Origin of the sequence: Brachybacterium nesterenkovii, assembly GCF_900163655.1 — a bacterium.
Lineage (GTDB): Bacteria > Actinomycetota > Actinomycetes > Actinomycetales > Dermabacteraceae > Brachybacterium > Brachybacterium nesterenkovii.
In genome coordinates, this window is record NZ_FWFG01000025.1 from 1 (window position 1) to 43,546 (window position 43,546).

42 protein-coding genes and 1 riboswitch are annotated in these 43,546 nt (G+C 73.5%); of the genes, 28 read left to right on the forward strand and 14 right to left on the reverse strand.

What is annotated here, in order from left to right:
* Positions 1-136: 136 nt before the first annotated feature.
* The gene (locus tag FM110_RS02675) at positions 137-856 is read right to left on the reverse strand and encodes a TetR/AcrR family transcriptional regulator (protein WP_087102416.1); all 720 of its coding nucleotides are present in this window, start codon (positions 854-856) and stop codon (positions 137-139) included.
* A gap of 188 nt (positions 857-1,044) precedes the next feature.
* Here FM110_RS02675 and FM110_RS02680 point away from each other — a divergent pair, with 188 nt between their 5' ends.
* Complete coding sequence (locus FM110_RS02680; RefSeq protein ID WP_087102418.1) at positions 1,045-2,802, forward strand: oleate hydratase; 1,758 nt, start codon at positions 1,045-1,047, stop codon at positions 2,800-2,802.
* 139 nt (positions 2,803-2,941) lie between these two features.
* On the opposite strand, the gene FM110_RS02685 is transcribed toward FM110_RS02680, so the two are convergent.
* The 6 genes from FM110_RS02685 to FM110_RS02710 form a co-directional block, all read right to left on the reverse strand.
* Positions 2,942-3,466 (reverse strand): hypothetical protein, encoded by a 525-nt coding sequence (locus tag FM110_RS02685; RefSeq protein ID WP_087102420.1) that lies wholly within the window; start codon positions 3,464-3,466, stop codon positions 2,942-2,944.
* Between the two features lie 194 nt (positions 3,467-3,660).
* Positions 3,661-4,194 carry a DUF1697 domain-containing protein gene (locus tag FM110_RS14045; RefSeq protein WP_159457956.1) on the reverse strand — a complete coding sequence of 178 codons (534 nt, stop codon included), beginning with the start codon at positions 4,192-4,194 and terminating at the stop codon, positions 3,661-3,663.
* A gap of 20 nt (positions 4,195-4,214) precedes the next feature.
* Entirely contained in the window at positions 4,215-5,768 is a 1,554-nt protein-coding gene (locus tag FM110_RS02695) for a DUF1846 domain-containing protein (RefSeq protein ID WP_087102487.1), read from the reverse strand.
* Positions 5,769-5,943: 175 nt separating this feature from the next.
* Positions 5,944-6,507 (reverse strand): hypothetical protein, encoded by a 564-nt coding sequence (locus tag FM110_RS02700; protein WP_087102424.1) that lies wholly within the window; start codon positions 6,505-6,507, stop codon positions 5,944-5,946.
* A 198-nt stretch (positions 6,508-6,705) separates the two neighbouring features.
* Positions 6,706-7,206, reverse strand: a complete 501-nt coding sequence (locus FM110_RS02705; RefSeq protein ID WP_087102426.1) for a prepilin peptidase — start codon at positions 7,204-7,206, stop codon at positions 6,706-6,708.
* A 93-nt stretch (positions 7,207-7,299) separates the two neighbouring features.
* Positions 7,300-7,596, reverse strand: a complete 297-nt coding sequence (locus FM110_RS02710; RefSeq protein WP_087102428.1) for a DUF5703 family protein — start codon at positions 7,594-7,596, stop codon at positions 7,300-7,302.
* A gap of 71 nt (positions 7,597-7,667) precedes the next feature.
* Here FM110_RS02710 and FM110_RS14230 point away from each other — a divergent pair, with 71 nt between their 5' ends.
* On the forward strand, positions 7,668-8,000 hold the full coding sequence (locus FM110_RS14230; protein ID WP_200810151.1) for a DNA primase: 333 nt from the start codon (positions 7,668-7,670) through the stop codon (positions 7,998-8,000).
* Positions 8,001-8,198: 198 nt separating this feature from the next.
* A complete protein-coding gene (gene mshC / locus FM110_RS02720) occupies positions 8,199-9,464 on the forward strand; it encodes a cysteine--1-D-myo-inosityl 2-amino-2-deoxy-alpha-D-glucopyranoside ligase (protein ID WP_087102432.1) in 1,266 nt (421 codons plus the stop codon).
* Between the two features lie 51 nt (positions 9,465-9,515).
* Here the strand turns inward: mshC and FM110_RS02725 are convergent, their stop codons facing one another.
* Positions 9,516-10,367: a PAC2 family protein gene (locus FM110_RS02725; protein WP_087102434.1), complete on the reverse strand. Its 852-nt coding sequence runs from the start codon at positions 10,365-10,367 to the stop codon at positions 9,516-9,518.
* 25 nt (positions 10,368-10,392) lie between these two features.
* Between FM110_RS02725 and FM110_RS02730 the strand changes: the two genes are divergently transcribed.
* From FM110_RS02730 to rpe, 12 genes are all read left to right on the forward strand, one after another.
* The gene (locus FM110_RS02730) at positions 10,393-11,520 is read left to right on the forward strand and encodes a M50 family metallopeptidase (protein ID WP_087102489.1); all 1,128 of its coding nucleotides are present in this window, start codon (positions 10,393-10,395) and stop codon (positions 11,518-11,520) included.
* A 35-nt stretch (positions 11,521-11,555) separates the two neighbouring features.
* Positions 11,556-12,644 carry a tRNA (adenine-N1)-methyltransferase gene (locus tag FM110_RS02735; RefSeq protein WP_087102436.1) on the forward strand — a complete coding sequence of 363 codons (1,089 nt, stop codon included), beginning with the start codon at positions 11,556-11,558 and terminating at the stop codon, positions 12,642-12,644.
* A gap of 40 nt (positions 12,645-12,684) precedes the next feature.
* A complete protein-coding gene (gene arc / locus FM110_RS02740; protein WP_087102438.1) occupies positions 12,685-14,283 on the forward strand; it encodes a proteasome ATPase in 1,599 nt (532 codons plus the stop codon).
* Positions 14,280-15,962, forward strand: a complete 1,683-nt coding sequence (gene dop, locus FM110_RS02745) for a depupylase/deamidase Dop (protein ID WP_087102442.1) — start codon at positions 14,280-14,282, stop codon at positions 15,960-15,962. The genes arc and dop overlap by 4 nt, the downstream gene beginning before the upstream one ends.
* Positions 15,963-16,018: 56 nt before the next feature.
* Positions 16,019-16,207, forward strand: a complete 189-nt coding sequence (locus tag FM110_RS02750) for a ubiquitin-like protein Pup (RefSeq protein ID WP_087102443.1) — start codon at positions 16,019-16,021, stop codon at positions 16,205-16,207.
* Between the two features lie 4 nt (positions 16,208-16,211).
* Positions 16,212-17,576 (forward strand): Pup--protein ligase, encoded by a 1,365-nt coding sequence (pafA, locus tag FM110_RS02755; protein ID WP_087102445.1) that lies wholly within the window; start codon positions 16,212-16,214, stop codon positions 17,574-17,576.
* 113 nt (positions 17,577-17,689) lie between these two features.
* Entirely contained in the window at positions 17,690-18,655 is a 966-nt protein-coding gene (locus tag FM110_RS02760) for an FKBP-type peptidyl-prolyl cis-trans isomerase (RefSeq protein ID WP_087102447.1), read from the forward strand.
* A gap of 50 nt (positions 18,656-18,705) precedes the next feature.
* Positions 18,706-19,086: an FKBP-type peptidyl-prolyl cis-trans isomerase gene (locus tag FM110_RS02765; RefSeq protein WP_087102449.1), complete on the forward strand. Its 381-nt coding sequence runs from the start codon at positions 18,706-18,708 to the stop codon at positions 19,084-19,086.
* A gap of 22 nt (positions 19,087-19,108) precedes the next feature.
* Positions 19,109-21,346 (forward strand): primosomal protein N' family DNA-binding protein, encoded by a 2,238-nt coding sequence (locus tag FM110_RS02770; RefSeq protein WP_159457957.1) that lies wholly within the window; start codon positions 19,109-19,111, stop codon positions 21,344-21,346.
* A 28-nt stretch (positions 21,347-21,374) separates the two neighbouring features.
* Positions 21,375-22,328, forward strand: a complete 954-nt coding sequence (gene fmt, locus FM110_RS02775; protein WP_087102451.1) for a methionyl-tRNA formyltransferase — start codon at positions 21,375-21,377, stop codon at positions 22,326-22,328.
* Complete coding sequence (locus FM110_RS02780; protein ID WP_087102453.1) at positions 22,325-23,923, forward strand: RsmB/NOP family class I SAM-dependent RNA methyltransferase; 1,599 nt, start codon at positions 22,325-22,327, stop codon at positions 23,921-23,923. The genes fmt and FM110_RS02780 overlap by 4 nt, the downstream gene beginning before the upstream one ends.
* A complete protein-coding gene (gene rpe / locus FM110_RS02785) occupies positions 23,920-24,591 on the forward strand; it encodes a ribulose-phosphate 3-epimerase (protein WP_087102455.1) in 672 nt (223 codons plus the stop codon). Before FM110_RS02780 ends, rpe begins: the two co-directional genes overlap by 4 nt.
* Before the next feature lie 10 nt (positions 24,592-24,601).
* Here the strand turns inward: rpe and FM110_RS02790 are convergent, their stop codons facing one another.
* The gene (locus tag FM110_RS02790) at positions 24,602-25,810 is read right to left on the reverse strand and encodes an AAA family ATPase (protein WP_087102457.1); all 1,209 of its coding nucleotides are present in this window, start codon (positions 25,808-25,810) and stop codon (positions 24,602-24,604) included.
* A 166-nt stretch (positions 25,811-25,976) separates the two neighbouring features.
* A riboswitch (FMN riboswitch) is annotated at positions 25,977-26,097 on the forward strand.
* A gap of 105 nt (positions 26,098-26,202) precedes the next feature.
* Between FM110_RS02790 and pnuC the strand changes: the two genes are divergently transcribed.
* The 4 genes from pnuC to FM110_RS02810 all read left to right on the forward strand — a co-directional run bounded on the left by pnuC (position 26,203) and on the right by FM110_RS02810 (position 28,682).
* Positions 26,203-26,910, forward strand: coding sequence for a nicotinamide riboside transporter PnuC (pnuC, locus tag FM110_RS02795; RefSeq protein WP_087102459.1), 708 nt, complete (start codon positions 26,203-26,205; stop codon positions 26,908-26,910).
* Between the two features lie 92 nt (positions 26,911-27,002).
* A complete protein-coding gene (locus tag FM110_RS02800; RefSeq protein WP_159457958.1) occupies positions 27,003-27,266 on the forward strand; it encodes a phosphoribosyl-ATP diphosphatase in 264 nt (87 codons plus the stop codon).
* A 76-nt stretch (positions 27,267-27,342) separates the two neighbouring features.
* On the forward strand, positions 27,343-28,200 hold the full coding sequence (gene hisG, locus FM110_RS02805) for an ATP phosphoribosyltransferase (RefSeq protein ID WP_087102462.1): 858 nt from the start codon (positions 27,343-27,345) through the stop codon (positions 28,198-28,200).
* A gap of 2 nt (positions 28,201-28,202) precedes the next feature.
* The gene (locus FM110_RS02810; RefSeq protein WP_087102464.1) at positions 28,203-28,682 is read left to right on the forward strand and encodes a PH domain-containing protein; all 480 of its coding nucleotides are present in this window, start codon (positions 28,203-28,205) and stop codon (positions 28,680-28,682) included.
* 13 nt (positions 28,683-28,695) lie between these two features.
* On the opposite strand, the gene FM110_RS02815 is transcribed toward FM110_RS02810, so the two are convergent.
* Positions 28,696-29,844 (reverse strand): DUF3866 family protein, encoded by a 1,149-nt coding sequence (locus FM110_RS02815; RefSeq protein WP_087102466.1) that lies wholly within the window; start codon positions 29,842-29,844, stop codon positions 28,696-28,698.
* Positions 29,845-29,939: 95 nt separating this feature from the next.
* Between FM110_RS02815 and FM110_RS02820 the strand changes: the two genes are divergently transcribed.
* From FM110_RS02820 to FM110_RS02860, 9 genes are all read left to right on the forward strand, one after another.
* Complete coding sequence (locus FM110_RS02820) at positions 29,940-31,994, forward strand: WYL domain-containing transcriptional regulator (protein ID WP_234991861.1); 2,055 nt, start codon at positions 29,940-29,942, stop codon at positions 31,992-31,994.
* A gap of 95 nt (positions 31,995-32,089) precedes the next feature.
* On the forward strand, positions 32,090-32,419 hold the full coding sequence (gene tatA / locus FM110_RS02825) for a Sec-independent protein translocase subunit TatA (RefSeq protein WP_087102468.1): 330 nt from the start codon (positions 32,090-32,092) through the stop codon (positions 32,417-32,419).
* An 80-nt stretch (positions 32,420-32,499) separates the two neighbouring features.
* Positions 32,500-33,369, forward strand: coding sequence for a twin-arginine translocase subunit TatC (gene tatC / locus FM110_RS02830; RefSeq protein ID WP_234991862.1), 870 nt, complete (start codon positions 32,500-32,502; stop codon positions 33,367-33,369).
* The gene (locus FM110_RS02835; protein WP_087102470.1) at positions 33,366-34,325 is read left to right on the forward strand and encodes a diacylglycerol/lipid kinase family protein; all 960 of its coding nucleotides are present in this window, start codon (positions 33,366-33,368) and stop codon (positions 34,323-34,325) included. The genes tatC and FM110_RS02835 overlap by 4 nt, the downstream gene beginning before the upstream one ends.
* Positions 34,322-37,264 carry a DEAD/DEAH box helicase gene (locus FM110_RS02840; protein ID WP_087102471.1) on the forward strand — a complete coding sequence of 981 codons (2,943 nt, stop codon included), beginning with the start codon at positions 34,322-34,324 and terminating at the stop codon, positions 37,262-37,264. Before FM110_RS02835 ends, FM110_RS02840 begins: the two co-directional genes overlap by 4 nt.
* Positions 37,261-37,992, forward strand: a complete 732-nt coding sequence (locus FM110_RS02845) for an amidohydrolase family protein (RefSeq protein WP_087102473.1) — start codon at positions 37,261-37,263, stop codon at positions 37,990-37,992. The genes FM110_RS02840 and FM110_RS02845 overlap by 4 nt, the downstream gene beginning before the upstream one ends.
* The gene (lnt, locus tag FM110_RS02850; protein ID WP_234991863.1) at positions 37,989-39,644 is read left to right on the forward strand and encodes an apolipoprotein N-acyltransferase; all 1,656 of its coding nucleotides are present in this window, start codon (positions 37,989-37,991) and stop codon (positions 39,642-39,644) included. The genes FM110_RS02845 and lnt overlap by 4 nt, the downstream gene beginning before the upstream one ends.
* On the forward strand, positions 39,641-40,420 hold the full coding sequence (locus FM110_RS02855) for a polyprenol monophosphomannose synthase (protein ID WP_087102477.1): 780 nt from the start codon (positions 39,641-39,643) through the stop codon (positions 40,418-40,420). Before lnt ends, FM110_RS02855 begins: the two co-directional genes overlap by 4 nt.
* 42 nt (positions 40,421-40,462) lie before the next feature.
* Complete coding sequence (locus FM110_RS02860) at positions 40,463-41,041, forward strand: FxsA family protein (RefSeq protein WP_087102479.1); 579 nt, start codon at positions 40,463-40,465, stop codon at positions 41,039-41,041.
* 123 nt (positions 41,042-41,164) lie between these two features.
* Here FM110_RS02860 and FM110_RS02865 read toward each other — a convergent pair whose 3' ends face one another.
* From FM110_RS02865 to FM110_RS14050, 4 genes are all read right to left on the reverse strand, one after another.
* On the reverse strand, positions 41,165-41,515 hold the full coding sequence (locus FM110_RS02865; protein WP_087102481.1) for an RNA polymerase-binding protein RbpA: 351 nt from the start codon (positions 41,513-41,515) through the stop codon (positions 41,165-41,167).
* A gap of 163 nt (positions 41,516-41,678) precedes the next feature.
* Positions 41,679-42,497 (reverse strand): glycerophosphodiester phosphodiesterase family protein, encoded by an 819-nt coding sequence (locus FM110_RS02870; protein ID WP_087102483.1) that lies wholly within the window; start codon positions 42,495-42,497, stop codon positions 41,679-41,681.
* The gene (locus FM110_RS02875; RefSeq protein ID WP_087102485.1) at positions 42,469-43,344 is read right to left on the reverse strand and encodes an SURF1 family cytochrome oxidase biogenesis protein; all 876 of its coding nucleotides are present in this window, start codon (positions 43,342-43,344) and stop codon (positions 42,469-42,471) included. Before FM110_RS02875 ends, FM110_RS02870 begins: the two co-directional genes overlap by 29 nt.
* A partial coding sequence (locus FM110_RS14050) for a hypothetical protein (RefSeq protein ID WP_234991864.1) occupies positions 43,341-43,546 on the reverse strand: 206 nt, incomplete at its 5' end. The genes FM110_RS02875 and FM110_RS14050, both read right to left, overlap by 4 nt.

Consider the following 43,546-nt stretch of genomic DNA (forward strand, 5'->3'; position numbering starts at 1 on the left):
GGAGCGTCGCTCCCGGAGTCGACTCATACAGGTCGACCGCCTGCCGGCGGAACTCCTCGGAGTAGTTCTTTCTGGCCATGGTTCATGATCTCGCTTCCCCAGCCAATGCTGGAATCAGCGTGTCCACGAACAAGGGTCAGGCCCCGTCCTCGACCCCGTGGTGCACGAGCGCGACGATGCGTCGGACCCGGTCCGTGAGCTCGCCCGCCTGGGTGCGGCCCTGACGGGCGCGGTTGACCTCGGCGAGGACGCCGGTCACGAGCAGTCGCGCACCGAGCATCGCTGTCGGATGCGCCGCCAGCGCGTGCTCATCGTCGCCCCCCGGGCGAGGTGCCTGCGCCAGGTGCCCCGCGATCGTCGTCTCCAGTTCCTCGACCCGGGCCAGCACCTCCGCACGGTGCGGCCCCTGGTCGCCGAAGAGGATCTCGCGAGCCACCCACGTCGTCTGCTCCGGGTAGCTCCGCACCACGTCGAGGAACGGGTCGATGAGCCCGAGGATCCTCTCGCCGCTCCCGGTGTCCTCAGCGGATCCGGCCGTCTCCGTCCGATCTCCCTCGCCGGCGACGGCGAGCGTTGGCCACAGCGATGCCGTGACCATCATCAGCAGCTCGGTCTTCGTGGCCGCGTACTGGAACACGGTGCCCGCCGCGACGTCGGCCCTCCGCGCGACCTCGCTCATGGATGTGCCCTCGTACCCCCGGTCGCGGAACAGCTCCCGGGCGGCCGCGAGGATCCGGGCGCGCTTGTCCGCCTTGGCTCTCTCGCGCCGCCCTCGGGGTGGGGAGCTCGATGAGAGCGAGGATTCCGACGGGCCATGGCCCGTGCTCGGCGAGCGCGTCTGCGCCTGCTCTCTCATCGCGTCCTCCGTGCGCGTCGTGAGCTCTCGGGTCCGACCGACGCCAGCTCCTGGTGCGAGCTCATGTCCATGACGGACATTGTAGTCCGCTCAAAAATGAGTAGACTCATGTATGTGGCAGGGTCAGAGAACCCGGCGGGCCGGCTCACGACGAGCCGTCCCGAGCATGTCGGAGGAGAGGAGCAGTCATGCAGCACACAGCAGGCAACTACGAGGCGTTCGCGCGACCCCGACCGGCCGAGCACGCCGAGAGCATGCACGCCTGGATCGTCGGCGGCGGCCTCGCGGGCCTCGCGGCCGCGGTCTTCCTCGTGCGGGACGCGGGCGTCCCGGGCAAGAACGTGACGATCCTGGAGAAGAGCGCCATCGCGGGCGGCGCGCTCGACGGGCTCGACGTCCCCGAGAAGGGGTTCGTGATCCGCGGCGGCCGCGAGCTGGAGAACCATATGGAATGCCTGTGGGACATGATGCGCTCGGTCCCCTCGCTCGAGATCGAGGGCGCCTCGGTGCTCGACGAGTTCTACTGGCTCAACAAGGACGATCCGAACTATTCGCTGCGACGCGCCACGGTGGAGCAGGGGCGGGATGCCGGTCACGAAGGCCGGTTCGACCTGCCGAAGAAGGCGCAGAAGGACCTGTTGCGCGTCTTCCTCGCCACGCGGGAGGAGATGGAGGGCAAGCGGATCGACGAGGTGATGGGGCGCGAGTTCCTGGACTCGCCGTTCTGGATGTACTGGCGCACGATGTTCGCCTTCGAGGAGTGGCACAGCGCGCTGGAGTTCAAGCTGTACCTGCACCGCTTCGTCCACCACATCGGCGGTCTTCCGGATTTCAGCGCCCTGAAGTTCAGCAAGTACAACCAGTACGAGTCGTTCGTGCTGCCGCTCATGAAGTACCTCGGAGACCAGGGCGTGGTCTTCCAGCCCTCGACCGAGGTGACGGACGTGGACTTCGCCCACCGCGGCGGCACCATCCGTGCGACCACCGTGCACACCGTGCGCGAGGGAGCCGAGGAGGACATCGAGCTCGGCGAGCACGACCTGGTGCTCATGACCATCGGGTCGCTCGTCGACAACTCCGACGAGGGCGACCACGCCACCCCGGCCCGCCTGAACACGGGTCCCGCTCCCGCCTGGGAGTTCTGGAAGCGGCTCGCGAAGAAGGATCCGTCCTTCGGCCGTCCCGAGGTGTTCTGCTCCTCGATCGACAAGACCAAGTGGGAGTCCGCCACCGTCACCACCCTGGACGAGCGCATCCCCGCCTACATCGAGAAGATCTGCCAGCGCAATCCGTTCAGCGGCCGGGTGGTCACCGGCGGCATCGTCACCGCCGAGGACTCGCCGTGGCTGATGAGCTGGACGGTCAACCGCCAGCCGCACTTCAAGAAGCAGCCGAAGGACCAGATCGTCGTGTGGGTCTACGGCCTGTTCGTGGACACCCCCGGCGCTTACGTCAAGAAGACGATGTCCGAGTGCACCGGTGAGGAGATCACCCAGGAGTGGCTCTACCAGATGGGCGTGCCCGAGGACGAGATCGAGGAGCTCGCGGCCGCCGGCGCCAAGTGCGTGCCGGTGATGATGCCGTACGTCACGAGCTTCTTCCTGCCGCGCCACGCGGGGGACCGTCCGCTCGTGGTCCCGGAGGGCGCCAAAAACTTCGCGTTCCTGGGACAGTTCGCGGAGACCGGCCGGGACACCATCTTCACCACCGAGTACTCCGTGCGCACCGGCATGGAGGCCGTCTACCAGCTCACGGACGTCGAGCGCGGCGTGCCGGAGACCTGGGGCAGCACGTACGACGTGCGCGACCTGCTGGACGCGACGACCCGCATGCGCGACGGGAAGAAGATAAACGTCCCCGGCCCCGCCGCGCTGCGCAAGCGCATCCTGGGTCGCCTCGACAAGGGCGAGGTGGGCGAGCTCCTGGAGGAGTACGGGCTCATCTGATCTGGGCCCCGCTCGCGTGACGATGCGACCCGCCCGAGCGCTCTGCTCGCGGCGGGTCGCGTCGTCTCCGAAGCCCGCGGCAGTGGCGGACCGGCCGGTGTCGGTACGCGGCGCGAAGGGGACGACGCAGTGCCCGGCGTCAGTAGATGCCGTCGCCGGCGCCAGCCGGCCGGAAGTCGCCGATCACGCTCGAGCGGACGAGCTCGTCGAGGGCCACGGTCTGGTCCCCGTAGCGATCGGCCGATCCGCTGTTCGTGGAGCCGTCCGCGGAGAACGTGATGGGCTTGGCCACCTGGTTGAACTGCGCGACCTTGGCGTCGTAGTAGCCCTGGCACAGGCGAGCCTGGCCCGACGCGAGCGCGATCGAGGCGAGCGTCGGCGGCAGCGTCGTGTTCGAGGTCAGCGGCGTCACGCGCACCTCGTCGGTGAGGCGGGGGTTGAACGGGTCGAGCCCGTCCTGCCAATGCAGCCACATGTCGGCCTCGTTGTCCCCGGTCCCGTAGGCGGGGATGTCTCCGGAGAACGTCCAGAGGTAGGTGTGCGTCCCGGTCGTGGAGTCGAAGCCCTGGTCGCCGATCGTCCCCCAGGAGGTGGACGGGGCCGCCATGGCGCGGTTCGTGCTCGGCCGGCCCGTCAGGTTGACGATCTCGATCCGCAGGGTCAAGGGGTGATCGGCGGTGAAGCGCAGCGGGACGGCGGCGGCCCCGGAACATGCCCTGCCCGGCCCGCCGTCGCGGGCGCCCTACGGCGAAACACACGAAACGAGCCGCCGTGGCGGTGCGTTTCGCGTGTCTCGCGCGGCGATCAGGTGCGTTTTCGCGACCTCGGCCCGCGCCGGACGTCACCTGAAGCGGGCCGTCATCCGACCATGTCCGCGACCGCCCGCACCGTCGCGAGGTTGCGCAGCGTGATGAAGCCCGGGCGCACGAGGCGGGGGAGCGCCGTCGCCGCGCGCGAGTCGTGGACGCCCTGGGTGAAGTCGGCGAACAGCACATCGCCGTCACCGTCGACGGCGAAGCGCTCGCCCTCCCGGGCCAGCGCCCTCAGATCGTTCACGAGCGACTCCGGCAGGGGCCCCGAGCCGTAGCCCACGTGCACGCGCTTCGGATCGCCGTCGGCGAAGGGGTGCACCGCGAGGACCTCGGCGAGGCGCGCCCCGTCGACGATCACGACGTCGATCGCGAAGCCGAAGCGCTCCTCGAGCGCCGTGGCGAAGCGGTCCCGATCCTCCCCGGCCGTCGCGCCCGAGGTATAGACGAGGTTCCCGGACTGCAGATGCGTCCTGGCGTCGGCGAACCCGAGCGATCCGGCCAGGGCACGCAGCTCCGCCATCGGCACCCGCTTGGCCTTTCCGACGTTGATCCCGCGCAGCAGCGCGACGCGTGCGCTCACCCTCGATGCCCCCTCTCGGCTCAGCGCTTGCGGTACAGCGCCTTGCGCTGGAAGCGCGGCTCGGAGGTCACCTGCATCCCCAGCTGACGGAAGATCCCCTCGTCCACGGTGCCCAGGATCGTCGTCGTGTGCGCGTCGCAGCCCCGCAGGCTCGGCAGCTGCGCCACGGCTCGCCGGGCGTTCTCGTCGGTCGCCGCGGACACCGACAGGGCGATGAGCACCTCGTCGGTGTGAAGGCGCGGATTGCGCGAGCCCAGGTAGCGGGTCTTGAGCGTCTGGATCGGCTCGATCGACTCCGGCGAGAGCAGATGCACCGAGCCCTCGATCCCGGCGAGGTGCTTGAGCGCGTTGAGCAGCATCGCCGCGGAGCACCCCAGCAGGGGCGACGTCTTGCCGGTGACAATCGTGCCGTCGGCCAGCTCGAGCGCCGACCCGGGCTGCTCGGTCGCGGCCTCCACCGCAAGCGCCGGCGCCACGACGGAGCGGTCCTCGAGGCGGCAGCCCGCCTTGGACATGACGATCGCGACCCGCTGCGAGATGGTCTCGTCGAGGTCGTGGATGCGCTCGTCCATGCGCGCCTTGCAGTAGCGGCGGATGATCTCCTGGCGGGCGGCCTCGCGGCACACGGCATCGTCGATGATCCCGCGCCCGGCCATGTTCACGCCCATGTCGGTGGGGGAGCGGTACGGCGAGGCCCCCGTGAGGCGCTCGAGCATGGTCGTCAGCAGCGGGAAGACCTCGACGTCGCGGTTGTAGCTGGTCACCTGCTGGCCGTACGCCGCGAGGTGGTACGGGTCGATGAGGTTCACGTCATCCAGATCCGCGGTCGCGGCTTCGTAGGCGAGGTTCACGGGGTGCTCGAGCGGCAGGTCCCAGATCGGGAACGTCTCGAATTTCGCGTAGCCGGCCGGGATCCCGCGCCGGTGGTCGTGGTAGATCTGCGACAGGCAGGTCGCCAGCTTGCCGGACCCCGGGCCGGGCGCGGTGACGACGATCAGGTCCCGGCTCGTCTCGGACCAGTCGTTGGCGCCGAGGCCCTGCTCGGAGACGATCCGGTCGATGTCGTGCGGATACCCGGGGATCACCCCGTGGCAGGCGACCTTCAGCCCCAGGCGCTCGAGTCGGTCGCGGAAGGCGAGAGCCAGGTGATTGGACTCCACGAGCTGGGTGAGCACCACGTGCTCGACGAGGAAGCCGCGCTCGCGGAACACGTCGACCAGGCGCAGGACGTCGTCCTCATAGGAGATCCCGAGGTCGGCGCGGACCTTGTGCCGCTCGAGGTCCTTGGCGTTGATGCAGATGAGGATCTCGAGCTCGTCGCGCAGGCGCTCGAGCATCGCGATCTTGTTGTCCGGGGTGAAGCCGGGCAGAACGCGGGAGGCGTGCAGATCGTCGAACAGCTTGCCGCCCATCTCCAGATAGAGCTTGCCGCCGATCTGCTCGCGCCGCTCCTGGATGTGGCGGGACTGCAGGTCGATGTACCGCTGGCGGTCGAAGCCGAGGGGCCGTGCGGCGGCTGCGCCGGGCGCGGAGCCCGGGCCGTCGGGGCCGCCGGGAGAGGCTGCGGCGTCGATCTCGGGCTGGTCGGGGGCGGGAGCGGCCTGTTCGATCACGCCGTCACGCTACCCCCGCGAGCACCGCGCGGGTGGCGGACACGGTCCGGTGGCGGGTGTGACACGGCGAACGGCCAGGAGGCGGACGGCGCACCCGACCGCCCGATCACGGGCACGGGCACGGGGCCGCATCGGATCAGGGGCGTTCGAGGTACCACTGGCCGTCGCTGCACTTGATCATGCGCTGGGGGTCCGAGAGGTCCGCGATGCCGATGTCGATCGAGCCGTCGTCCCGCGGCGCGGTGAGGAACGAGTCCACGGTCATGGCGTCGACATTGGAGCGCAGCTGGTCCATATCGGCGGTGTCCAGCGAGTCCTGCGTGCCGTTCACGCAGTCCTGGGTCCACCCGGCATCGATCGTGATGGGGGCGTCGGCGATCGGGTCCGCGTAGAAGGTGCACACCGCGTTCGGGTCACCCGCGGCGAGCGCCTGGAAGTACTCGAGATAGCGCTGGCGCGCGGCGGCGTCGTCCTCGGGCGAGACCGCGGGCGTCGTGGGGGCGGGATCCGTCGTGGTCGGAGCGGGGCCGGCGGTCACCGGGTCGGTGCTCATCGGGTCGGTGGTCGCCGGGGCGCTGCTGCTCGTGCTCGGCGGGGGCTGGACGACCTCGCCGTGGCCGCCCAGTCCGAAGGGCAGGTGGATGAAGCCCATGACGCCGAGGATCAGCGCCAGGACCAGCAGGCCGAGCGCGGCGATCACGAGGCAGCCGCAGGAGCCGCCGAGGATGAGCGGGACGCGGCTCTTCCGCGGTGCGGACGGAACCGGCTGGGCGGCGCCGGGCGGCGCAGCGGGACCCCCTGTGTGCTGTCAGTCATAGTGTGCCGCCTGCCGCTCCCTCGCGCGAGCCGATCCGGCGAGGGCCTGCGCTGATCGCAGCCGAGGGGCGCGGCGGTGCTGTCAGACGCCCAGCGCCGCGCGGACGACGGGGGCGAGCAGCAGGCCCAGCAGGGGAGAGGAGAGCAGGACGGGACCGTAGGCCATGCGGGTCCGTGCGCTGCGGCTGCGGATCATCACGGCCGCGGCCACCGCGCCGCCCAGCAGCACGCACCCCAGGAGCGCCCCTAGCAGTACTTCCCAGCCCAGCGCGCAGGCGACCGCCGCCACGGCCGGCGCCGTCTTCGCGTCGCCCATGCCCAGCAGATCCGGTGCCAGCAGGGCCACGGCGATGCCGAGGAGCCCGACGAGGAGGGCGAGCGCGAGCGCCCCGAGGCACAGCGACCGCGCCGCGGGGACCGTCGCCGCGGTCGCCAGGAGGACCAGGCCGACGGCGGCGGTCAGGGCCGCGACCAGGCGATTGGGCAGGCGGTGCTCTCGGACGTCCGTGATCGACAGCGCGAGCGCCAGCGGCAGGTAGGCCACGGCGAGCGCACCGACGGCGAGGGACGGGAGGGCGGTCACGCCGCGATTGAAGCAGATGCGGTCCGGCGCGGGGTCGTGGCCGTCACGGACTGTGGACAGGCACGTGTAGAGGCGCTGCAGGGAGGCGGGGCGTCAGGCGTCGATCGGCCCGTGCAGCGTCGAGACCACACGGGTGATGCGGCGGCGCAGCCACACCTTCTTGTCGCCGCCCAGGAAGATCCGCGTGCGGGCCAGCTCCCACCGCCCGTACTCGGCGCGGTCGGTGAGCTCCTGGCGCACCGACGCGATCGACTCTCGGCGGGGGATCGTCATGATCTGGAACTCGTAGTCCTCGGGCCTGCGGCCCTTCTCGACCGGCAGGTCGCGGACCCCGACGGGGGCGACGAGATGCTGGACCTGGGCGGGCCGGGGCGGTCGTGCGAGGGGCATGTGCGGCGTCTCCTGTCCTGGGGGCGGGAAGAAGGTGTCCATTGTGCGCCCGGACGCGGTAGGTTCCCACCATGAACACGGATCCGCGCCAAGCCCTCGCCGCTCTGATCGCCGCCCTCGAGCGCCACTACGAGGCGGCCGCCGCCTCGCGTGGCGATGACGACCCCGCCCTGGACGCCGCCACCGACCAGCTGACCACCGCCTTCGACGCCTACGACGACGCGCTCTTCGACGCCTACGACGTGGCCACCCCGCTCATCGTGTTCGACGGGGAGGACCTCGAGGACGACGAGGACGACGAGGACGATGACGACGACTTCGAGGATTTCGACGACCTCGACGACGATGACGACCTCGATGAGGACTTCGACGACGAGGACGACGACACGGACGACGAGGCCTGACAGCCCCGGCGCTCCTGCCCGATCCGTGACGGGTTCCGTTCGCCGAGCGCGGACGGGGCCCGTCGTGCGTCCGGGCAGGACCAGGCGCGTGCGGCGGACCGAGCGTGGGGAGGACCCGAGGCGTCGGCAGGGCCGGATGCGCCCCGACGGCGTCGCCGCGCCGCTTCGACGGTCAGCGGCCCCGCATATGATCGCGGCGTGAAGAGCTGGACGTCCCCGACCATCGCCCCCCTCCCCGCCTCCGGGCGCCTGCCGCGCCTGCACGACACGCGCGCGGGCGCGGTGCGCGAGATCGTGCCGCTCGAGGAGGGCCGTGCCCGCATCTACGTCTGCGGCATCACCCCGTACGACTCGACGCACCTGGGGCACGCCGCGACCTACCACGCGGCGGACCTGATGCGCCGCGCCTTCCTCGACGCCGGGATCGAGGCGAGCGTCGCCCAGAACGTCACCGACGTCGACGATCCGCTGCTCGAGCGCGCGGACCGCGACGGCGTCGACTGGCGCGAGCTCGCCGCCGACCAGTCTGCCCTGTTCGCCGGCGATATGGCGGCGCTGCGGATCATCGCCCCGGAGACGTACGAGTCGGTGTCCGAGGCGATGGAGCGGATCATCTCCACCGTCACCCGCATCGTCGACCGCGGCCGCGCCTACCAGGTGCCCACGGACGACGCTGAGGGGGACGACTGGTACCTCGACCTCTCCGCGGACGGCACCCTCGGCGAGGTCAGCGGCTGGACCCGCGAGCAGATGATGGAGGTCTTCGCGGACCGGGGCGGCGACCCCGAGCGACCCGGCAAGCGCGACCCCTTCGACCCGCTGCTGTGGCGCGCCGCCCGTGACGGCGAGCCCTCCTGGGAGGCCGACGTCGTCGGTGCGGGCCGGCCCGGCTGGCACGTGGAGTGCGTGACGATCTCCGAGGGCGCCCTGGGCCTGCCCTTCGACGTCCAGACCGGCGGGCGCGACCTGATCTTCCCGCACCACGACATGAGCGCCTCGCATGCGGCGGCGCTCGGCGAGGGCTTCGCCGCCTGCTACCCGCACGTCGGGATGGTGGCCTACCAGGGCGTGAAGATGAGCAAGTCGCTGGGCAACCTCGTGTTCGTCTCGCGCCTGGTGGCCGCCGGCGAGGACCCGATGGCCGTGCGCCTGGTGCTCATGGCCCATCACTACCGCAGCGACTGGGAGTGGACCGACGCCGAGCTCTCGACCGCCCGCGACCGCCTCGCCGCTTACCGCGCGACCCTCGCGGAGCGTCCCCGCGACGCCGCCGTCGTCGCCGCCCTGCGCGCCGCCCTGGCGGACGACCTCGACACGCCCCGTGCCCTCGCGGTGCTGGACGCCTGGGCGGCGGGCGAGTCCCCGTCGACCGATGGCGTCACCGCGCAGAGCAGCGGCGGCGAGGCCCCCGATGACGTGGCGGCGGCCGTCGACGCCCTCTTCGGGATCGCGCTGCGCGCCTGAGCACGCGCCCCCGCGGCGCTCCCGCGACGCGAGGCGGGTGGCGGTGAGCCCTCAGTCCTCGTCGCGGCGCCGCCGCAGGAAGCGCTCGAACTCCTCGGCGATCGCGTCGCCCGTGGCCGCCGGGAGCTCGGCGGCGTCCTGGGCGCGCTCCAGCTGGGCCACGTAGTCGGCCACGTCCGGATCCGTGCGCGCCAGCTCATCGACGCCGCGCTGCCACGCCGCGGCCTCCTCCTCGAGATCGTGGAGGGGCACGACGGCCGTGAGCTGCTCCTGCACAGCGCGCACGAGTGCGAGCACGGCCTTCGGCGACGGGTTCTGGGACACGTAGTGGGGCACCTGCACCCACGCGGAGACGAGGCGGAGGCCGGCCTCGACCGCGGCCTGTCCCAGCACCGAGGGGATCCCGACGGGCCCCTCGTAGGAGTTCGGCGGCGCCGGCTCGTACGGCGTCTCCTGCACGCTCACGGACACGGGGAGGGGCCGGGAGTGCGGGGCGTCGGCCAGCATCGAGCCGAGCGTCACCAGCGTCCCGACGCCCGCGTCCGAGAGCACCGCGAGTATCTCGGCGCTGAAGGCGCGCCAGCGGATCGACGGCTCGGGGCCGCTGATCAGCACGATCTCGGGGCCGCTCGGGGGCGAGACCAGATCGATGGTCGTGTCGGGCCAGGTGAGCGCGCGGCGCCCGTGGTCGTCGATGACGAGCTCGGGACGGTTGACCTGGAAGTCGACGTAGTCCTCGGAGGAGACGGTCCGCAGACGGCGGTGCGGCCAGGCGTGCAGCAGGTGCTCGACGGCGCCGGTGGCGGCTTCGCCCGCGTCGTTCCAGCCGCCGAACGCGGCCACGGCGATCCGGCGCCGCACGCGCTGGGGGGCGCCGACGGAGGGGTTCTCGGGCTTCGTCATCCCGCTCAGGGTACTCTCCGCGGACATGAGCCCTGCCCCTGCCCGACGCGGCCTGCTGCCCCCGGTGCGGGTCTCGGGCGGGACACTGCTGACCGTCGTGCTCCTGGCCGTCCTGGTCCATCCGAACCTGGTCGCGAGCGGGGCCGCATCCGGGACCGGCGCCGTGCTGCTCGCGCTCGCGATCGGGCTGTCCGTCATCGCCTCGGTGCTGCTGCACGAGGTCGCTCACGCCCTCGCCGCCCGGGCCTTCGGGGGCCAGGTCGACCACATCGCGCTCACGCTGTGGGGCGGGCACACCCAGTACCGGGCGCGCAGCGCGGCCACCGTCCCCTCGATCGTCATCTCCCTCGTGGGCCCGGCGACCAACGCCCTCATCGCGCTCGCGGCCCGTGCGCTCGCCCCGGACGCCGCCCAGCACCCCGCCCTCGCGGCCTGCTGCTTCTACATCGCCACGCTCAACCTGGGACTGGCCGTCTTCAACCTGCTGCCGGGGCTGCCGATGGACGGCGGACGCGCGGTCGAGGCGCTGCTGGGAGCGGTCCTGCGCGACCGCTCGCTCGGCACCATCGCGACCGCGTGGATCGGGCGCGCGATCGCGATCGTGATCATCGCCGTGCCGCTGCTGCGGATGCTCCGCGGGGCCGACGGCCTCGACGCGCTGCTGCTCATCTGGGCCCTCCTCATCGCGGGCACCCTCTGGCAGGGGGCGACCTCGGCGCTGCGCGGGGCGACGGCCCGGCACCGGGCGCGCCGCCTCGAGCCCGCGCGCCTGGCGCGCCCCGTCCGCCTCCTGCGGGCGGACGAGCCCGTATCGATGCTCGACCCGGCCCTCGATCATCTGGCCGGTCGCGGCGAGGCCGCGGTCATCGTCGTGGGCGAGGGCGGCACGGCCCACCGCCCCGATCCGGGGGCCTGCGCGGCGGTCCCGGCGGCGCTGCGCGCCAGCACTCCGCTCAGCGCGGTCAGCCTGCCTCTCGGCCCCCTCGTCACCCTGCGCGTCGACGCGGACGGCGAGCAGGCCGCGGCGCTGCTGAGCGCCCGCCCGGACGCTGTCTGCGTGCTGGTCGATGCGGCCGGTGCCCCCGTCGGCCTGCTCGAGGCCGCCGACCTCGCCTCCGCCCTGCGCCTCTCGTCCCGCCCGCGGACCGCCTGAACGGGGCCGCCGGTCCCGCACCTAGACTTGAGCGCATGACCGACCAGACCCCCGACCTGCCCGCGGCCCGCCCGGACGGCCTCCTCGAGGACGCCGCCGTCGCCCGCGGCGATGCCGCAGGGCCCCGCCTGGACCGCACCGGTCCCTTCATCGCGGGGGACAAGGTCCAGCTGGCCGACGCCAAGAACCGCCTGCACACGATCACCCTCAAGGAGGGCGGGCAGTTCCACAGCCACCGCGGCGTGCTGCGCCACGACGATCTCATCGGCGCCGAGGACGGCACCGTGGTCGAGGACTCCCACGGCACCGCCTACCAGGCGCTGCGCCCGCTCTACAGCGACTACATGCTGTCGATGCCGCGCGGCGCCGCGATCATCTACCCCAAGGACTCCGCGCAGATCCTCATGTGGGGGGACATCTTCCCCGGGGCCCGCGTGCTCGAGGCCGGCGTCGGCTCCGGCGGCCTGACCACCGCCCTGCTGCGCGCGGTCGGACCCGAGGGATCCGTCCACTCGATCGAGCGCCGCGAGGACTTCGCGGGCGTCGCGCGCGAGAACGTCGAGACCTATTTCGGCGCTCCCCACCCGGCGTGGACCCTGTCGATCGGCGACTTCCAGGAGCGCGCGCTCGAGCTCGCCGCCGACGGGCCCTGCGCCGACCGCGTCGTGCTCGACATGCTCGCCCCGTGGGAGTGCGTCGACGCCGCCGCGACCGCGCTGGTCTCCGGCGGCGTGTTCCTCGCCTACGTCGCGACCGTCACCCAGCTCTCGCGCACCGCGGAGGCACTGCGCGACCACGGCGAGTTCACCGAGCCCTACGCCTGGGAGTCCTTCGTGCGGCCCTGGCACCTCGAGGGCCTGGCCGTGCGCCCGGAGCACCGCATGAACGCCCACACCGGCTTCCTGCTGACGGCGCGCCGCACCGCCCACGGCGTCGAGGCCCTGCGCCGGGTGCGACGCCCGGCGCCCGGCTCGCAGGACGCCGCCGAGCTCAGCCATCCCGACAACGACGGCTTCGGCGGCTCGGAGACGACGTGGACCGCGGACGACCTCGGCGAGCGCGGCGTCGCGCCCCGCAAGATCAAGCGCGCGCTGCGGGACATCCGCCAGGGCCGGGACCGCTGAGGCCCCGCAGCCGCCCTCACCGGCGGCGGGAAGGAGAGGCGTGAAGACCTACCAGGACATGGCCACCGAGCTCGAGAAGCTCGCGGCCCAGAACGACCGCCTGGTCACGAGCCTGCGCGCGGCCCGGGCGCAGATCGTGCAGATGAAGTCGGATCTCGAGCGCATCGGCGATCCGCCCAACTCGTACGCGACGTTCCTGCGCCGTGCCGAGGGCACCACGGTGGACGTGCTCCACAACGGGCGCCGCCTGCGCCTGGCCACGAGCGCCGACCTCGACCTCGAGGCGCTGGCGCCCGGCGACGAGCTGCGCCTGAACGAGTCCCTCATCGTGGTCGAGCCCGCCCCGCGCCAGGACGCCGGGAGCCTGGTGACCGTCCTCGAGGACCTGCCCGATGCCCGCGTGCTGGTGCAGGTGACCACCGATGACCAGCGCGTGCTGCGCCGCTCCGGGGCCCTGGCCGACGTCCCGCTGCACGCCGGCGATCACGTGCTCGTCGACCTCAAGGCCCAGCTGGTCCTCGAGCAGGTCGAGCGCGCGGAGATCACCGACCTCGTCCTCGAGCAGGTGCCCGACACGTCCTTCGCGCAGATCGGCGGCCTCGCCGACCAGATCGAGACCATCCGCGACGCCGTCGAGCTGCCCTTCCTCCACCAGGACCTCTACCGCGAGTACGGGCTGCGGCCCCCCAAGGGAGTGCTGCTGTACGGCCCGCCCGGATGCGGCAAGACGATGATCGCCAAGGCGGTCGCCCACGAGCTCGCCCTGCGCTCGGCGGAGGCGCGCGGCATCGACGCGGACGACGCCCTGCGCGATGCGTTCTTCCTCAACGTCAAGGGCCCAGAGCTGCTGAACAAGTACGTGGGCGAGACCGAGCGCTCGATCCGCCTCGTGTTCGAGCGGGCCCGGGAGCGGGCGAGCGCCGGCAGCCCCGTCGTCGTGTTCTTCGACGAGATGGAGTCCCTGTTCCGCACCCGCGGGACGGGCGTCTCGAGCGACGTCGAGACGACGATCGTCCCGCAGCTGCTCGCGGAGATCGACGGCGTCGAGTCGCTCGAGAACGTGATCGTTATCGGCGCCTCCAACCGCGAGGACATGATCGACCCCGCGATCCTGCGCCCCGGGCGCCTGGACGTGAAGATCCGCATCCGCCGCCCCGATGCACAGGCCGCGCGGGAGATCCTCGCGATCCATCTCGACGGCGAGGTACCGCTGCGCGAGGACCGCGAGGCCCTGCTCGACCTCGCCGTGGACACCCTGTACGCCGAGGGGCCGTCGACCGAGTTCGTGCGCCTGGACTACTCCGACGGATCCAGCGAGACCCTGCACCTGCGGGACTTCGTCTCCGGCGCCTCGCTGCGCAACATCGTCGACCGCGCCAAGAAGAACGCGGTCAAGGATTTCCTCGCCACGGGCGTGCCGGGGATCTCCCGCGAACACGTCCTCGCGGCCATCGCCGCCGAGTCCGCGGAGAACGAGGACCTCCCCTCGGGCGCCCACCCCGATGACTGGGCCCGCATCTCCGGGCGCCGCGGACGCCGGGTCGAGCAGGTCACGCCCCTGCGCGGCCTGCAGGGCCCCGAGGGCCTCGCGACGACGACCACGCATGACCAGCACGACCAGGAGGGGATGCTGCGATGACGGATGCTGCGATGACGGCCGGCGTGACCACCCGGCGCCCGATGGGCATCGAGACCGAGTTCGGGGTGCTGCACGCCGACGCCCGCCAGCGCATGCAGGGCGGCGCCTCCTCGGCGATCATGCTCAGCCACCTGACGGTCGCCTCCGTCGCCCTGCTCGACGAGGACCCCGCGCGCCGCGGCCGCCGCGTCCGCTGGGACTACGGCGACGAGACGCCGCTGCGGGATGCTCGCGGCTTCGAGATCACCCGCGCCGCGGCGCACCCCTCGCAGCTGACCGACGAGGTCCGTGATGCCCACGTGCCGATGCTCGACGTCCCCAGCGTCGACGCCGACGCGCCCGTCCAGGCCTCCGAGCGCGCCCCCGAGGGGGACGACGCCGCGATCCTGGAGTGGGCCGTGCGCCGCTCGATCGGCAACGCGGTGCTGAGCAACGGCGCCCGCTGGTACGTCGACCACGCCCATCCCGAGTACTCCTCTCCCGAGGTGATGACCGCGCGCGAGGGCGTGCTGGTCGACCGCGCCGGGGAGCTCGTGGCGCAGGAGGCGATGCGCCGCCTCGATGCCGTCGACGGCGTCCCCTCGGTGGTGCTGTACAAGAACAACACCGACTCCAAGGGCGCGAGCTACGGCACCCACGAGAACTACCTGCTCGCCCGCGACATCCCCTTCGACCGCGTCGTCGAGGCCCTCGTCCCGTTCTTCGCGTCCCGCTGCGTCATCACCGGCAGCGGCCGCGTGGGCCGGGGGACCCACGGCCAGGAGCCCGGCTTCCAGATCTCCTCGCGCGCCGACTTCTTCGAGAACGTCGTCGGCCTCGAGACCACGCTGAACCGGCCCATCGTGAACTCCCGCGATGAGCCGCATGCGGACGCCCGGCTGCACCGGCGCCTGCACGTGATCATCGGCGACGCCACCCAGCTGGAGAGCGCCACCTACCTCAAGCTCGGCATGACCAGCCTCGTGCTCGCGGCGCTCGAGGCCGAGCACCGGACCGGGGAGGAGATCCTGCCGCGGATCGAGCTGGCCGATCCCGTCGCCGCGGTCCACGCGATCAGCCACGATCCGACGCTGCGGGCCACGGTCCCCACCCGCGACGGGGAGCAGCTGACGGCCCTGCAGATCCAGCGCGCGCACGCCGAGGCGATCGCCGCCGTCGCCGACATGTCCGATGCGGAGACCGCCGACGTCATCGGTCAGTGGCTCGAGCTGCTGGACCTCCTCGAGCGCGACCCGGCGCTGGCCGCCGACCGCGTCGAGTGGGCCGCCAAGCTGTCCCTGCTGGAGACCTACCGCGCTCGCCACGGCCTGGACTGGGCCGATCCGCGCCTGCAGATGATCGACCTGCAGTTCGCGGACCTGCGGCCCGAGCGCAGCCTGTACGCGAAGCTGCGGGCGGCGGGGCGCGTCCGCACGCTCGTGACCGAGGCCGAGGCGGCCGAGGCCGTCACCGCGCCGCCGCGCTCGACCCGCGCCCACCTGCGGGGCGCCCTCATCGGCGCCCATCCCGCCCACGTCGACTCCGCCGGCTGGGACGTCATCACCCTCGCCGGCGAGAACGGCGGGGCCCGCATCCGCCTGGCCGACCCCGCGATCGGCAGCGCGCCGTGGTGCGCCGAGCGCGGCATCGACCCGCACGCGGACCCGGAGGACGTCCTCGCGGCGCTCCGCCGGCTCTGACCGCCCGACCGCCACCGACCCGCACCGACCACCCCGTCCCCTGAGGAGGACCCGACATGACCCAGCAGTTCGTCACCGGCCCCGGCCACGGCGAGGACGACAGCGCCGAGGACCCCACCGCCCAGGGCGGCCAGACCTTCGCCTCCGTGCAGGGCAGCGACGATCTCCTCGACGAGATCGACGCCGTCCTGGAGACCAACGCGGAGACCTTCGTTCGCTCCTTCGTGCAGAAGGGCGGCGAGTGAGCCGATGAGGCGCCGCGTCGGAGGACTGGAGACCGAGCTCGGCCTCGTGTGCGTGCGGGCCGACGGCTCGCGCGCCCTCGAGCCGGAGGCCGCCGCCCGGGAGCTGTTCCGCCCCGTCGTCGCGATGGGGCGCTCCTCGAACGTCTTCCTGCGCAACGCCGCGCGACTGTACCTGGACGTGGGCAGCCACCCCGAATACGCGACCGCCGAGTGCGACGACTGGTGGGACCTCGTGGCCCAGGACCGGGCGGGCGAGCGCGTGCTCGCCGACCTCGTCGACCAGGCGAACGTCGCCTTCCGCGAGCGCGGCGAGGACGCCCGGATCCACCTCATCAAGAACAACGAGGACTCCGCCGGCAACTCCTTCGGCAGCCACGAGAACTACCTGGTGGACCGCCGCGGCGAGTTCACCCGCCTGCCCCAGCACCTGCTGCCTTTCCTCGTGACGCGGCAGATCATCACCGGCTCCGGCGGCGTCGTCACCGAGGAGGGCGGCGCGGCGCGCTTCGTGTTCTCGCGCCGCAGCGACCAGATGTGGGAGGCCGTGTCCTCGGCCACCACCCGCACGCGCCCGATCATCAACACGCGCGATGAGCCCCACGGGGATCCGACCCGTTTCCGCCGCCTGCACGTGATCGTCGGCGATTCGACGATGTCTGAGGTCTCCACGCATCTGCGCTTCGCGACCACCGACCTCGTGCTGCGGCTCATCGAGTCCGGCCGCAGCCTGGACGACCTGCGCCTGCAGGATCCGATCACGGCGATCCGCGCGGTCTCCCGGGACCTGACGGGGCAGGCGCCCGTCGCCCTCGAGGACGGCCGGACGCTGACCGCGCTGGAGATCCAGCGGCGCTTCCGCGCCCAGGTCGAGCGCGTGGCCGACGACGCCGACGCGGAAGTGCTCGAGACCTGGGACCGCGCGCTCGACGCGGTGGAGACCGGCGACCGCTCGTGGGCGGCCACGCATCTCGACTGGGCCATCAAGGAGCGCCTCCTGACGGGGGCCGCGCAGCGCCACGGTCTGGCTCTCGACTCCCCGCAGATCCAGCGCCTCGAGATGGCCTACCACGACATCGACCGCGGTGCGGGGCTGTTCTTCGCGCTGCAGCGCCGAGGGCAGGCGCCGAGCATCCTGCCCGAGGAGCGGATCGAGGCCGCGCGCACGACCGCCCCGACCACCACCCGCGCCCATCTGCGCGGCCAGGTGGTCACGGCCGCCCAGGAGGCGGGCGTGGACCACGTCGTCGACTGGACCACGCTGCGGCTCTCGCGCCAGGGTGCGATGCCGGTGCAGATCCTCGACCCCTTCGAGACCGAGAACGCGGCGGTCGAGCGCCTGCTGGCCGAGATCCGCGCCGCCGGCGCCTGACCCCGGGCGGCTCCGCCCGCACTGCTCAGCCCGCGCTGCGCGACCCGCACTGCTCGTCCGTCAGGGACGGTCCGTAGGCTGGCCCGGCATCGACCACAGAAAGGCGCATCTCCATGCGACGTCGTACCCTGCTCGCCTCCGTCCTCGCCGCCGCCGGGGCGGCGGGCCTCGCCGCCTGCGGCGCCGACGACACCTCGGGCGCCTCCGGCGCGTCGGACGGCGCCGCATCCGACGGCGGTGCGAGCGGGGGAGGAGTCCTCGACACAGTGACCGTGAAGGGGGCGTTCGGCGCGGAGCCGACGGTCACCTTCGACGCACCGCTGTCGTTCTCGGCACCGGAGGCGAAGATCATCACTCCGGGGGACGGCGAGGCCATCGCCGAGGGCGACGCGCTGGGGATGCACACGGCCTACATCGATGCGACCAGCGGAGAGGTCCTGCAGTCCTCCTGGCAGGGCGCGCCGGCGGAGTTCCTCGCGGTGTCGGTGGAGTCCAACGGCCAGGAGGCCGTGTCCTTCCTGACCACGGCGACGGTCGGCTCCCGCATCGCGATGCTGGGCCAGGTCACGGATTCCCAGGGGAAGTCGTACCAGGTCGTGCAGGTCTCGGACATCGTCTCCAAGGCCCTGCCCCGCGCCACGGGGACCCCGCAGCCGACCCCGGCCGATCAGCCGCAGTTCACCCTCGCCGAGAACGGGGCGCCGCAGCTGTCCGGGACGCCCACCACCCCGGCGCCGTCGACCACCGTCGCGACGGTGACGATCCAGGGCGAGGGCGAGCAGACCGCCGAGGGCGACACCCTCGCCATGCACTACACCGGGTGGAAGCTGTCCGACGGCAGCCAGTTCGACTCGTCCTGGGACCGCGGCGAGCCGTTCTCCTTCACCCTCGGGCAGAACCAGGTGATCCAGGGCTGGGACGTGCCGCTGACGGGGAAGACGGTGGGCAGCCAGGTCCTGCTGGTCATCCCGCCCGCGGAGGCGTACGGCGAGGCCGGGCAGTCGCAGAGCGAGCTCGCGGGCGAGACCCTGATCTTCGTCGCCGATATCCTGGGCGCCGTCAAGGCCCCCGCCGCCTGACCCGCAGCATCCGCATCACCCCCACGTCCACCACCACCGGAGGAGTCCCCATGGACCGCACCAAGCCCGAGATCGACATGCCCGAGGGCGCCGCGCCCACCGAGCTCGTGATCGTCGACGAGGTCGTCGGCGACGGCGAGGAGGCCGGGCGCGGCGATGTCGTCGACGTCCACTACGTCGGCGTCTCCCACTCCAGCGGCGAGGAGTTCGACGCCTCGTGGAACCGCGGCGAGCCGCTGCGCTTCCAGCTGGGCGTCGGCCAGGTCATCGCCGGCTGGGACCAGGGCGTCCAGGGCATGAAGGTCGGCGGCCGTCGCCGCCTCGAGATCCCCGCGCATATGGCCTACGGCGACCACGGTGCCCCGCCGGTCATCGCCCCGGGGGAGTCCCTCATCTTCGTGTGCGACCTCGTCGACGTCCGCCGTCGCTGAGCCGCACCCGTCTGCTCCCAGCATGACCGCACAGGGCCAGGAGGGCCTCTTCGAGGCGCCTCCGGGCCCTGCCGCGTCCCCGGACGGCGCCGATCCCGGCGGCGCTGGCGCGCAAGCCGGCGCGCCGGGCGGCGCGGGCGAGCGCCCGTTCCGCACCACCGCGGGCTTCCCGCTCGCCCCGACGGACCCGGTCGCCGAGGTGCGGCTGATCGGTCCCCTGCCCCATCTGGACCGTCCCTTCGAGTACGCGGTGACGGCCGAGACCGCCGCCGCGGGGCCGGGCATGCGGGTCAAGGTGCGCTTCGCCGGGCAGGAGATGGACGGCGTGGTCCTGGCGCGGCGGGCACTGCCGACGACCGACCGGCCGCTCGCGCCGCTGCGCCGCCTGGTCTCCGAGGACGTGGTGATCTCCCCGGCCATGCTGCGCGTCTGCGCGGACGTCGCCGAGCGCTGCGCCGGGACCGTCGGGGACGTCCTGCGCCTGGCCCTGCCGCCGCGGCACGCCCGCGCCGAGAAGGCCGATCGGGCCGCGGCCGCGAAGGAGGCCGAGGCGGCGGAAGGGGTCGAACAGTCAGAGGCCTCGGCCGATGACTCCGCTGTTGATGAGTCTGTGGCGGCGCGCGCGTCGGTCGGGGACGAGGCTGATGCCGAGCGGGGCGCCCCCGAGTCGGCCGAGCCCGCTCCGGATCCGGCGTCCGCGCGGGACGAGCGCCTGGCCCGGTACATCGGCCTGCCCGCCCTGCTGGCGCGGGCCGGCGCCGCCGACGGCCCGGTTCCCCGCGCCGGCCTCGTCCTCGAGCCCGCCCACTTCTGGACGACCATGGCCGCGGACGCGATCGAGGCCCTCGACCCGGACCGAGGCGCCCTGCTCGTCGCCCCCGATCAGCGCGACGTCCAGCGGATCTCCGCCGCGCTCGCGCAGCGCGGCATCGACCATGAGGTCCTCGGCAGCGCCGACGGCCCCGAGAAGCGCTACCGCGCGTTCCTGCGGATCCTGCGCGGTGCCTCGCGTGTAGTGGTCGGCACCCGCTCGGCCGCCTTCGCGCCGGTCCGCGACCTCGCGCTGATGATCCTGTGGGACGAGGCCGACGACCTGCTCATCGAACCCCGAGCGCCCTACCCGCATGCGCTGACGATCCTGCAGTGCCGCAGCGCCGAGGAGCGCGCGGCCCTGCTCCTGCTCTCGCATGCGCGCTCGGTCGTCGAGACCGCCCTGGCCGATCACGGCTACCTGCGCATGCTCGAGCCGGCCCCGGCGCCGATCACCTCAGTGCGCCCGCACATCCGTGCCATGGACGACTTCCTGCGCGAGCGCGAGGGCGCCTCGGGCCGCTCGCGCCTGCCCAGCGAGGCGATGCGCGTGATCCGCACGGGCATCGCCCGCGGCCCCGTGCTCGTCCAGGTCCCGCGCTCGGGCTACGTCCCGGCCGTCTCCTGCTCCTTCTGCGGCACCCGCTGCACGTGCCCCACCTGCGCGGCGCCGCTGTCGCTCGCCGGGCGCACCGGCCCCCTCGTCTGCCGCGTCTGCGGTCGCCGCGAGGACGGCTACCGCTGCCCCGAGTGCGACCGCACGCAGGTCCGTGCCGTCGTCGTCGGCTCCTCCCGCACCGCGGAGGAGCTGCGGCGCGCCTTCCCCGACGCCCCGTTCCGCGTCGCGGGCGGCGCCCACGGCCCGGTCGCCGACGACGATGTGCCCGACGGCGCGATCGTCGTCGCGACCCCCGGCGCCGAGCCCGTGCCCGCCGGCGGATACGCGGCCGCGCTGCTGCTGGACGCCGACGCGATGCTCGCCCGCGCCGCCTACGACGCGGACACCGAGGCCGTGCGGCGCTGGGACAACGCGATCGCGCTCGTACGGCCCGCGGACGCCAGGGGCGAGGTGCTGGTGGTCGGCACCGCGACGCTGCCCGCGATCCGGGACCTCGTGGCCCACCGCTCCCGCGCCTTCCTCGACCGCGTGCTCGCCGACCGCCGCGCCCTCGACCTGCCGCCCTTCGCCAAGGTCGCCGAGGTCACGGGGGACCGCGAGGCCGTGCGGGCCTTCCTCGCCGATGCGGAGCTGCCCGACGGCACGCAGGTGTTCGGGCCGGTCGACGACGTGCCCGACGGCGACCGCATCGCCGCACGCGCCGTCGTCCGCATCGAGGCGGCGCGCTCGAAGGAGCTGCTGGCCGCCCTGCGCGCCGCGGTCGCCTCCCGCAGCGCCCGCAAGGCCACGGGGCGCCTGCGCATGCGCGTCGACCCGCCCGACGTGTTCTGAGCAGACGCCCGACTACGATGGGTGCACCATGCGTCTGATCTTCGCCGGAACCCCCGAGGCCGCCGTCCCGTCCCTGCGCGCGCTGCTCGCCAGCCGCCACGAGGTGGTCGCCGTGCTCACCCGCCCCGATGCCCCGACCGGCCGCGGCCGCCGCCTGACGCCGAGCCCCGTGCGCGTCGTCGCCGAGGAGGCGGGCGTGCCGGTCCTCACCCCGACGACGCTGCGCGATCCCGCGCTGCTGGAGCGGCTGCGCGAGCTGGCGCCCGATGCCGCGCCCGTCGTCGCCTACGGCGCGCTCGTGCCCCCGGCCGCGCTCGCGATCCCGACCCACGGCTGGATCAACCTGCACTTCTCGACGCTGCCGCGCTGGCGCGGCGCCGCCCCCGCCCAGCGCTCCGTCCTCGCGGGCGACGCGGAGGCCGGCCTGACCGCGTTCCGCCTCGACGAGGGCCTCGATACCGGGGACGTCGTGCTCCAGGAGTCCACGCCCATCGGCACGACCGAGACGGCGGGCGAGCTGCTGGATCGCCTCGCGGTCCAGGGCGCCGAGCTGCTGGTGCGCGCCCTCGACGCGATCGAGGACGGCACCGCGACCTTCACGCCCCAGCCCTCGGACGGTGCGACCCATGCGGCCAAGCTCTCCACCGCGGAGGCCCGCATCGACTGGAGCCTCCCGGCCGAGCGCGTGAGCGCCCACATCCGCGGGATGAGCCCGCACCCCGGAGCCTGGACGCTCCTGCATGGCGAGCGCTTCAAGGTGCTCGGCGTGGAGGACCGGCCCGCCCCCGAGGACCGGGACCTCGCCCCCGGTGCGCTGCATGCGACCAAGAAGGCTCTGTTCGTCGGCACGGGGACGACGCCGCTGGCCCTCGGCACCGTCGCCCCCGCAGGCAAGAAGGCGATGCGCGCGGCCGACTGGGCCCGCGGCGCGGCGCTCGACCCCGATGAGCGCTTCAGCGACGAGACCGAGGAGACCCGATGACCCCCCGCGATGAGCAGCGCCCCCGTCGCAGCGGCGAGAGCCGTTCGGGCGACCGCCGCCAGGGCGGCCGCGACGAGCACGGCCGTCAGCGCTCCGGCGCCCGCGGCGAAGGCGGTCCGCGCCGCGGCTGGTCCGAGGCCCGCCCGGCCGAGCGCGCCCGCACCGCGACCCCCACGCGCCTCGCGGCGTACGAGGCCATGCGGGCCGTCGCCGAGGACGACGCCTACGCGAACCTGGTGCTGCCCAAGATCCTGCGGCGCCACCGCATGCATGGGCGCGACGCCGCTTTCACCACCGGCCTGTTCTACGGGACCCTGCGCGCCCAGGGCCGCCTCGACGCGATCATCCAGGCCTGCGTCGACCGCCCGCTCGAGAAGGTCGAGCCCGCCGTCCTCGACATCCTCCGCCTGGGCGCCTACCAGCTGCTGGACATGGAGGTCGCCGCCCACGCCGCGACGAGCGAGACCGTGGGTCTGGCCCGGAAGGTCGCCGGCGCCGGTGCCGCCTCCTTCGTCAATGCGGTGCTGCGCCGCATCGGCGAGCGCACCCGCGAGCAGTGGCTCGAGCAGGTGGCCCCGTCCCGTGAGACCGATGAGGTCGGCCACCTCGCGATCGTCCACTCCCATCCCGAGTGGGTGGTGCGCGCCCTGCGCGACGCCCTGGCCGCCCACGGCCGCGACCGCTCCGAGCTCGACGCGCTGCTCGCCGCCCAGAACGACCCGCCGTCCGTCTCGCTCGTGATGCGCCCGGGCCTCACGGACCTCGAGGAGCTCATCGACACCGGTGCCTCCCGCGGGAAGCTCTCCCTGTTCGCCGCCTCCTGGCCCTCGGGCGATCCGGGCGGCATCGACCCCGTCAAGGAGGGGCGCGCGGCCGTCCAGGACGAGGGCTCCCAGCTCATGGCGCTCGCGCTCGGGATGGGCGCCGACGAGCTGGTGGAGGCCGAGACCGGGCGCTGGCTCGATCTGTGCTCGGGCCCGGGCGGCAAGACCGCCCTGCTGGGCGGCCTCACCGTCGACCACGACGCGGAGCTGCTGGCCGTCGAGGTCCAGCCACACCGCACCGAGCTGGTCCAGCGCGCCGTCGCGACGCTCGTCGACGCCGGGGCCGAGATCGAGACCCGCACCGCCGACGGGCGCACGATCGGCGCCGTCATGCCCGCGACGTTCTCCCGGGTCCTCGCCGACGTCCCCTGCTCGGGCCTCGGCGCCCTGCGCCGGCGCCCTGAGTCCCGCTGGCGGCGCAGTCCCGGCGATATCGGCCACCTGGGCGTGCTCCAGCGCGAGCTGCTCGGCTCGGCCCTCGACGCGACCGTCGACGGCGGCGTCGTCGCCTACGTGACCTGCTCCCCGCACATGGCCGAGACCCTCCTGGTGGTGCGGGACGTGATGCGCCGCCGCGACGACGTCGAGCTGCTGGATGCGCGCGACGCGGTCCGCGCCGGGCTCCTGCCCGAGGCCCGCGACACCGAGCTGGGGGAGGGGCCCACCGTGCAGCTGTGGCCCCACGTCCACGGCACCGACGCCATGTTCCTGGCCCTGCTGCGCAAGCGACCCGCCGCAGCTGGCACGTCCGAGAAGGAGACCGCCCGATGAGCACCCCCGCGATCAACCCCAGTGTCCTCAACAGCGACTTCATGCGGATCGGCGAGGAGCTGGACCGCATCGCCGGCGCCGACCGCGCCCACATCGACGTCATGGACGGCCACTTCGTGCCCAACCTGACGTTCGGCCCTTCGATGGTCGAGCAGATGGCGCGCCGCAGCCCGATCCCGCTGGACGCGCACCTCATGATCGAGAACGCCGACCGGGAGGCCCTGGCCTACGCGGAGGCGGGAGCGGAGTCTGTGACCTTCCACCTCGAGGCCGCGAACGCGCCCGTGCGCCTGGCGCGCGAGCTGCGCCGGGCCGGGGTGAAGGTGGGGGTGGGCCTGCGCCCGGCGACCCCCGTCGAGCCGCTGCTGGACATCCTCGGCGAGTTCGACATGGTCCTGGTGATGACCGTCGAGCCCGGCTTCGGCGGCCAGAGCTTCCTCGAGTCGATGCTGCCGAAGATCCGCCGCACCCGGCAGGCCATCAGCGCCGCGAACCTCGAGCTGTCGATCCAGGTGGACGGCGGCATCAAGCGCGAGACCATCGCGCTGGCCGCGGAGGCGGGCGCCGACGTGTTCGTCGCGGGCTCGGCGATCTACTCCGCCGACGATGCGGCCGCGGAGATCACGGCGCTGCGCGAGCTCGCCGCGGCCCACGCCTGCGGGGCCTGAGCCGGCCCCCTCACCGGCTGCGACGCGTCTCCTGGCCGCGCGCCCGAGACGGGGCGATGTCGGTGACGGGCCGGGTGCGTGTGCGGTCCAGCCCGCTGTCGAGGTCCGTCGCGGCGCGCCCCAGCCGTCGCTCCTCGAGCGCCTCCCGCAGGTAGGGGAGGCTCAGGCGCACGTAGCCCCGGGAGGCGGGCTCGATCAGATCGTCCTCGATGAGCCGCTCGCGATACGTCGACTGGTAGCGCGGATCCACGCCGAGGCGCCGCGCGATGTCGCCCACGTTCGAGGGCCCCTCGTCCTCGAGCATCGCCTCGAGGTAGTCGCGCTTGCGCGGGCTCAGGTCCCGCAGCGCGGGCCCGTGGACGTTGCGGATCATCTCGGCGACCACGGCGTCGCGGGTGCCCTGGACGTCCTCGAGCTCGATGGTCGGCGCATCGCCCGCCGCGCGCCAGGCCTTCGAGCCGGCCAGCTGGATCAGGTACGGATAGCCCTGGGAGATCTCTCCCGCCCGCACGGCCGCCTCGGGGGTGATCGAGCGCTCGGTGTCGGCCACGGTCATGCGGATCGCCTCGGCGGCGGTGCCGATGTCGACGGGCCCGAGCTCGAGCCGGTGCGCGCGACGCAGGAACGTGGTCTTCTCGTGATCGAGGAGCTTGGAGACGCCGGAGCGGATGCCGGCCGCGACGAACACGACCTGCCCGTGGCGGCGCATGAGGTCCTGGATGTGCTGGGAGACCTCATGCAGCTGCGCGCGGTCGACCGACTGCACCTCGTCCAGGGCGATCATCACGCCGTGGCCGTCCCGGGCGGCGAGAGCGGCCAGGCGGTCGAGCAGATCGCCGAGGGGCTCGTCCTGGCCGGCGTAGCGGTCGGTGACGGAGCGGCTGGCCGAGAACCCTGACGCCCCGGCTCCGGTGAGGTGCGAGGCGACGGCGTCGGGGTCCAGCTCGCGCAACCGTGCGACGGCGGTGGCCCGCAGCTCATCGCTGAGGGAAGAGGAGCCCGTGTGCAGGGGCAGGAGCGACCAGGCGGCGTCGCGGGCCTTCGCCTCGAACTCGGAGAGCAGCACGGTCTTGCCGATCCCGCGGGCGCCCGAGATGAGCATCGCGCGCTGCTCGGGCAGCTCGCCGCGGAGCGCGGCGTCGAAGTCCGAGAGGGCGGCGGAGCGGCCCGCGAGGATGGCGGGGGAGCGCCCGAACCCCGGGGTGAACGGATTGACCATGCCGTGCCTCCTGCCGCGCCGTGTATGCGTCTGTATGCAACGGTAGCAGTGTGGGTATCTGTATGTCAGTCGTGCCCTCGCCTCGCGGCGGGGCCTGCCTTCTCACGTCGGGGCGCCGCGCGCTCGCGCGTCCGAGCAGGCCCTATGATGGCGCGGTCACATCAGTGACGTGCTCCGGGGTCGGTGGAAATCCGAGCCGGCGGTCATAGTCCGCGACCCGCACCCGTGCGGTGGAGCCGGTGGAACTCCGGCACCGACAGTCACAGCCTGGATGAGAGGCGCACGTCCTGCATGCCGCCTGCGGCGTGCGCTTCCTCGCGCGCGCCCGCATGCCCATGCCGGATCCTTTCCCCCCGGAGCCACTGCTCCCGGATATGGAAAGGACATGACGGATGGGAATTCTGCAGTGGCTCTTCGACGCGAAGATCGAGTTCGCGGGCGGACAGTTCATCCTCTGGCGCGAGGTCATCGGCAACGTCTTCGGCCTCCTCAGCGCCTTCGGCGGCATGCGCCGCAAGGTCTGGGCCTGGCCCGTCGGCATCATCGGCAATCTGCTCCTGCTCACGGTGTTCCTGGGGACCGTCTTCGGCACCCCGAACCCGGTGAACCTCCTGGGCCAGGCGGGTCGCCAGGTGATGTTCATCGCCACCAGCATCTACGGCTGGTACCGCTGGAAGCAGGCGAAGAACTCCGACGGCAGCGCCGTCGAGCCCGTCTGGGCGTCCTGGGGCACGCGCGCCCTGCTGATCGTCGGCCTCGTCGGCGGCACCGCCCTGCTGACGCCGCTGTTCCGCGCCCTGGGCTCGTACGAGCCCGTGTGGGCCGACGCCTGGATCTTCATGGGCTCGCTCCTGGCCACCTACGGGATGGCCAAGGGCTGGGTGGAGTTCTGGCTGATCTGGGTGGCCGTCGACATCGTCGGCGTCCCGCTGCTCGTGGCCGCCGGCTACTACGCGAGCGCGTTCATGTACCTGTTCTACGGCGCCTTCACGCTCACCGGGTTCTTCGTGTGGTGGCGCGTGAACTCACGGCAGAAGGCCGAGCGCGTGCGCATCGAGACGGTCATGCCCGACCCGACGATCCACCGCGGCCGCGCCTGAGGCGCCTTCGCACGCCCGTCGCCGACGCGCGCAGGGGCCGCTTCCCCGAGATGGGGGAGTGGACCCTGTGCGCATCCCGATACCCTGGGGGCGTGAAGGATTTCGAGACGCTGTTCGCCCAGCTCCAGGAGACCGCCCGCACCCGTCCACAGGGCTCCGGCACCGTCCGCGAGCTCGACACCGGGGTGCACGGGATCGGCAAGAAGATCGTCGAGGAGGCCGCCGAGGTGTGGATGGCCTGCGAGCACGAGACGCATGACGACGCCGCGCTGGAGATCTCGCAGCTGCTCTACCACGTCCAGGTCATGATGATCGCCAAGGGCATCTCCCTCGAGGACGTCTACGCCAAGCTCTGAGCCCGACCGGCGATCCCGTGCGCCGGCCCCGCTCGTCGTCCCCGCCTATTCCGCTCTCCCGTCCCCAGGAGGACCCGTGCTCCGCATCGCCGTGCCCAACAAGGGCGCCCTGTCCGAGCCCGCCGCCGAGCTGCTCCACGAGGCCGGCTACCGTCGGCGCTCGACGGCCAAGGAGCTCGTGCTCGTCGACGAGGCCAACTCCGTCGAGCTGTTCTTTTTGCGCCCGCGGGACATCGCCGTGTACGTCGGCTCGGGCACCGTGGACGTGGGCATCACGGGCCAGGACATGCTCGCCGATTCCCGCACCGCGGCCGACGTGCTGCTGGAGCTCGGCTTCGCCCGCTCCACGTTCCGCTTCGCGGCCCCCGCCGAGCAGACCCGCAGCGTGGCCGAGCTCGAGGGCGCCCGCATCGCCACCAGCTACGAGAACCTCGTCGAGGACCACCTGCGCCAGCAGGGGATCACCGCCTCCGTCGTCCACCTCGACGGGGCGGTCGAGTCCTCGATCCGCCTGGGCGTCGCCGATGTCATCGCGGACGTGGTCGAGACCGGTTCGACCCTGCGCCAGGCGGGACTGGCCACCTTCGGCGACCCGATCATGACCAGCCAGGCCGTGCTGTTCAGCCGTCCCGGCCTCGAGGTCGACGAGGCGACCGCGCACACCCTCGGCGTGATGATCCGCCGCCTGCGCGGCGTGCTCGTGGCCCGCGAGTACGTGCTGCTGGACTACGACATCCCCACCGACCTGGTGGAGAAGGCCGTCGAGGTCACACCCGGCTTCGAGTCGCCCACCATCTCCCCGCTGCACGGGCGCGACTGGTGCGCCGTCCGCTCCATGGTGTCCCGGAAGGACACCAACAAGGTGATGGACGACCTCTACGAGATCGGGGCCCGCGCGATCCTCGTGACCGCGATCCAGGCCTGCCGGATCTGAGCATGAGCGCGACCCCGCCCACGTCCTCGGCCGAGGTGCCGGGCCCGGACGAGACCATCGTGTTCCGCCCGCGTTTGGTGCGCGTCGCCGGTCTCGCCATCGGCGCGGTGATCCTCGCGGCGATGCTGCTGGCCGCCGTGATCGTGCCGGCGACCTTCGGGCTGGCCGATCGCGTCGGCTTCATCGCGCTCGGGGTGGGCACCTTCTGGTTCTGCTGGCGGGAGGCGCAGGTGCGCGTGGTCGCCGGGCCCGAGACCGTCGAGGTCCGCAATCTCATCTCCAAGCAGGAGCTCGAGTGGGCCGAGATCGTCGCGGTCTCCTTCCCCGAGGGCGATGCCTGGGCGCACCTGGACCTGGCCGACGGCGACACCCTGCCCACGATGGCCTTCCAGCGCGCCGACGGCGCCCGCGGGATCGCCGCGGCCCGTCAGATGGCGGCGCTGGTGGCGGCGCGCGGAGAGGCGACCGAGGCGGGGGCCTGACTCTTCGGGCGTCTCAGAGGTTTCGCGCCGCCGCACGGCCTGCCGCCGCGGCATAGGTGAATGCGGCCGTGTCCGCGTCGAGGCCGCGGCCCATCGTCGACAGGCGGACCGGCAGGGCGGACAAGGCGGCGTGGACTCCCGTCGGATCGGTCTCGACCAGCGTGTGCTCGAGGCCGCGCTCCGCGGCGGGATCGATGATCGACGTGATGAGCTGTTCCCGTACTGACGCATGAAATGCGCTGTCGATCGGGTCGTCCTGTCCGACGCCTGCAGACTCGGGTCCCGCGGGCAGGGTGAACGTCGTCGGCACATGCAGCAGTCGTCCGTACGTCGTCGCGCTGTGGTGGGAGAGCCCGCGGTGGCGCTCGCGCGGATCCGTCTCGGATACGCGCAGGGCCCCGATGAGACGCCCGCCCAGAACGCTGGCGGCATGGAGCGCATCGGCGGCCTGGACGCCCGAGAACCCCCAGGCCGTCCCCGTCCCGAGGTTCCCCGGACCCTGGATCGCGATCGCGACATCGGCGCCCACCACGTGCCGCGCCGCGAGCAGGGCCGAGGGGATCGACACCGCCTCCAGATCCCCGCCGAAGGCCTGGCCCGCACTGATGCAGGAGGCCAGGAGGCCGTGCTCGCGCAGGGTCGCCACCGTCCGGGAGTACCAGGCGGGCAGGGCCGCCCCGTCGGTCAGCACGTAGGCGATACGGGCTGCGGGCGCGTCCATGCGGATGCCCGTGACGATCGCCGGGAGCGCGGAGTGCAGATCCGCGGCGACGACGGGCATGCCCTCCAGCGACGTGGCCGCCTGCATCCTCGCGTAGTGCTCGGAGGCGGGATCGTCGACGGCATCGACCATCACCTGCATCGGCGTGTACCGGGCCTTCATCATGTGGCCGTCGTGGTCCGGATCGGCATCGTCGGCGTCCGGGGGCGTTCCGAGGGCATCCGGGCGTGCGACCACGAGGGCGTCGCCGCCGGTGCCCAGCCCCCGCCGCAGCGCGTTCGTGTTCAGCAGCACCGTCTCGCCGGGCAGGGGTGCTCCCGTCAGCTCGGTGTAGGCGAGGGCCCGGATCATCTCCGACGCGCCGACCTCGACGTCCACGCGCACGACCCCGGGCCAGGCTCCCGTCTGCTCGCGGACCGTGCCGCGCTCCCACCGCATCATGGGGCCCAGGGTATGCGCTGGCGCATCCCCTCCCCTCTCCGGATAGGTGCAGGTCGTGCCGCCGCCAGCGCCCCGCACCTCGTTACGCTGGCACCGTGGCTGCTCCCCGTGGCGTCGAACGCCTCCTCAACGTGATCATGACGATCGGCTCGCGCCGCCGCGTCACGCGCGAGACCCTGTTCCGGGTCATCCCCGAGTACGCCGAGTCCGCGAGCGCGGACGCCGCCGAGCGCCTGTTCGAGCGCGACAAGGCGGAGATCCGCGCCCTGGGCCTGGACCTGCGCACCGAGACCGACCCGTGGGACGAGTCGATCGTCCACTACCGCATCGCGCGCGGCACCGGAGAGCTGGCGGCGCTGGACCTCACCCCTGCCGAGTACACGGTGCTGCTGGCCGCCTCCCGCGCTTGGGACGACGCGAGCGCGGGCGGTCCCGCCCGGCGCGTGCGCGCCAAGCTCCTCAGCCTGGGCCAGGAGGCCGATCCCGACCTCGTGCGCCGCACCCCGCAGGGCGCGGTCGAGTCCCTCCCCGTGCTCACCCCGCTGCTCGAGGCCGTGAGCGCCGGCCGCGCCGTGACGTTCCGCTACCGCGCGGCCTCCGGCGCGGCGACGGAGCGGCGCGTCGAGCCGTGGATCGTCGGCGTCCACGACGGCGCCTGGTACGTGCTGGGCCACGATCTCGACCGCGAGGCGCCCCGCCTCTTCCGGGCCTCCCGCATCGAGTCCTATCCGCGCGTCAAGGGGGTCGCGACCGTCACCCCTCCGGCGGATCTCGACCTCGCGAGCGCCGTGAACGGCGCGGGCGCGGGCGCGAGCGAGAACGCCGACGCGGTCCTGGACCTCTCCCCGTACAAGGCGCTCATCCTGCGCGATCGCGTGGGCGCCGCCGTCGACGCCCCGCGCATCGAGCTGCCCGGCTGCTCCCGTGCCGAGGCCCGCCGCCACGTCCTCGGCGCCTCCCGCTGGGCGGCGCTCGCCCAGCCGACCGCCTGGCGCGAGGAGATCGCCGCGATCTGCACGCACATCGCCCGACGCCACGCCCGCCCCGTCGACCCCGCCGAGGTCGAGCAGGGCGCCGTCCGACCGCGCGCCGCGATCCGCACCCCCTCCACCAGCACCGATCACCTCTCCCGCCTCATCTCCGAGGCCGCCTACGTGCACGATCGCGGCGAGGCGGAGCTCGCCGCCATGGCCGCCGAGTTCGGGATCACCGAGAAGCAGCTCATCGACGACCTCCAGGTGCTCTTCGTCTGCGGCGACCTGGGGACGGGCTGGCAGGACCTGATCGAGGCCGAATGGGAGGACGGCTGGGTGCGCGTGCGCAATGCCGAGGCCCTGCAGGGGCCCCTGCGCCTGAGCGCCCCCGAGGTCACGGCCCTGCTCGCCGGGCTCGCCGCCCTCGACGGCGCCGGCGGGGAGGAGAAGGGCGTGATCGCGAGCGCTCGCGCGAAGCTGTGCGCCGCCCTCGGGCAGGAGGGCCAGGACGACGCCGAGCACGGCGCGTCGACGGCTCCGGCTCCCGACTCAGAGGATGCTGAGGCGCCGCGCGCATCGCGCGTCGACCGCATCGTCGCCCGGATCCAGGAGGCCCTCGCGGCCGGGGAACCCGTGGCCATGCGCTACTCGCCTCCCGACCGTCCCGGCACGAGCGTGCGCCGCCTGCGTCCGCTGCGCCTCGAGAGCTCGACGGGCCGCGCCTACCTGCGCGCCGTCGATCTCGATGTCGCCGCGTCTGCGGCCGGCTCGGCCGCCGCCGAGCGCACGTTCCGGACCGACCGCATCGTCGAGATCCTCGACCCCGAGGCCGGTGCCGGGGCAGGAGCCGAGACGGTGCCGCAGGAGGCGCCGAATCTCACGGGGGAGACCCGCGGCAGCCAGGCCGGGACGGCGGAGACGGAGGCGTGGCTGCGTCTCGAACCGGCCGCCGCGTGGATCGCCGAGGCCTTCGACGCCGCGGAGATCCGCGACCTCCCGGACGGCGAGGGCGTGCTCGCCCGGATCGAGCGCCCGGTGCGGTCCGCGCTGGTCGACGCCGTGATGGAGGCCGCCGGTGCGGCGGAGCTCCTCGTCCCCGACGGCCTGCGGGTCGAGATCGCACAGCTCGCGCGGGACGCCGCTGCACGGCACGGGGCCTCGGAGCCGCTAGGCTGAGGCCTGTCCCGCGCCGGGTGCCATCGGTGGGCCCTCAGACAGGTGCGGGATCATGCTGGGACCGCCTCGTGCGGCCACCGTCGAAAGGACTTCCCATGGGTGCTCTCAAGCCCTGGCACATCGTTGTTCTCGTCGTCCTCGTGCTGCTGCTGTTCGGGGCGGGCAAGCTGCCCAGCCTCGCGCGCAACCTGGGCAAGTCGATGCGCATCTTCAAGAGCGAGGTCGAGGAGCTGCGCGGCGACCCCAAGCCCGAGGAGGACGAGGTCGAGGACGACCGTCCCCGCCGCTCCGACCGCGACCGCGACGGCCGCCGCGCCTCCGAGCGCGAGAGCGTCTCGCGGGACCGCGAGTACGACGCCCGCGACCTCGACCGCGAGGCCGATCGCGTGCACGTGCGCGACGAGGAGGCCTACCGCCGCGACTGAGCGGCGACAGGCGGACCAGCAGTGACGGGTCCGGGCGCGAGGCGTCCGGACCCTCGGCATGAGACAGGCGGAGGCGACGCGTGGCGCGTGAGAAGAAGAAGCGCCGACCCAAGGACCCCGAGGGCCGGATGTCGCTCGGTGAGCACCTCACCGAGCTGCGCGACCGTCTCGTGTGGTGCGCCGTCACGATCCTGGTGCTGTCGATCGTCGGCTGGTTCCTGTACCCGACGGTCTTCGACTACCTCCAGAAGCCCTTCCGGGAAGCGCGCGCCCTGGGCCTGAACGCCACGCTGAACTTCGACGGCGTGGGCAAGGGCCTGAGCGTGCAGCTGGCGATGTCCGCGTACATCGGGCTCATCCTCGCCTCGCCGATGGTGATCTTCCAGATCTGGCGCTTCATCACCCCCGGCCTGCACCGCAACGAGCGCCGCTACACGCTGGGCTTCTTCGGCGCCGCCATCCCGCTGTTCTTCATCGGCTGCACCGCCGGCTACTTCATGATGAACAAGGCCGTGCCGCTGCTCATGGAGTTCACGCCGCAGATCAACGGCGTCGACCAGATCATCAGCTACAGCGACTACCTCACGCTGCTGGTGCGCACCGTCCTCGCCTTCGGCATCGCCTTCACGCTGCCGGTCGTGCTCGTGCTCCTGAACTTCATCGGCATCCTCCCGGGGCGGACGATGCTCAAGGCCTGGCGCTGGGTCACGCTCGTGTGCTTCACCTTCACCGCGGTGATGGTCCCCACGCCGGACCCCTTCACCATGATCTTCATGGCCCTGCCCATGGTGGGCCTCTACTTCGCCGCCGTCGGCATCGGCATCGTCCACGACAAGCGGGTCGCCGCCCGCCAGGACGATGACCTCGACGACGATCGCGCCAGCGTCATCGATGACGAGGTCGAGGCCATCGACGCCCCCGAATCCATCGACGAGGCGGGGGAGCGGTGACCCGCCTGCGGGTGGGTCTCCTCATGAACCCGACGGCCGCCTCCGGCGCCGCGCACCGGGTGGGCCGGCAGGTCGCCCACCTCCTGCGCCTGGCCGGGCTCTCGGTCATCGACGTGTCCGGGCCCACCGCCGAGATCGCCCGCGCCCGCGCCCTCCAGGTCCGCGACACGCTGACCGCGCTCATCGTCGTCGGCGGCGACGGCACCATCTCCCTGGGCGCCGGGGTGGTCGCGCAGACCCCCGTGCGTCTCGGCGTCGTCCCCGCGGGCTCCGGCAACGACTTCGCCCGCGCCCTCGGCCTCCCCGTGCTCGCCGCCGAGGAGTCCGTCCAGGGCATCGTGCGCGCGCTCTCGCGCCCCGTGGTCGCGATCGACGCGATCGAGCTGTCCAGCGCCGATCCCGACGCCCCGCCGATGCGGTCGATCGCCGTCGGCAACGTCTCGCTCGGCTTCGACGCCCTCGTCAACGCGCGCGGTAACCGCTCCGGCCACCGAGGCCCGACCCGCTATGCGGCCGCCGTGATGCAGGAGATCCGCCGCTTCACCCCCATCCCGTACTGGATCGAGGTCGACGGGGGCCCGCGCGAGGAGATCGACGCCTCGCTGCTGACGGTCGCCAACACGGGGGTTTTCGGCGGAGGCATGCGCCTGGTGCCCGATGCCGTGGTCGACGACGGCGCCCTGAGCCTGGTGAGCCTCACCGGTCTGGGACGCGCCGGACTGGTCCGCTTCTTCCCGCGCGTCTACCGCGGCACCCACACGAGCATCGACGGCTTCGACGTGCGGGAGGTGCGCGAGGTGGTCGTCGGCGTGCGCGACGACCGCGAGCTGCGCTCCTACGCCGACGGCGACTCCCGCGCGCTGCTCCCGGTGCGGGCGCGCATCCTCCCCGGGGCGGTGCGCATCCTCATGGACCTGCAGCACTCCCCGGCGCACGGCGGTGAGCTGCCGTCATGACCTCCCCCTCGGAGCGCTACGCGGCCTGGAGCGCCGAGAGGCGGATCCAGGGGACCGAGCTCGACCGCTTCCGGGACCGCTTCGCCTTCGATCTCGACCCGTTCCAGGTGACGGCCTGCACCGCCCTGCAGGACGGACGCTCCGTGCTCGTCGCCGCCCCCACCGGGGCCGGCAAGACCGTCGTGGGCGAGTTCGCCGTCCAGCTCGCGCTGGCCGGCGGGCGCAAGGTCTTCTACACCGCGCCTATCAAGGCGCTGTCGAACCAGAAGCACGGCGAGCTGGTCGAGTGGCTCGGGGCCGAGAAGGTCGGCCTGCTCACCGGCGACGTGTCCGTGCGGCCCGAGGCGCCCGTCGTGGTGATGACCACCGAGGTGCTGCGCAACATGCTGTACGCGGGATCCAGCGCCCTCGACGGCCTCGGCTTCGTCGTGATGGACGAGGTCCACTACCTCGCCGACCGCCTGCGCGGACCCGTGTGGGAAGAGGTCATCATCCAGCTGCCGCCCACGGTGCAGCTCGTGTCCCTGTCCGCGACGGTGTCGAACGCGGAGGAGTTCGGGGCCTGGCTGGACGAGGTCCGCGGCAGCACGGCCGTGATCGTGTCCGAGGCCCGGCCCGTCCCGCTGTGGCAGCACGTGCTGGTGGGCGATGAGCTCATGGACCTGTTCGTCGACGACGCCGGCCGCGCCGTCGTCTCGCAGGGCCCCGGAGCCCGGGGCGAACGCCGCGTGAACCCCGACCTCGAGCGCCTCGGCTCGATCACCGCGCGGATCGGGGACGGGCCCGGAGGGCGCGGCGGACGCGGGCACGACGGACACGGCGGGGCACGGCAGGGCGGCGGCCGCGGTCGCGATCCGCGCGGCCGGCGCGGCACCCAGGGACGTCACCGGCGTCGCGGCCGCGGGCCCCGCGACGACGGACCGCGGCAGGACGGGCCGCGCGGCGGCGCCCCGCGGCACGGCGGGGGCGAGGAGCGCTCCGCCCGCGCACCGGGCAGGCCGCTGCGGCGACCCGACGTCCTGGCCGTCCTCGACGAGGCCGGCCTGCTGCCCGCGATCTGCTTCATCTTCTCCCGCGCCGGCTGCGACGGCGCCGTCCGCCAGTGCACGATGGCCCACGTGCGCCTGACCTCGCCCGCCGAGCGCTCCCGCATCCGCGCCGTGCTCGACGAGCGACTGGCCCGCATCCCCTTCGAGGACGAGGACGTGCTCGCGATCCCCGCGTTCCGGCGCGCCGCGGAGAACGGGTACGCGGCCCACCACGCCGGAATGCTCCCGCTGCTGAAGTCCGTGGTCGAGGAGCTGTTCGCCGCAGGCCTCATCAAGGCGGTCTTCGCGACCGAGACCCTCGCGCTCGGGATCAACATGCCCGCCCGCAGCGTGGTCCTCGAGAAGCTCTCGAAGTACAACGGCGTCGAGCACGCCGACCTCACCCCGGGCGAGTTCACCCAGCTCACGGGTCGGGCGGGACGGCGCGGCATCGACGTCGAGGGGCATGCGGTCGTCATCGCCGGTCCCGGCTTCGACGCGGACGCCGTCGCCTCCCTCGCCTCCCGCCGCACCTACCCGCTGCGCTCCGCGTTCCGGCCCACCTACAACATGGCCGTCAACCTGCTGGACCGCTACGACGTGCGCGCCGCGCGCGAGAGCCTCGAGATGTCCTTCGCGCAGTTCCAGGCCGACCGCTCCGTGGTGGGCCTGGCCCGTCGCGCGCGCGAGCTCGAGGAGACCGAGGCCGCCTACCGCGAGGCCCTCGACTGCGAGCGCGGGGACATCCGCGAGTACGCCGCGCTCCTCGAGCAGATCTCCGAGCGCGAGAAGACGCTGTCCCGCGAGCGCGCCGCCGCCGACCGCGACCGGGCCCGCTCCACCCTCGCCGGGCTGCGCCGCGGCGACGTGCTGGCCCTGCCCGGCGGCAAGCGCCAGGGCTTCGCCGTCGTCGTCGGGATCGACAAGGCCGTCCTCGGGGGCCCCGAGGTGCTCCTGCTCGGCACCGAGGGTCGCCTGCGCACCCTGCGCCCGGGCGACGTCCCCGCGCCGCCGGCCGTCGTCGACACGATGCGCGTGCCCGCCCCGGACCGCCTGTCCAAGCCCAGGACCCGCAAGGACACCGCGGCCGCGCTGCGCCAGCGCCTCGCCGGGCGTCACGAGAACCCCCGCGAGAGCGTCCGCCGCGCCGGCGGCCGCACCCCCTCGACCGCCGCGACCGACGAGCGCCTCCAGCAGCTGCGCGAGACCCTGCGCGCGCACCCGTGCCACGCCTGCCCCGACCTGGACGCCCACCTGCGGTGGATCTCCCGCGCCCGCTCCGTCGAGAAGGAGCGCGCCTCCGTGCTGCGGCGCGTCGAGGGGCGCACCTCGAGCCTGGCCCGCCGCTTCGACCAGGTGTGCGCCCTGCTCCTGGAGCTCGGCTACCTCGAGGGCCATGGCGAGGATCTGCGCCCCACCGCGGGCGGACTGCGCCTGCGCCGCCTGTTCTCCGATCGCGACCTGCTCATCGCCGAATGCCTCGAGCAGGGGCTCTGGACCGATCTCGACCCCGCCGCCCTCGCGGCGATGGCATCGGCCATGTGCTACGAGGCGCGGCGGGAGGGCGCCGACAGCGCCGAGCTGCCCGCCGACGAGCCCTTCGTCCGCGCCCTCGAGCAGACCCTGCGCGCGGCCGAGCGCCTCGCCGCCGCCGAGCGCCGCCACGGGCTCGACGCGACCGCGGCTCCCGACCCCGGGATCGCCGCCGTCATGCACCGCTGGGCGCTCGGCAGCCACTACGCCGTCGCCGTCGGCTCCACCGCCCTGCCCGCCGGCGACTTCGTGCGCCAGTGCCGCCAGGTGATCGACCTGCTCGATCAGCTCGTCCCCGTCCCCGGCATCGGGCCCACCGCCCGCGCCGCCATCGACCGCGTCCGCCGCGGCTTCGTCTCCCAGGAGGTCGACCTGTGACAGGCCAGCTCTACACGGGCGTGTTCGTCTACTCGACGCAGGACCCGACCGCCGAGGCCCTCCTCGTCGGGGACGGCGCCGTCGCCTGGATCGGCCCCCTCGACTCCGCGCTCGCCCTCCACGGGGACGCCGAGCGCCGGGACTTCGAGGGCTGCCTGCTGACGCCCTCCTTCGTCGACGTCCTCCCGACGGCCGACGGCACCGCCCCCGATGACGCCTGGCGCGAGGCCGCCCTGTCCCGCGGCGTGACCGACGCCGTCCCCGGCATGCCCGGGATGCGCGACGGCGTGCTGGCCTGCGCCCCCGCGGCCGCACCCGGCACCCCGTTCCTGTCGCTCGCCTCCGAGGGCACGCCGCTGGCCTTCGGCTCCGGGGACGCCGAGCACCTCGACCCCTGGTCCTGGGTGCGCGCCGCCGCCCACGAGGGCCCGGAGGACGAGCGGATCAGCGACCGCGCCGCCTTCCTCGCCGCCACGCGAGGCTCCCGGCGCCTGGCCGGCATCATGCACCCGGGCTCCCTCGTCCCCGGCGCCGAGGCCACCTTCGTGGTGTGGGAGCCGTGGGACCTCATCGTCCGCGGCCAGGAGGAGCGCATCCAGACCTGGTCCACCGACCCGCGCTCCCGCACCCCGATGCTGCCCGACCTCACCGACGGCGCCCCCACGGCGCTGCGCACCGTGGTCCGGGGCCGCACCGTCTTCACGGCCGACGCGCCGGGCGCCCCATGACCGCACGCGAGGACCGCGCCCGGGCCCGCGCCCAGGACCGGAAGGAGCGAGAGCGCGAGGAGCGGTCCGCCCGGCGCCGCAGCGCAGCCCCCATGCCGGCGTGGCTCGCCCCGCCGATCGCGGCGCTGGGCGGATACGCCGCCTGGGCCGCGTTCCCCCCGCACGGCCTCTGGTACCTCCTGCCGCTGGGCCTGGCCGCCCTCACGGCCGCATGCCTCGTCCGCCGCCCCGGGATCGCGGCGCTGTCCGGACTGGCCTGGGGCATGGCGTTCTTCCTGCCGCTGACCGCGTGGGCGAACATCTACGCCGGGCTCGAGCCGTGGATCGCCCTGGCCGTCTTCGAATCGCTGTACATCATCGGCTTCGCCCTCGCCGCGCGCGCCGTGCTCGTCCGCTGGGGGCCCTCGCCCCGGGCCGGACTCGTCGTCGCCTGCCTGTGGACGGGGATCGAGGTTCTGCGCTCCCACGTCCCGTGGGGCGGGCTGCCCTGGGGAGCATCCGCCTTCGCGCTCCAGGACTCGCCGCTGCTGACGCTCGGCCCGTGGATCGGGACCGCGGGCCTCGCCGTCGTCGTCGGTGTGCTGTCCCAGCTGCTGCTCGGCGCCGCCTGGCTGCTGCTGGGCCGCCGGGCCGGGCGCTCTCGCTCGCTCGGCCTGTGGCCGCTGACCGCCGCGATCGTCGTCGTGCTCGTCTGCCTCGTGGTCCCGCGGCCCCACAATCCCGCCCCGGACGGGAGTGGGACCCTGCGCATCGCCGGGATCCAGGGGAACGTGCCCCGTCTGGACCCGCAGGACCTCGAGATGCCCGCGGAGATCTGGGACAACTCCCTGGCGCTCACCGAGCAGGCCGGGGCCGATGCCCGCAGCGCCGGCACCGACCTCGACCTCGTCGTGTGGCCCGAGGCCTCCGCCGGCTGGGACCCGCGCCAGGATGCGGTGCGCTCGCGCGCCCTCGTGGGCGCCGCCGAGGACGCGGGCGCCCCCGTGCTCATCGGCACCGCGACCGAGGCGCCCGGGGACCGCGTCTACAACACGTCCCAGCTGTGGACCGTCTCCGGCGGTCCCGAGCAGTCCTACTCCAAGCGCCACCCCGTGCCCTTCGGCGAGTACATCCCCGCCCGCTCCTTCTTCCGGATGCTGTCGGACAAGGTGGACCTCGTGCCCACCGACATGGCGCCCGGACGCAGCGTCGGCGTGCTCGACGTGGGGGAGCGGAAGGTCGGCGTCCTCATCTGCTTCGAGATCGCCTATGAGAACCTGGTCCAGGACCTCGTCCGGGACGACGCCGAGGTGATCGTGGTCCAGACGAACACGGCCCTCTTCGGCGACAGCGACGAGGCCGCGCAGCAGCTCGGCGAGGCCCGCGTGCTCTCGGCGATCAGCGGGCGCAGCATCGTCCAGGTCGCGACCGTGGGCGAGAGCGCGATCGTCACCCCCGACGGCCGCGACCTCGCCCGCACCGGGCACTGGGAGCAGGGGATCGTCGTCGCCGACGTCCCCCTGCGCACCGGCATCACGCCCGCCATGGCGGCAGGCCCCTGGATCGCCGTCGGCATCGGCGCCCTCGGCCTGGCCGGCCTGCTCCTCGCCCTCGGCTCGCCCCGGCGCACCGTCGACATCCCTGCCCCACGACGAGTCCGGAGGACCCGATGACAGCCCACGACCCCACCGCCGCCCCGGCCCTGCGTACCCTCGTCGTGATCCCCACCTACAACGAGCTCGAGGCCCTGCCGGGCACGCTCGACCGCCTGCGCGCGGCCGTCCCGGACGCCCACGTCCTCATCGCCGACGACGCCTCGCCCGACGGGACCGGCGATCTGGCCGACCGTCGGGCCGCCGAGGACGACGCCGTCCACGTGCTCCACCGCGCCGGGAAGGAGGGCCTCGGACCCGCCTACCTCGCCGGCTTCCGCTGGGGGCTCGAGCGCGGCTACGAGGTGCTCGTCGAGATGGATGCCGACGCCTCCCACCGGCCCGAGCAGCTGCCGCGGATCCTCGGCGCGATCGCCGCCGGCGCCGATCTGGCGATCGGCTCCCGCTGGGTGCGCGGCGGCCGCGTCTACGACTGGCCGCTGCACCGCCTGCTGCTGTCCCGCGGGGCGAACATCTACACGCGCGCGGCCCTCGGTCTGCCGGTGCGCGACGCGACCGCCGGATTCCGCGCCTACCGGGCCCCGCTGCTCACCTCTCTCATGGCCGAGCCTGTCGCGAGCCACGGTTACTGCTTCCAGGTGGACATGACCCGCCGCAGCGCCGCGCTCGACGCGGACATCCGCGAGGTCCCCATCGATTTCGACGAGCGTGTCGAGGGCGTCTCGAAGATGAGCGGCGCGATCGTGAAGGAGGCCCTCGTGCGCGTGACCGTGTGGGGCGCGCAGCGGCGCGCACAGCAGCTTCTCGGCCTGCTCCGCTACCGTGGACCGCGCTGAGGGGCGCGCCGCGCCCGTGACGGCGCCCCGGGGGAGGGAACGATGAGCACGAGCGGATCGCACAGCACGCCGCCGCGCGGCGCCGCGCCGCGGAGGGGCACGGGAGAGGGCCGCGGGAGCACGCTCATCCCGCTCGGGATCCTGCTGCTCGGCCTGCTCGAGCTGACGGGACTGGCGCTGCTGGGCCACTGGACGTCGATCTGGTGGGTGCTCGGCGTCGTCCTCGTCGGCTGGGTTGTCGGTCTCGCGTTGCTCGTCGCCGCCGGACAGCAGTCCTTCGTGCGCCTGCGCTCGCTCATCCGCGCCATCCGCGGCCGCGGCAGCATCAGCGACCACATGAGCCGGCCCGCCTTCACCCTGCTCGCCGCGCTCTGCTTCTTCTTCCCCGGCCTGCTCACCGATCTCGCCGGGCTCGTGCTCCTGGTCGTGCCCGTGCAGAAGCGCGTGGCGCGCGGTGTCGGCCTGGCGGTCCCCGAGAGCGCCCGGCAGGTGCTCTACCGCCGCTCCGGGCCCGGCGTGATCGAGGGCGAGATCGTCGTCGACGCCCGCCGCACCGATCCGGGCGCCCACGGCGGCCCAGCGGGCGGGTCCTCCACGCCCCCGGTCATCACCCAGGACTGACGCGGCGGTAGCGCGCGATCGCCGCCGCGGCCCGCGGTCCTCATCACAGCAGAGCGCCCCGTCCAGAAGGGACGGGGCGCTCTCGCGATGCCGGGCCGGAGCCCGTCGGCGATGCCGGAACGCTCAGAGCGTTCCGCTGGAGTGCAGACGGCCGGCGCGCAGGAGCTCGAGGCGCTGGTCGAGGAGCACCTGCAGGTCCTCCTCGCTGCGGCGCTCCAGCAGCATGTCCCAGTGCGTGCGCTGGGGCTTGCCCGGCTTGGCCTCGGGCTTCTCGTGGTCGCGCAGCACGGCGGTCGCGCCGCAGCGGCACTCCCAGATCGCGGGGACGTCGGCCTCGACGGAGAAGGGGAGGACGATCGTGTGCTTGTTGGGGCAGTCGTACACCGCCTCCTGGCGCGGGGCGGCGAGGACGCCCTCGTCGGTCTCCATGCTGAGCGAACCGAGGCGGGTGCCTCGCAGGCTGCGGCTGTTCATGTCGCGGACGACCTTCCTGATGACGACGGGGACCCGCTCGGCGCAGGAGCGGGAATGGTCCGATGGGTGCAACGCCCGGGCCGCGCCGAAGATTCCCGGACGCCCGTGCGGCGCCGCGGCGCCAGCGATCGGTCGACGCGGGCGGCAACGGGATCGGCGGGACTCAGACGGGCGAGCCGGCTCCGGGACCGCGTCCCAGGAGTCCGGCGAGCACATCGGACCGATTGGTCACGATACCATCCGCGCCCAGCGCCAGCAGGGCGCGCATGGTCGGCTCGTCGTCGATGGTCCAGACGTGCACCTCGCAGCCGGCGGCGTGCGCGGCCGCGAGGGACCGCGCGGTCACGAGCGCATGCCCGCGATGCCGCGGCGGGATCTGCAGCGCGGCGAAGGGGCGGAGGATCCGGTCGACGGCGCTCTGCGGGGCACCGACGGCGAGCGCGAGCGCGAAGGCGGTCATGGCGCCGGTGGACGGGCTGCGCCGCACGCGCACGCCCGTGAGACGGCGGATCCGGGCGACCGCAGCGCGGGCCGTGCGCCCGTCGAAGCTCGTCACGCAGACGCGGTCCGCGCTTGCGGTGCGGGCGATCGCGGTGGCGACGGCGTCGACCGCCCGGGGCGTCTTGACGTCGATGTTCACCGGCGCGTCGAAGGCGCCGAGGACGTCCTCGAGCAGGGGGACGGGCTCGGACCCACCGACCCGTACGGCGGCGAGCTGGGTGCTCGGGACCTCGTGGATCCTGCGCGGATCCCCGGCGACCCGGCGCAGGTCCCCGTCATGGAGCGCGACGGCCCGGCCGTCGGCGGTCGCATGCGCGTCCGTCTCCAGCACGTCGGCCCCTGCCTCGAGCGCGTCGGCGAAGGCGCGCAGGGTGTTCTCGGCGCCGTCGAGCGCGAGGCCCCGATGCGCGATGATCCGGGGCAGGCGCCCGGGACCGTAGGGGCGGGGCCGGTCAGCCTCGGAGCTCGTCGAGGAGCGCATCCTCTTCCTCCTCGTCTCGGGAGCGGGCGGGGGCGCGGCGCGCGTGGACGGGCTGAGCCGCCCCGCCGCGCCGCCGCAGCTCGATCTCGTCCAGGACGGCCCGGCGGGCCCGCACCGCCCAGGCGATCGGGAAGAACAGGGCGAAGGCCCACCACTGCACGGCATAGGAGAGGTGGGGGCCCAGCGACGTGTCGGGCCGCGGGAAGGGCGTGGGCGCGTCCGCGGGCGCCGGGTCCTCGCTCGCCAGCTCCCCGTAGGCGCCGCGGTGCAGCGTCCCGGCGGCCGGCTCGACGGCGGCCAGCTCCTCGATCGCGATCGACTGCACCTGGCCTGGCGGATTCGTGCGGCCCGCGAGCACCGGCTCCATCGGGCGCAGGCGCACGACGATCGTGCGCTCGCCCGTCGGCACCTCCGGGGGGTCCGCGGGCGCGCTCGAGGCGGACTGGGTCGGGACCCACCCGCGGGCGACCATGACGGTCCCGTCGTCCGTGCGGAACGGCACCAGCTGCGCGAACCCGACCTCGCCGTTGAAGGGACGGTTGCGGGCGTACAGGACGCATTCCGGTGCGGTGCAGTACTCGCCCGTCAGGCGCACGGTCCGCCATCCGTCGTCGGCCGCGAGCGGCGAGTCGGACGCGGGCAGGACGTCCGTCAGCGCGACCGGCGGGGCGGAGTAGTTGTGCTCGATGAGGTCCGCGCGGGCGGACTTCGCCTCGAAGCGGTGGAACTGCCACAGGCCCAGCATCACGCAGGTGACGACCGCGGCGACGACGCCGAGCGCCGCGAGGGCCCAGGACCGCGTCGCCAGTACGCGCAGGGGGCTGGGCTCGCCCGTCGCGCCGCTCATCGCTCGTCTCCGGAGCGTCCGGGGCCGGTGCTCCCGGGGCCGGTGCTCCCGGGGGCCGCGTCGGCATCGTCGTCCGCTTCCTGCTGCGCGACGCCCTGCTGCTCGACGTGCTCGACCGAGCCGTCGGGTCCGAGGCGGATCACGCGGGGCGCCGCTGGGTCTACACGATCCAGATGACCGTCCGCATGGCCTGTTTCCTCGC

Bases quoted from the DNA above. Each gene is read 5' to 3' on its own strand.
- FM110_RS02675 (WP_087102416.1), bottom strand. From the start codon at position 856: ATGAGAGAGCAGGCGCAGACGCGCTCGCCGAGCACGGGCCATGGCCCG.
- FM110_RS02680 (WP_087102418.1), top strand. From the start codon at position 1,045: ATGCAGCACACAGCAGGCAACTACGAGGCGTTCGCGCGACCCCGACCG.
- FM110_RS02710 (WP_087102428.1), bottom strand. From the start codon at position 7,596: ATGCCCCTCGCACGACCGCCCCGGCCCGCCCAGGTCCAGCATCTCGTC.
- FM110_RS14230 (WP_200810151.1), top strand. From the start codon at position 7,668: ATGAACACGGATCCGCGCCAAGCCCTCGCCGCTCTGATCGCCGCCCTC.
- FM110_RS02725 (WP_087102434.1), bottom strand. From the start codon at position 10,367: ATGACGAAGCCCGAGAACCCCTCCGTCGGCGCCCCCCAGCGCGTGCGG.
- FM110_RS02730 (WP_087102489.1), top strand. From the start codon at position 10,393: ATGAGCCCTGCCCCTGCCCGACGCGGCCTGCTGCCCCCGGTGCGGGTC.
- FM110_RS02735 (WP_087102436.1), top strand. From the start codon at position 11,556: ATGACCGACCAGACCCCCGACCTGCCCGCGGCCCGCCCGGACGGCCTC.
- dop (WP_087102442.1), top strand. From the start codon at position 14,280: ATGACGGATGCTGCGATGACGGCCGGCGTGACCACCCGGCGCCCGATG.
- FM110_RS02750 (WP_087102443.1), top strand. From the start codon at position 16,019: ATGACCCAGCAGTTCGTCACCGGCCCCGGCCACGGCGAGGACGACAGC.
- pafA (WP_087102445.1), top strand. From the start codon at position 16,212: ATGAGGCGCCGCGTCGGAGGACTGGAGACCGAGCTCGGCCTCGTGTGC.
- FM110_RS02760 (WP_087102447.1), top strand. From the start codon at position 17,690: ATGCGACGTCGTACCCTGCTCGCCTCCGTCCTCGCCGCCGCCGGGGCG.
- FM110_RS02765 (WP_087102449.1), top strand. From the start codon at position 18,706: ATGGACCGCACCAAGCCCGAGATCGACATGCCCGAGGGCGCCGCGCCC.
- FM110_RS02770 (WP_159457957.1), top strand. From the start codon at position 19,109: ATGACCGCACAGGGCCAGGAGGGCCTCTTCGAGGCGCCTCCGGGCCCT.
- fmt (WP_087102451.1), top strand. From the start codon at position 21,375: ATGCGTCTGATCTTCGCCGGAACCCCCGAGGCCGCCGTCCCGTCCCTG.
- FM110_RS02780 (WP_087102453.1), top strand. From the start codon at position 22,325: ATGACCCCCCGCGATGAGCAGCGCCCCCGTCGCAGCGGCGAGAGCCGT.
- rpe (WP_087102455.1), top strand. From the start codon at position 23,920: ATGAGCACCCCCGCGATCAACCCCAGTGTCCTCAACAGCGACTTCATG.
- FM110_RS02790 (WP_087102457.1), bottom strand. From the start codon at position 25,810: ATGGTCAATCCGTTCACCCCGGGGTTCGGGCGCTCCCCCGCCATCCTC.
- pnuC (WP_087102459.1), top strand. From the start codon at position 26,203: ATGGGAATTCTGCAGTGGCTCTTCGACGCGAAGATCGAGTTCGCGGGC.
- FM110_RS02810 (WP_087102464.1), top strand. From the start codon at position 28,203: ATGAGCGCGACCCCGCCCACGTCCTCGGCCGAGGTGCCGGGCCCGGAC.
- FM110_RS02815 (WP_087102466.1), bottom strand. From the start codon at position 29,844: ATGATGCGGTGGGAGCGCGGCACGGTCCGCGAGCAGACGGGAGCCTGG.
- tatA (WP_087102468.1), top strand. From the start codon at position 32,090: ATGGGTGCTCTCAAGCCCTGGCACATCGTTGTTCTCGTCGTCCTCGTG.
- FM110_RS02840 (WP_087102471.1), top strand. From the start codon at position 34,322: ATGACCTCCCCCTCGGAGCGCTACGCGGCCTGGAGCGCCGAGAGGCGG.
- lnt (WP_234991863.1), top strand. From the start codon at position 37,989: ATGACCGCACGCGAGGACCGCGCCCGGGCCCGCGCCCAGGACCGGAAG.
- FM110_RS02855 (WP_087102477.1), top strand. From the start codon at position 39,641: ATGACAGCCCACGACCCCACCGCCGCCCCGGCCCTGCGTACCCTCGTC.
- FM110_RS02860 (WP_087102479.1), top strand. From the start codon at position 40,463: ATGAGCACGAGCGGATCGCACAGCACGCCGCCGCGCGGCGCCGCGCCG.
- FM110_RS02865 (WP_087102481.1), bottom strand. From the start codon at position 41,515: ATGAACAGCCGCAGCCTGCGAGGCACCCGCCTCGGTTCGCTCAGCATG.
- FM110_RS02870 (WP_087102483.1), bottom strand. From the start codon at position 42,497: ATGCGCTCCTCGACGAGCTCCGAGGCTGACCGGCCCCGCCCCTACGGT.
- FM110_RS02875 (WP_087102485.1), bottom strand. From the start codon at position 43,344: ATGAGCGGCGCGACGGGCGAGCCCAGCCCCCTGCGCGTACTGGCGACG.